General features: G+C 61.8%; 50 protein-coding genes (1 of these 50 running past the window's edge). 23 read left to right on the top strand and 27 right to left on the bottom strand.

The genetic code is table 11. From position 1 onward, the window contains the following. Nucleotides 1–1,026: the 3' portion of a GGDEF domain-containing protein gene (locus CYJ07_RS17310; RefSeq protein ID WP_104204972.1), read on the top strand. It extends 135 nt beyond the left edge of the window; only the last 1,026 of its 1,161 coding nucleotides appear in the window; its start codon lies off the left edge, out of view; it ends in the stop codon at nt 1,024–1,026. Nucleotides 1,027–1,084: 58 nt separating this feature from the next. Here CYJ07_RS17310 and CYJ07_RS17305 read toward each other — a convergent pair whose 3' ends face one another. Then, complete coding sequence (locus tag CYJ07_RS17305) at nt 1,085–2,164, bottom strand: NAD(P)-dependent alcohol dehydrogenase (RefSeq protein ID WP_104204971.1); 1,080 nt, start codon at nt 2,162–2,164, stop codon at nt 1,085–1,087. Between the two features lie 125 nt (nt 2,165–2,289). Further along, nucleotides 2,290–2,856 carry an NnrU family protein gene (locus CYJ07_RS17300; RefSeq protein ID WP_104204970.1) on the bottom strand — a complete coding sequence of 189 codons (567 nt, stop codon included), beginning with the start codon at nt 2,854–2,856 and terminating at the stop codon, nt 2,290–2,292. 200 nt (nt 2,857–3,056) lie between these two features. Between CYJ07_RS17300 and CYJ07_RS17295 the strand changes: the two genes are divergently transcribed. After that, on the top strand, nt 3,057–3,542 hold the full coding sequence (locus tag CYJ07_RS17295) for a DUF2243 domain-containing protein (protein ID WP_104204969.1): 486 nt from the start codon (nt 3,057–3,059) through the stop codon (nt 3,540–3,542). A gap of 3 nt (nt 3,543–3,545) precedes the next feature. After that, nucleotides 3,546–4,349, top strand: coding sequence for a cytochrome c oxidase assembly protein (locus CYJ07_RS17290; protein WP_104204968.1), 804 nt, complete (start codon nt 3,546–3,548; stop codon nt 4,347–4,349). Here the strand turns inward: CYJ07_RS17290 and CYJ07_RS17285 are convergent. Continuing rightward, nucleotides 4,346–5,836 (bottom strand): FAD-dependent oxidoreductase, encoded by a 1,491-nt coding sequence (locus CYJ07_RS17285; protein WP_104204967.1) that lies wholly within the window; start codon nt 5,834–5,836, stop codon nt 4,346–4,348. The two genes, CYJ07_RS17290 and CYJ07_RS17285, sit on opposite strands and share 4 nt — an antisense overlap. A 305-nt stretch (nt 5,837–6,141) precedes the next feature. Here CYJ07_RS17285 and nosR point away from each other — a divergent pair, with 305 nt between their 5' ends. From nosR to CYJ07_RS17260, 5 genes are all read left to right on the top strand, one after another. Next, entirely contained in the window at nt 6,142–7,482 is a 1,341-nt protein-coding gene (gene nosR / locus CYJ07_RS17280) for a response regulator c-di-GMP phosphodiesterase, NosR family (protein ID WP_104204966.1), read from the top strand. Next, a complete protein-coding gene (locus CYJ07_RS17275) occupies nt 7,479–9,359 on the top strand; it encodes an EAL domain-containing protein (protein ID WP_104204965.1) in 1,881 nt (626 codons plus the stop codon). The genes nosR and CYJ07_RS17275 overlap by 4 nt, the downstream gene beginning before the upstream one ends. 247 nt (nt 9,360–9,606) lie before the next feature. Continuing rightward, the gene (locus CYJ07_RS17270) at nt 9,607–11,853 is read left to right on the top strand and encodes a S8 family serine peptidase (RefSeq protein WP_104204964.1); all 2,247 of its coding nucleotides are present in this window, start codon (nt 9,607–9,609) and stop codon (nt 11,851–11,853) included. A 128-nt stretch (nt 11,854–11,981) separates the two neighbouring features. Then, nucleotides 11,982–13,124: a PQQ-dependent sugar dehydrogenase gene (locus tag CYJ07_RS17265; RefSeq protein WP_104204963.1), complete on the top strand. Its 1,143-nt coding sequence runs from the start codon at nt 11,982–11,984 to the stop codon at nt 13,122–13,124. A gap of 131 nt (nt 13,125–13,255) precedes the next feature. Further along, a complete protein-coding gene (locus CYJ07_RS17260) occupies nt 13,256–13,750 on the top strand; it encodes a YciE/YciF ferroxidase family protein (protein ID WP_104204962.1) in 495 nt (164 codons plus the stop codon). A 180-nt stretch (nt 13,751–13,930) separates the two neighbouring features. On the opposite strand, the gene pncB is transcribed toward CYJ07_RS17260, so the two are convergent. The 3 genes from pncB to CYJ07_RS17245 are packed head-to-tail and all read right to left on the bottom strand — an operon-like array spanning nt 13,931 to nt 16,870. After that, nucleotides 13,931–15,130 (bottom strand): nicotinate phosphoribosyltransferase, encoded by a 1,200-nt coding sequence (gene pncB / locus CYJ07_RS17255; protein ID WP_104204961.1) that lies wholly within the window; start codon nt 15,128–15,130, stop codon nt 13,931–13,933. 46 nt (nt 15,131–15,176) lie between these two features. Then, on the bottom strand, nt 15,177–16,673 hold the full coding sequence (locus tag CYJ07_RS17250) for a sodium:solute symporter family protein (RefSeq protein ID WP_104204960.1): 1,497 nt from the start codon (nt 16,671–16,673) through the stop codon (nt 15,177–15,179). Between the two features lie 2 nt (nt 16,674–16,675). Further along, the gene (locus CYJ07_RS17245) at nt 16,676–16,870 is read right to left on the bottom strand and encodes a hypothetical protein (protein ID WP_104204959.1); all 195 of its coding nucleotides are present in this window, start codon (nt 16,868–16,870) and stop codon (nt 16,676–16,678) included. A gap of 150 nt (nt 16,871–17,020) precedes the next feature. On the opposite strand from CYJ07_RS17245, the gene CYJ07_RS17240 reads away from it, so the two are divergent. Further along, nucleotides 17,021–19,045, top strand: a complete 2,025-nt coding sequence (locus CYJ07_RS17240; protein WP_104204958.1) for a CocE/NonD family hydrolase — start codon at nt 17,021–17,023, stop codon at nt 19,043–19,045. Nucleotides 19,046–19,061: 16 nt separating this feature from the next. Here CYJ07_RS17240 and CYJ07_RS17235 read toward each other — a convergent pair whose 3' ends face one another. The 8 genes from CYJ07_RS17235 to CYJ07_RS17200 form a co-directional block, all read right to left on the bottom strand. Beyond that, nucleotides 19,062–20,102 (bottom strand): ABC transporter ATP-binding protein, encoded by a 1,041-nt coding sequence (locus tag CYJ07_RS17235; protein WP_104204957.1) that lies wholly within the window; start codon nt 20,100–20,102, stop codon nt 19,062–19,064. Beyond that, nucleotides 20,099–21,196: an ABC transporter ATP-binding protein gene (locus CYJ07_RS17230; RefSeq protein WP_231489678.1), complete on the bottom strand. Its 1,098-nt coding sequence runs from the start codon at nt 21,194–21,196 to the stop codon at nt 20,099–20,101. The genes CYJ07_RS17235 and CYJ07_RS17230 overlap by 4 nt, the downstream gene beginning before the upstream one ends. Beyond that, nucleotides 21,193–22,086: an ABC transporter permease gene (locus tag CYJ07_RS17225; protein WP_104204956.1), complete on the bottom strand. Its 894-nt coding sequence runs from the start codon at nt 22,084–22,086 to the stop codon at nt 21,193–21,195. The genes CYJ07_RS17230 and CYJ07_RS17225 overlap by 4 nt, the downstream gene beginning before the upstream one ends. Beyond that, nucleotides 22,086–23,024 carry an ABC transporter permease gene (locus CYJ07_RS17220; protein ID WP_104204955.1) on the bottom strand — a complete coding sequence of 313 codons (939 nt, stop codon included), beginning with the start codon at nt 23,022–23,024 and terminating at the stop codon, nt 22,086–22,088. Before CYJ07_RS17220 ends, CYJ07_RS17225 begins: the two co-directional genes overlap by 1 nt. A 54-nt stretch (nt 23,025–23,078) precedes the next feature. Further along, nucleotides 23,079–24,674: an ABC transporter substrate-binding protein gene (locus CYJ07_RS17215; RefSeq protein ID WP_104204954.1), complete on the bottom strand. Its 1,596-nt coding sequence runs from the start codon at nt 24,672–24,674 to the stop codon at nt 23,079–23,081. Nucleotides 24,675–24,991: 317 nt separating this feature from the next. Further along, the gene (locus CYJ07_RS17210) at nt 24,992–25,957 is read right to left on the bottom strand and encodes a zinc-binding metallopeptidase family protein (protein WP_104204953.1); all 966 of its coding nucleotides are present in this window, start codon (nt 25,955–25,957) and stop codon (nt 24,992–24,994) included. A 449-nt stretch (nt 25,958–26,406) separates the two neighbouring features. Beyond that, a complete protein-coding gene (locus CYJ07_RS20915; protein ID WP_422666974.1) occupies nt 26,407–26,829 on the bottom strand; it encodes a GH36-type glycosyl hydrolase domain-containing protein in 423 nt (140 codons plus the stop codon). 489 nt (nt 26,830–27,318) lie between these two features. Next, complete coding sequence (locus CYJ07_RS17200) at nt 27,319–27,939, bottom strand: Crp/Fnr family transcriptional regulator (protein ID WP_231489677.1); 621 nt, start codon at nt 27,937–27,939, stop codon at nt 27,319–27,321. 701 nt (nt 27,940–28,640) lie between these two features. Here CYJ07_RS17200 and CYJ07_RS17195 point away from each other — a divergent pair. The 8 genes from CYJ07_RS17195 to CYJ07_RS17160 all read left to right on the top strand — a co-directional run bounded on the left by CYJ07_RS17195 (nt 28,641) and on the right by CYJ07_RS17160 (nt 35,662). Next, nucleotides 28,641–29,492 (top strand): DctP family TRAP transporter solute-binding subunit, encoded by an 852-nt coding sequence (locus tag CYJ07_RS17195; RefSeq protein ID WP_231489676.1) that lies wholly within the window; start codon nt 28,641–28,643, stop codon nt 29,490–29,492. Between the two features lie 63 nt (nt 29,493–29,555). Next, nucleotides 29,556–30,068, top strand: a complete 513-nt coding sequence (locus CYJ07_RS17190) for a TRAP transporter small permease (RefSeq protein ID WP_104204949.1) — start codon at nt 29,556–29,558, stop codon at nt 30,066–30,068. Between the two features lie 2 nt (nt 30,069–30,070). Then, the gene (locus tag CYJ07_RS17185) at nt 30,071–31,339 is read left to right on the top strand and encodes a TRAP transporter large permease (RefSeq protein ID WP_104204948.1); all 1,269 of its coding nucleotides are present in this window, start codon (nt 30,071–30,073) and stop codon (nt 31,337–31,339) included. A 21-nt stretch (nt 31,340–31,360) separates the two neighbouring features. Beyond that, on the top strand, nt 31,361–32,134 hold the full coding sequence (locus tag CYJ07_RS17180) for an SDR family oxidoreductase (protein ID WP_104204947.1): 774 nt from the start codon (nt 31,361–31,363) through the stop codon (nt 32,132–32,134). An 18-nt stretch (nt 32,135–32,152) separates the two neighbouring features. Continuing rightward, nucleotides 32,153–33,088 carry a 3-hydroxyacyl-CoA dehydrogenase gene (locus CYJ07_RS17175; RefSeq protein ID WP_104204946.1) on the top strand — a complete coding sequence of 312 codons (936 nt, stop codon included), beginning with the start codon at nt 32,153–32,155 and terminating at the stop codon, nt 33,086–33,088. A gap of 25 nt (nt 33,089–33,113) precedes the next feature. Beyond that, nucleotides 33,114–34,046, top strand: a complete 933-nt coding sequence (gene kce, locus CYJ07_RS17170) for a 3,5-dioxohexanoate:acetyl-CoA acetone transferase (protein ID WP_104204945.1) — start codon at nt 33,114–33,116, stop codon at nt 34,044–34,046. Between the two features lie 109 nt (nt 34,047–34,155). Further along, nucleotides 34,156–35,334: a LacI family DNA-binding transcriptional regulator gene (locus CYJ07_RS17165; RefSeq protein ID WP_231489675.1), complete on the top strand. Its 1,179-nt coding sequence runs from the start codon at nt 34,156–34,158 to the stop codon at nt 35,332–35,334. 82 nt (nt 35,335–35,416) lie between these two features. After that, the gene (locus CYJ07_RS17160) at nt 35,417–35,662 is read left to right on the top strand and encodes a hypothetical protein (RefSeq protein WP_104204944.1); all 246 of its coding nucleotides are present in this window, start codon (nt 35,417–35,419) and stop codon (nt 35,660–35,662) included. 8 nt (nt 35,663–35,670) lie between these two features. Here CYJ07_RS17160 and CYJ07_RS17155 read toward each other — a convergent pair whose 3' ends face one another. Continuing rightward, nucleotides 35,671–37,746, bottom strand: coding sequence for a 2Fe-2S iron-sulfur cluster-binding protein (locus tag CYJ07_RS17155; protein ID WP_104204943.1), 2,076 nt, complete (start codon nt 37,744–37,746; stop codon nt 35,671–35,673). A gap of 29 nt (nt 37,747–37,775) precedes the next feature. Further along, nucleotides 37,776–38,435, bottom strand: a complete 660-nt coding sequence (locus CYJ07_RS17150; RefSeq protein ID WP_104204942.1) for a glutathione S-transferase family protein — start codon at nt 38,433–38,435, stop codon at nt 37,776–37,778. A 159-nt stretch (nt 38,436–38,594) separates the two neighbouring features. Between CYJ07_RS17150 and CYJ07_RS17145 the strand changes: the two genes are divergently transcribed. Next, nucleotides 38,595–39,497 carry a LysR family transcriptional regulator gene (locus tag CYJ07_RS17145; protein WP_104204941.1) on the top strand — a complete coding sequence of 301 codons (903 nt, stop codon included), beginning with the start codon at nt 38,595–38,597 and terminating at the stop codon, nt 39,495–39,497. Between the two features lie 172 nt (nt 39,498–39,669). On the opposite strand, the gene CYJ07_RS17140 is transcribed toward CYJ07_RS17145, so the two are convergent. From CYJ07_RS17140 to CYJ07_RS17110, 7 genes are read right to left on the bottom strand one after another with little or no spacing between them, the layout of a single operon-like run. Continuing rightward, nucleotides 39,670–40,611, bottom strand: a complete 942-nt coding sequence (locus tag CYJ07_RS17140; RefSeq protein ID WP_104204940.1) for a CobW family GTP-binding protein — start codon at nt 40,609–40,611, stop codon at nt 39,670–39,672. A 10-nt stretch (nt 40,612–40,621) separates the two neighbouring features. Further along, entirely contained in the window at nt 40,622–41,572 is a 951-nt protein-coding gene (gene speB, locus CYJ07_RS17135) for an agmatinase (RefSeq protein WP_104204939.1), read from the bottom strand. Nucleotide 41,573: 1 nt separating this feature from the next. Then, entirely contained in the window at nt 41,574–41,882 is a 309-nt protein-coding gene (locus tag CYJ07_RS17130; protein WP_104204938.1) for a cupin domain-containing protein, read from the bottom strand. An 8-nt stretch (nt 41,883–41,890) separates the two neighbouring features. Continuing rightward, on the bottom strand, nt 41,891–43,213 hold the full coding sequence (locus CYJ07_RS17125; RefSeq protein WP_104204937.1) for a TRAP transporter large permease: 1,323 nt from the start codon (nt 43,211–43,213) through the stop codon (nt 41,891–41,893). Continuing rightward, entirely contained in the window at nt 43,200–43,769 is a 570-nt protein-coding gene (locus CYJ07_RS17120) for a TRAP transporter small permease subunit (protein ID WP_104204936.1), read from the bottom strand. Before CYJ07_RS17120 ends, CYJ07_RS17125 begins: the two co-directional genes overlap by 14 nt. 14 nt (nt 43,770–43,783) lie before the next feature. Further along, a complete protein-coding gene (gene dctP / locus CYJ07_RS17115) occupies nt 43,784–44,830 on the bottom strand; it encodes a TRAP transporter substrate-binding protein DctP (protein ID WP_104204935.1) in 1,047 nt (348 codons plus the stop codon). Nucleotides 44,831–44,863: 33 nt separating this feature from the next. Next, nucleotides 44,864–46,468, bottom strand: coding sequence for a zinc-binding metallopeptidase family protein (locus tag CYJ07_RS17110; RefSeq protein ID WP_104204934.1), 1,605 nt, complete (start codon nt 46,466–46,468; stop codon nt 44,864–44,866). A 93-nt stretch (nt 46,469–46,561) separates the two neighbouring features. On the opposite strand from CYJ07_RS17110, the gene CYJ07_RS17105 reads away from it, so the two are divergent. The 4 genes from CYJ07_RS17105 (at nt 46,562) to CYJ07_RS17090 (ending at nt 52,434) form a co-directional block, all read left to right on the top strand. Then, nucleotides 46,562–47,485 carry a LysR substrate-binding domain-containing protein gene (locus CYJ07_RS17105; protein ID WP_104204933.1) on the top strand — a complete coding sequence of 308 codons (924 nt, stop codon included), beginning with the start codon at nt 46,562–46,564 and terminating at the stop codon, nt 47,483–47,485. A 105-nt stretch (nt 47,486–47,590) separates the two neighbouring features. Beyond that, nucleotides 47,591–49,324 (top strand): amidohydrolase, encoded by a 1,734-nt coding sequence (locus CYJ07_RS17100; protein ID WP_104204932.1) that lies wholly within the window; start codon nt 47,591–47,593, stop codon nt 49,322–49,324. 36 nt (nt 49,325–49,360) lie between these two features. Continuing rightward, complete coding sequence (locus tag CYJ07_RS17095) at nt 49,361–50,992, top strand: 5-guanidino-2-oxopentanoate decarboxylase (RefSeq protein ID WP_104204931.1); 1,632 nt, start codon at nt 49,361–49,363, stop codon at nt 50,990–50,992. Next, complete coding sequence (locus tag CYJ07_RS17090) at nt 50,989–52,434, top strand: aldehyde dehydrogenase family protein (protein WP_104204930.1); 1,446 nt, start codon at nt 50,989–50,991, stop codon at nt 52,432–52,434. Before CYJ07_RS17095 ends, CYJ07_RS17090 begins: the two co-directional genes overlap by 4 nt. Nucleotides 52,435–53,252: 818 nt before the next feature. Here the strand turns inward: CYJ07_RS17090 and CYJ07_RS17085 are convergent. Next, complete coding sequence (locus CYJ07_RS17085) at nt 53,253–54,005, bottom strand: ZIP family metal transporter (RefSeq protein WP_104204929.1); 753 nt, start codon at nt 54,003–54,005, stop codon at nt 53,253–53,255. A 335-nt stretch (nt 54,006–54,340) separates the two neighbouring features. Beyond that, complete coding sequence (locus CYJ07_RS17080) at nt 54,341–54,781, bottom strand: phasin family protein (protein ID WP_104204928.1); 441 nt, start codon at nt 54,779–54,781, stop codon at nt 54,341–54,343. A 359-nt stretch (nt 54,782–55,140) separates the two neighbouring features. Here CYJ07_RS17080 and CYJ07_RS17070 point away from each other — a divergent pair, with 359 nt between their 5' ends. Next, on the top strand, nt 55,141–55,617 hold the full coding sequence (locus tag CYJ07_RS17070; RefSeq protein WP_156085520.1) for a methylmalonyl-CoA mutase family protein: 477 nt from the start codon (nt 55,141–55,143) through the stop codon (nt 55,615–55,617). Here the strand turns inward: CYJ07_RS17070 and CYJ07_RS17065 are convergent. Both CYJ07_RS17065 and pta read right to left on the bottom strand, forming a co-directional pair. Continuing rightward, complete coding sequence (locus CYJ07_RS17065) at nt 55,588–56,385, bottom strand: TSUP family transporter (protein ID WP_197038416.1); 798 nt, start codon at nt 56,383–56,385, stop codon at nt 55,588–55,590. The two genes, CYJ07_RS17070 and CYJ07_RS17065, sit on opposite strands and share 30 nt — an antisense overlap. A 22-nt stretch (nt 56,386–56,407) precedes the next feature. After that, a complete protein-coding gene (gene pta, locus CYJ07_RS17060; RefSeq protein WP_104204925.1) occupies nt 56,408–57,424 on the bottom strand; it encodes a phosphate acetyltransferase in 1,017 nt (338 codons plus the stop codon). Nucleotides 57,425–57,671: the final 247 nt, after the last annotated feature.

The following is a 57,671-nucleotide window of genomic DNA, read 5'->3' as shown; positions in this document are numbered from 1 at the left end:
GTCGGCATGCTGGTCTATCTGTTGTGCGGCCTGCTGGACATCTGGTTCGTTCCGCCCGAGGCCAGCTCGGGTGTGTGGCAGTCGCGTCTCACCGCCCTGCTGGTCCCGATCCTGATACTCGCCGTCAGCTTCACCGAGGCCTTCCAGCGCATGGCGCAGTGGTGGTTGTCCGCCGTTTGCCTCGCAGCCGGCTTCGGAATGATCGCCATCCAGTCGCAGGTGCCTCTCGCAAACGCGTCCTACTATTACCCCGCCATGGTCATGGTGACCTTCTACACCTACAACTTCATCGGGGTCCGCTTTGCTTATGCCCTGGGCATCGATGCGCTGCTCCTGGTGAGCTACAACCTGGCCTTCGGGCTACTGCTGGAGTACCCCGGCCATATTCTCTTTAGCCATAACGTCTTCATCGTCTCGGCCAATCTGATCGCCGGCACCACGGGCTATCTCGTGGAGCGCCAGGCGCGACAGCTCTATCTGCGCGAACGCCAGCTAGAGAAGGAGCGGCACTATCATCGGGAACGTTCGTTGCACGATTCGTTGACAGGCCTGCCCAATCGGGAACTGCTGCACGACCGTATCCGGCAGGCATTGGCGGCCAGCCAGCGGCATCGGCTGCTGCAGGGCGGCCTGTTCATCGACCTGGACGGGTTCAAGCGCATCAACGATCGTCTGGGTCATCGCATGGGAGACCAACTGCTCGTGCGAGTGGCCGAACGCCTGACGAACAGCGTGCGCAAGACGGACACGGTGGCACGGATCGGCGGGGATGAATTCTTCGTGCTCGCTCGCGACCTCGCCTCCGAGCGGGACGTTCACCGACTGGCGGACAAGCTGCTGGCCAGCCTCAGGTCGCCGCTGTCCGACGTTCCCGAGCCCCTCGCCCTGCGAGCCAGCATCGGCGTGTGCCTGTTTCCCTACCCCGGCATGAACGTCGCCGACATGATTCAGCGCGCCGATATGGCCATGTACCGAGTGAAGATGGCCGGCAAGGACGGATACTGCGTAGCCGAACTCGAGCCATGACGCCGCGGGGCGGCCGACCATCCGCCCCTATCCACGATTCTTGCAGCGATCCAGAGGCTCAGCCCGCCTGGATCGCCACCTTGAGTACCCCGTCGCGTTGATGCGAGAAGAGGTCGTACGCATCGACGATATCCTCCAGCCGGTAGCGATGGGTGACCAGGCCACTGAGGTCGAGCCGGCCAGTCTCGATCACCTGCATCAGCCGGCGCATGCGCTCCTTGCCGCCAGGACAGAGCGAGGTGACGATGCGATGGTCGCCCAGGCCGGCATGGAAGGCGCCGAGCGGAAGGACCAGATCCTCGGAGTAGACCCCCAGGCTCGAGAGGGTGCCGCCAGGCTTGATGACGCGCAACGCGGCCTCGAAAGTGGACTGCAGCCCCAGCGCCTCGATGGAGGCGTCGACGCCGCGCCCACCGGTCAGACGCAATATCTCCGAGACGACATCGACCTTGCGGAAATCGAGGGTGATATCGGCCCCCAGGCTCCTGGCCATCGCGAGCCGCTCATCGACACCGTCCACGGCGATGATCAAACCGGCTCCGCGCAGGCGGGCCCCGGCGGTAGCGCACAGTCCGATCGGCCCCTGGGCGAAGATCGCCACGCTGTCGCCAATCTTGATGCCCGCCGACTCGGCACCGGCAAGGCCGGTCGACATGATGTCGGGGCACATCAGCACCTGCTCGTCGCTAAGGCCATCCGGCACCGGAGCGAGGTTGGCCTGGGCGTCGGGCACCAGCAGATATTCCGCCTGGGCGCCGTCGATGGTGTTACCGAAGCGCCAACCGCCCATGGGCTTGTAGCCATGTGCATGATGGCCGCCATCCTGGGCGCTGCAGCCATCCTGGCAAGCGTAGGAGGTAAAACTGGGGCAGATGGCGCCGGCGATCACTCGCTGCCCCTCGCGATAGCCCTTCACATTGGCGCCGAGTTTCTCAATCACACCGACCGGCTCGTGGCCAATGGTGAGCCCCTTCTCGACCGGATATTCGCCCTTGAGAATATGAACGTCGGTACCACAGATGGTCGTGGTGGTGATCCGAATCAGGGCGTCGTTCGGGCCGATGTCGGGGATCGGCTTATCCTCGATCTCGATGCGTCCCGGCTCGGCAAAAATCGCCGCTTTCATCATGGCAGGCATGGTTGGTTCCTCTTGTCTCGATGCCGCCGACCGGCGGACTTTCGATCAGATTCGACCAACTTGGGCGGAGTCGCCTTGATCTGCATCAACTCCGCCGCACGCCATGCTGCCAAGCAGGCGCAGGATTACATCACGGGAACGCCGGTCACCCAGACGTGAAGGTGGAAGGCGAACAAATAGTAGGCAAGCAGGCCAATAACCAGCGCGACCAGCGTGCCGGAGGCGCGCGGCGTCACGGCCGGTGCGGGCTCGCGGCGCCGGGAAGAGCGGAAATCGAGCACGGCCCAGAGCAGGAAGGCACCGAAGAAGACGATATCGCCGAGCCGGCCATTGGCCAGCAGGTGGGCAAAGGCCCAGACCTTGACGGACAACACCATGGGATGCCCCAGCTTGGCCTTGATGTGATTATGCGGCACGTAGGCGGCCACCAGAAGAATGAAGGCGGGGATCATCAGCAGCGCCACGAGATGACGCAGGCCGACCGGCGGTGCCCATATCCAGATAGGATCGAGGCGCATACGCCCGTACCCCCAAATGGCCAGCGCCAGGCCGATGATGGAGACGATAGTAAAGAGCACCTTCCAGCGACCCTCTCCCAGACGTTGAATCTGTGCGGTCCGCCAGTCATCGGCGAAGATACGGACGGAATGGGCGCCGAGAAAGATCAGCAGTCCCAGGATCATGACGAGCATGGAGCCTTTCCTTTTGCAGGGGCAGATTGGAATGTAGCCAAGCGCACGGCGCAGCGAAGCGGCTGCCCGACCCGGACAGCTTACCCAGCGCGGAGCACGACACCAAGCGCCGTCGGGATAACCGCACGCATCGTTGCGCGCTTGAAGCGAGCGGTGGCTGGCCTAACCTGAGAGCCAGGCCTTTTCGGAGCATGGATGCAATGAAGCGCTCTTCGCCTAACGAGGCACCCAGCGAAATCCCGACCGACCGCGATGCCAGGCGCTCACTCGGCTATGCCGCGCTACTAGGCATCGGCGTGATGGCGGCCATCGACGAGATCGTCTTCCATCAGTTGCTGCAGTGGCATCACTTCTTCGATCGCGCCACGCCGACGATCGGCATCGTCTCGGATGGTCTGCTGCACGCCGGCGAGCTGCTGGCCTTGGTCATCGGCACTTTCCTGCTGCTGGATCTGGCGCGCCAGCGTCGGTTGGCAATGCGGCTGGCCTGGACCGGCGTCCTCTTCGGCATGGGCGGTTTCCAGCTCTTCGACGGGATCGTCAGCCACAAGCTGTTGCGCATTCATCAGATCCGCTACGACGTGGACCTGCTGGCCTACGACCTGGCCTGGAACCTGTCGGCCATCGCACTGCTGCTGCTGGGCGCCTGGCTCCTTCGCCGTACGCGGCAGTTGAGACGACACTAGGCCATGCCAGGGTCGCACGGCCTCGGTGTCGACGCCTCGTCGCTCGCCCTGCTACCGCTTGTCGCGATCGCGGCGCTCACGCTGGCGTATCTCGTCTCCGCCCGACACCAGCGGCACGTCGGCAGCGGCTGGAGTGGCTGGCGCTGCGCCTTCTTCGTCGGCGGCAGCCTGCTGCTTGCCGCAGCCCTCGCCCCACCGACCCTGACCTGGGCTCATCACGACCTGCGCGGTCACATGGCCCAGCACCTTGCCATCGGCATGCTGGCACCCCTGGCCTGGGTACTGGCCGCACCCGTCACCCTGGCGCTCAAGACGCTGCCGACCGGGGCGGCACGGCACCTGGTCGCCGTGCTGCAAAGCCCCCCGCTGCGCGCGGTCTCCCACCCGATCACGGCGCTGCTGCTCAACGTGGGCGGCATGTACCTGCTCTATCTCACGCCGCTCTTCGCCGCCACTCAGCAGGGGTCGACTCTTCACGCCTGGATGCACCTGCATTTCCTGCTCGCCGGCTACCTGTTCTGCTGGGCCATTCTGGCCGGCCCCGACAGCGCCCCGCATGGGCACGGCCTGCGTCTGCGCCTGGGCGTGCTGTTCGTGTCGATGGCCGCTCACGCCATTCTGGGCAAGCTGATGTACGGCTATCTCTGGCCGCGGGGAACCGGACACGATGTGGAGGAGATTCAGGCCGCCGCCATGCTGATGTACTACGGCGGCGACCTGGCCGAAGCGCTACTGGCCATCGCGCTGATGGTGATGTGGTGGCGCCTGCCGCGCCAGCGGCGGGAAGCGCTGCCACTCCTGCCTTAATCCGCAGCGTGCGGCCGGGACAAAGGATGGTATGCCGGCCCCTCGATCACTTCCCCGTCGGTATCGAAGCGGCTGCCGTGACAGGGGCAGTCCCAGGTCGATTCCGCAGCGTTCCAGTGCACCACGCACTTCATGTGTGGGCAGATGGCGGAGAGCACCTTGCGTTCGCCGGCCGGCGTGCGGTGGATCGCCAGCTTCTCGCCGTCCACGGTGGCGACACGGGCCTGGCCCGCACCGATGCTGTCGAGATCCTCGAGCTTTTCGGTACCCAGGTAGTCCTTGACCATGTGTTTGGTGACCGTGGCGTTCTCCTTGGCGTACTGCATTGCCGACTTGCCCGGGGTGATACGCCGGGCGCCGAAGCGCGCCTGCCAGGGATTGTCGCGATCGAGGATCCGATCGGCGATGATGCGCCCGGCCAGCGTGCCCCATACCAGGCCGTCGGCGGCGAAGCCGGTGGCCATGTAGAGGTTGTCGTGACCGTGCACCCTGCCGATGTAGGGCAGCCCGTCCGGTGAGCTGTACTGCTGGGCCGACCAGTGATGGGTGAAGCTCTCGATATCGAAGTGGGTCTCGAGGTATTCGCGCAGTCGCTGGTAATGGTCGCCGCGATGCTCGCCGGTCTTGTGCTTCTCGCCGATCACCATCAGGTAGCGTTGATCGCCGTGGCGATAGCTGCGCAGCGAATGGAAAGGATCGAGCACCCAGATGATGCCTTCGGGATAGTCGCCGCTGCGTAGCCGGGCGCTGACGGCATACTCCCGCGACACCAACATGCCTGCCTGCAGCATGTTGATCCCCTTCGGGGTATGCGTGGCAAAAACGATATGGCTCGCCAGGATGCGGGCCGCATCGGTGCGCACCCAACCTTCCTTGGCATTCACTTCTCGTACCGGGCTGTGCTGATGGATCACCACGCCTTCATCGATCAAGTGGGAAGCCAAGCCCTGGACGTAGTGCAGCGGATTGAACTGGGCCTGATCCGCGACACGTATGCCCCAGCAGTCGAAGGGCAGCCCAGGGCCGTCGGCTTCCGTGGCATCGAGCCCCGCGCTGACCATGGCATCGAGCTCACCGTTCAGGTCGTGCTCCGCATGCTGCCGGTCGTCGGTGACCAGCCGATACGCCGGCTGTCGCTGGAACTGGCAGTCGATGGCGAAGCGCTCAACCAGCCTCTCGACATGATCCACCGCCTCGGCCCGCGCCCGCACCACGTCGGCCGCCACCGCATCGCCCCATTTGCTTCGCAGCGGCGCCAGCCCGGAGGCGAGCGTGCTGTACAGGTTCCCGGTGGAGCCGCCGGTGACACCGGCACCGACGCTGGAGGCTTCCAGGATCATTACGCGCTGGCCCGCTTCGGCCAGCACCTGCGCCGTGGTGAGGCCGGTGATACCGGCGCCGATCACGACCACGTCGGTCTCGGTGTTCTCGTTCAGCGGCGCGTAATCCGCCACGTTGCGGCTGCCAAGCGTCCAGATCGCGTCCATAACGACTCCTTCCGTCGAAATTGTCTGTCCTGCCCCAGTTATAGAAGCTGACGGAGAGCGGCGCTAACGCCGCGTCATGCAAGACGTGCCTCGCGCCCGTGCCTGGCAGTTGCCCCGACCGGAACCACGACGGCTAAAGAGGTGCCGAAATCTGCCGATAGGTTGAATGAGAGGACGCATAAGGACGTTCCTTTCTCTTCCCCCTGATGACCCGCCGATGCCAGCGGCGGGAAGCGCGAAACCGGCACCGTCTTCACGGCGGCTGTCTATTCGCACCCAATTACCGTTGCCGTATGGGGGCCAGCATGATCGACGCAAGCAAGGGCATGGACGTTCCTCTCCCCAGCGTGTTGCTGGTCGACGATGAACCCAACATTCTTGGCGCTCTCAACCGTACGCTGCGCCGGGAAGGGTATCGCTTGCTGACCGCAAGCGACGGGAATCAAGCGCTGGCCCTCATGCAGAACGAGCCCATCGACCTGGTCGTCTCGGATGAGCGCATGCCCGGCATGGACGGTGCGGAGCTGTTTGGACATATCCAGCAGCACTGGCCAGACTGCCGTCGCTTGATGTTGACCGGTCACGCCGACCTGAGCTCGACTATCCGCGCCATCAACGAAGGTCATGTCTATCGCTATATCGCGAAACCCTGGAACGATGACGAACTGCGCCTGACGATTCGCCAAGCGCTGGACCATCAGCAGGCGGAGCGCGAGCGTCGCCGACTCGAGGCATTGACCCAGGAACAGAACCGCGAACTGACCTCGCTCAACGCTTACCTGGAGGAGCGCGTCCGTGCGCGTACCGGTGAGTTGCAGCAGTTGGCGGATATGCTGGAGCTGGCTCAGAGCGAGTTGAAGCACAGCTACGTCACCGCCACCCAGGTCTTTTCGACGCTGATCAACCAGCGGCTGCCAAGCCAGCTGCAGACCAATACCCAGGTTCGGGACTTAATCAAGGCCTTTGCCCAAACCCACCAGTGCGACGACGAACTCACTCATAGCCTGTTGATGGCCGCCTCGCTCTACAACCTGGGCAAAATGACCTGGAGCGACCGGCTCCTGGCGACCCCCTCCGATGCTCTCACGAACGTCGATCGCGAGACCTACCGGTGCTACCCGGTAACGGGCGAAGGGCTGCTGATGTCGCTCGATCATCTCGAGGAAACCGCCCGTATCATCCGTCACCACCACGAACGCTGGAACGGCAGTGGCTATCCCGATCGTCTCAAGGGCGAGCAGATCCCCTACGGAGCCCGCCTGCTCGGTCTGGCCGTCGATTTCATCGAGCTGCAGCGTGGCATGGTGCTGCAACGCCGTCTGCCGCGAGACGATGCCCTGAAGCTACTGCGCAAGCTGGGCGGGCGAATCTACGATCCCGAGCTATGCGAGGCCTTCGTCACCCTGTGCATCGAACAGGCGCCCGATCTCGGCGTCGACGGCAAGGTGGTGAAGTCGCTCGATACTCGCCATCTCGAGCCAGGCATGGTGCTGGTGCGCGACCTTCACTCAGAAAGCGGCATGCTGTTGCTCCACGAGGGCAAGCAGCTGACACGGGATCTGATCGAGCGTCTGATACGCTTCGAGGAAACCGAAGACACACACTATGTCCTGTGGGTGAAGCTGCCGGACGATGACGCTGAATGACATCGCTTCCGGCGACGCTGCTTGCCAACAGCGGCTTGATCTTCGGCTTCCTGCTGATCATCGGCCTGGGCCTGCTTGGCCTGACTGAATATCGACGCCACAGACGAGTTCATAGCCATGAAATGGCCCAGTCTGCCCTGCGCTACAACGCCACCCACGATCCCTTGACCGGGTTGCCCAATCGCACCTCGATCGAGCAGGCCATTCTCGGAGGCTGTCGGCACACTAACCAGGCACAGCGCCAACTGGCCGTGCTGATCGTCGACCTGGATGCCTTCAAGCCGATCAACAATACCCTGGGGCATGAAATGGGAGACAGGGTATTGATCGAGGTAGCGCGACGCCTGGAGCGGTACGTGCGCCCCGGTGACAGCGTGGGACGCTTCGGCGGAGACGAGTTCGTGATGATCCTGCCGGGGCTGAAAGGCATGGACGAGAGCAGAGCGATCATCGAACCGCTGCTCGCCGAGATCGCCCGGCCCTACCGTATCGACGACAACGAACTCTATCTCACGGGTAGCATCGGCGTGGCGCTCTGCGAATGCAACGAAACGCCCGCGCAGACGCTGCTTCAGCAGGCTGATTTGGCGATGTACAAGGCCAAGCGTCTCGGACGCAACAATTACCAGTTCTTCACGCCCGACCTCAGCGACAAGGTCCGCCACCATCTGTCACTGCGCAACGAACTCCAGCGTGCCATCGAGGAGCAGCAGTTCGAGCTTCACTATCAGCCGCAGATTCACGGGCCCAGCGGCCGGATTCTCGGTTTCGAGGCCCTGCTGCGCTGGAATCACCCCCAGCGTGGCCAGGTTTCTCCCGCCGATTTCATCGAGGTTGCCGAGAATACCGGCCAGATCGTGCCCATTAGCGATTGGGTGCTGGCCACCGCTTGTCGCGACAACCGACGCCTCAACGACTTGGGACTTGGACACTATGTCATGTCGGTCAATGTCTCGCCGCTGCAGTTCCAGCGCAGCGGTTTCATGACCGATGTGCTGGAAGTGCTGGAAAGGATCGGACTCGCGCCCTCGCTGCTCGAGCTCGAACTGACCGAGAACATTCTGCTGGGCCATGCGGAGAGCGCGATCGAGGCCCTGCGGGAGATACGCTCCCACGGTATCGGCATCGCCATCGATGACTTCGGTACCGGCTTTTCCAGCCTGAGCTATCTCAAGCACCTACCGCTCGACAAGATCAAGATCGACCGCTCCTTCATCAAGGAGATCATCAGCGATCATCGCGATGCGGCCATCGCCCAGGGCATCGTAGCGATCGCCACCCAACTGCAGCTGCAGGTGGTCGCCGAAGGCGTCGAGACCCAGGCCCAGTACGCCTATCTGAGCAAGCACCTGTGCGAGAACTTCCAGGGGTTCTATTTCGCGCGCCCCATGCCGCTGGACGAGCTGCTTCGCTTCCTCGACGAGCACCACCGGGCCCAAGCCCTCGACCGTCAGCGGCGCGAAGGCCACCAGGGCGGCCAGACCCTGCTGCTGCTCGATGACGAGGCCAACATCCTGAGTGCGCTCAAGCGCTTGCTGCGCCGTGACGGCTACCGGATCCTCACCACGACCAGCGCCCAGGAAGCCTTCGAGCTGCTGGCCACCAATGACGTTCAGGTCATCATCAGCGACCAGCGCATGCCCGAGATTAGCGGCATCGAATTCCTGCGACGTACCAAGGAGCTCTACCCCGGCACGATCCAGATCGTGCTGTCGGGCTATACCGACCTCAAGACCGTAACCGAGGCGATCAATGAAAGCGCCATCGACAAGTTCCTGACCAAGCCATGGGACGACGACGAGCTGCGCCTGGTGGTGCAACAGGCCTTCCGCCAATACGCCAGGCAGCAGGTGCAGCGACGAAGCCAGGACGCCTGAGACACCAGGCGCAACGCGACATCTCGAAGCGGCATCGACCCCCTTCTCGAAAGCGCGATTACCTTTTCTTACACAAGGGCAACGTAAGCGAACCCCTTCGCCATTCCACCGTCAGCGCGCTCACCTATGCTGATGACATTCACTGGTACTATCGCATTAGAACGTATCAGATGATTCGACCCAGAGAGACGCAAGAAAACCAGAGCGAACAACGGGATCCGTACGACAAGAACAGGGACGATGCACCATGACACAAGGACGCGACGCCTACGCCCTCTCTCGCCGCTATGGTGGGATACTGCTATTCGCCCTGGCAGGGTGCGGCAGCAGTGGTGGGACCTCTCCTCCCGGTGATGCCACCGATACGCCTTCACCGCCTCCGCACGAGCTGGATCCCGGACCGGATCCGAACCCCGACTTTTCGTCACCCGATACGGACCATGCCGTACTGATCGGGGTAGCGGACTCCGGATTCCGCCTCAGCCACGAGAGCCTCGAACCGAGAATCGCCTCCGCCCAGAATCTGGCCGACCCGGATGACCCCGACGTCACGACTTCGAGCCGACACGGTACCGCGGTCGCCTCGGTTACCACCCTGGCGACGGACGTGCATGGCCTGAACCTCGCCAAGGTCAATCTCGGCGAAGAGAAGAACTCATACGCCCATATCATGGATTACAGCGTGGGCTACCTTGCCGATCGCGGCTCGCGTGTGGTCAACCATAGTTATAGCGGCCGGCTGGAGGCCCCCGGCGCGACATCGAGCTACCTGGGTCGTCGCTCCATCGACTCGTTGCACCGTGTCGTCACGGCCAACGAAGGCCGGGGGGCGGTATACGCGGTGGCAGCCGGTAACCAGGGCGTGGCCCTGCAGGCCGACAACCCCATCCACCAGCATGCGGATATCTTCGAGCGGATGCTGATCGTCGGCGGGTCGGTCCGCAACGGCTCGGACGAGATCGAGAAAGCCGCGCTCAGCAATTACCCGGGGGAAGACTTGAGCTGGCAGGCACGCTTCCTCACCGCGCCCTGGCGTACCCTCGTGGCCCTGGACGACGCCGACGATAGCTACGGCTGGGGCCTGGGCACCTCGTTCGCCGTTCCCCAGGTGTCGGCTTACGCCGCCGCCATCATCGAGACATGGCCTCACCTGGATGCGACGCAGGTCACCCAGTTGCTGCTGGATACGGCCGACCGGACGTCGCCGCTGTATGACGACGACAGCTGCGGTGCGAGCGGAGACGTGAACTGCGGCTATTTCTATCTCGGCCAGGGCGAGGCCAGCCTGGCGGATGCGCTGGCGCCCCAAGGCGAGCTGACCCTGCCCAGCGGCGACAGCGTGGCGCAGGGTGGACACGCTCTCGAGGCGAGCGCGGCTCAGCTCTCCGGCGCCTACGGGGACGCCCTGGCAACCTCCGGCGCGCTGGCGGATATCGCCGTTTTCGATGAGCTCGGTCGCGATTACCGCACCGATCTCTCCGATCATGTCTCGCAGCGGACCGGGCGGGATCGTGCGATGCGTCGGCACATGGAGCAAATGGCGACGGCCTCACAGGCGCACCGCGCCGAAACGCGCAGTGAATTCGGTGACATGCGCTTCATGGCCCGCCACAACGCCTATGGCGAAGCCACGGCGGCCCGCCTGGATGGTCGCTTCGGCCAGCATGCCTGGTCGATTTTCCAGTTCGCCGGCGACGAACCCAACCCCATGAGCCCCTCCTTCGAGACGGGTTTCATGCCGATGCTCACTTTCCAGGGCGGCTCCGACTTCACCCATGACCTGGAGCGGGTTACCGGAATCCGCCATCGCATGGGGCTGGGCGAACGCTTCTCGCTCATTGCCGAGTACTGGGCGGGCGACGCTGCCGATGACGCGGCCGGCCTGACGAGCGCCTATCGAGCCGACCGCTCGGAGATGGCGCTGGCCGTCGAACTGACCGAACGGCTATCGCTGACCGCGGGAGCCGGGGTTATGAAAGAAACGCACGGCCTGCTCGGCGCCCAGGGCGCCGGGGCGCTAGCGTTCGGCGAGGATAACCGCCTGCACACGCAGCGCATCCAGCTCGACTACCGGTTGGCCGATACGCTCAACGCCTTCGCCGTGCATGAAACGGGACGCGGCGGCATGGCCGGTAGCGGACTGATACAAGCCATCGATGACCTGCGGACACGGGAGACCTCGTTCGGCCTGCAGTGGCAAGGCGAGCGTCAACAGGCCGCGCTGGCCTTACGCCAACCGATGCATGTCTCGACGGCCAACGCGACGCTGAGCGTACCCACCGGGCGCACACTTGACGGTGACGTCGTACGCGAGGAGCGCGAGGTGTCGCTGAGCCCGTCCGGCCGGCAACGCGACATCGAATTCGGCTACGCCCTGCTGCCCTCCGAGCGCACCCGGTTGCAGCTCAACCTGCTCTACTCCATCGAACCCGGGCATGAGCGGGACGCCGCCGACGAGATCGCCGTCATGGTCAACTACACGCGCCGCTTCTGAAGCGACCTGACCAACTAGCAGGAGCTTCCAACGTCTCCGACGAAGTACTCCATGCCCCGTCTCGCTTCGCTTGCCAGCCGGGGCCGAGCGTTTACCTTGAAGACAACGCTCTTCAAGGAGGATCTCTCATGACGCGCACCATTCCGATCGCCGCGCTCGGCTTCGCTACCGTTGCCCTATCCCTGTCATCCCTCGCCTCGGCGCAGCCGAAGGAGTCCGTTCAGACCGCGGCCGGTTCCTTGAGCATCGAAACCGTCGTAGATGGGCTCGTGCATCCGTGGGGAATGGCGTTTCTCCCCGATGGCCGAATGCTGATCACCGAGCGCGAGGGTCGACTGCGGCTACTCTCGGAGGACGAAACGCTTTCCGACCCGCTCGAGGGCGTGCCCGACGTGTTCAACCAGGGCCAGGGCGGACTGCTGGATGTCGCCCTGCATCCCGATTTCGAATCCAACCGGCAGGTCTATCTCTCCTTTTCCGAACCCGGTGATGAGGGCGCCACCACCGCCCTGGGTCGCGGCCGTCTGGAAGACGACCGGCTCGAGGACTTCGAGGTGATCTTCCGCATGGAGCCGCGAGTCAAGGACGAGAACCACTTCGGTGGCCGCATCGTCTTTGCCGGAGACGAGACGCTCTTCCTCACCCTGGCCGAGCGCTTTCAGTTCGAACCGGCCCAGGATCCCTCAAACCACTTGGGCACTATCGTGCGGCTCAAGCACGACGGCACGGCCGCGGATGACAACCCGTTACTCGATGACGAAGAGGCCCGCGACGAAATCTGGTCCTACGGCCATCGAAATATCGAGAGCGCAGCCATCCATCCCGAGACGGGCGAATTATGGGTGGCCGAAATGGGCCCGATGGGCGGCGACGAACTCAACCGGCCCGAGGCGGGACGCAACTACGGCTGGCCCGAGGTGAGCTGGGGGCAACACTACGACGGCGAGGACATCCCCGACCCCAGCGACAATGACGACTACGCCGGTTCGGTGAAGCAGTGGACGCCGGTCATCTCCCCTTCCGGCATGATCTTCTATACCGGTGACACCCTGCCGGAGTGGCAAGGCAGCATGCTGATCGGCGGGCTCTCGGAGCATGGCCTGGTGCGCATCACGCTGGAGGGGGATGAGGTCGCCAACGACGAGCGCATCCCGCTTGGCGCCCGTATTCGCGACGTCGAGCAAGGGCCCGATGGGCTGGTCTACGTTCTCACTGACGAGGAGGACGGCAAGCTGATACGCCTCGAGCCGCTCGAGGAGAACGGGAACTGAGCGAGGAACCACATGCGGTCGCAGCACAAGGTCACATAAAGCAACCGATGATAACCCACGCATCGCCATCAGCATTGCTACGTTGTAGAAGCTGGACAAAGGAATGACTTGCCAAGCGAAAAGGAGGACACATGAAGATCGAAAGCCCCAAAGACCTATTTATCCGTCTGCTATCCGAGGCCAACAGTGCCGAGAAGCAGATGACCCGCTCGCTGCCCAAGATGGCGCGCGCGGCCCACGACGAGAAGCTGGTCGAGGCCTTCAAGGAGCACCTTGAGGAGACGCGTGCCCAGGTCGAGCGGATCGAACAGGTGGTCGACTCGGATGACAGTATCCGCCTCCGGCGCATCAAGAACTACGGAATGGAGAGCCTGATCGACGAGGCACAGGAGTTGATCGACAACAGCGAAAAGGGTCCGGTTCGTGACGCCGGCCTGATCGGCGCCGCCCAGAAGGTCGAGCACCTCGAGATCGCCGCGTATGGCACCCTGGCCACCCTGGCCGACCAGTTGGGCTTCACCAAGGCCAAGCAGTTGCTCGCCGAAACGCTGCAGGAAGAGAAATCCACCGACGAAAAACTCACCAAACTGGCCAAGAACGACGTGAACCGCAAGGCCAGCAGCTAAGCGAACACACGATTGGCAGGCCAGTTGACTGGCCTGCCTTCTTTACGCCTGTCCAACGTTTCACCCGGCTCGCATCACGACTGCTCTTGGCTCGCTTGCCTCGCCCTCTTGCATACGTGCTATCGACCCAAGTTGGCAATCGAAGCGTTCAAGTCACGCCATGTGCGAACCAGTCACCCACTAATCCTTCACACCGAAGACGTGTTTGAGATAGCGCACGTAGCCCTCGTCACGCGACACGGTCTTGCCCGGCGAATCCGAGATTTTGGCGACGGGCTGGCCATTACACGACACCATTTTGATGACGATGTTCATGGGCTTCACCCCCGGTACGTCGCAGGTCAGGTTGGTGCCGATGCCGAAGCTGGTTCTGATCCGCCCCTCCAATGCCGTCTTGATCCGCATGGCCTTGTCGAAGGTCAGACTGTCGCTGAAAATCAGCGTCTTGGTCATCGGATCGATGCCCAGGGACTCGTAGTGGCGAATGCATTTTTCGGCGAACCACAGCGGGTCGCCGCTGTCGTGGCGCAGCCCATCGAAGAGCTTGGCAAAGTAGAGATCGAAGTCGCGCAGGAAGGCATCGAGGGTAACCGTATCGGTCAGCGCGATGCCCAGGTAACCGCGATACTCCTGCACCCAGGCTTCCAGCGCGGCCCGCTGGCTGTCCACCAGGCGACTGCCCAATTGCTGGTGGGCCATGATCCATTCATGCGCCATGGTCCCCATCGGACTGATGCCGTGGCGATGCGCGATATCGACATTGCTGGTGCCGACGAAGTTACCCGGAAACTCCGCCTCCATGACCTGGACGATCGCCTCCTGCACGGGCTGGGAGAGGCGCCGCCGCGTGCCGAAGTCGGCGAGATTCAGGCCCGCCAGTTGCTCCGGCGTATAGGCCTCGCGCAGGGCGTCGAGCTTGCGCCGCAGCTGCGCCACGGCCTGGTCGATCTGGACATCGGGATACAGGGTGCGATTGCGTACCTCGCTGATGATGGCCAGGATCACGATCTCGAACAGGATGCTATGCGACCACGGCCCGTCGATGACGATGCATAGCTCGCTTCCCTGCATGCCGACCTGGACATACTCCGGCCGGAAGCGGAACAGCTCCAGGAAGCGAATGAAGTCGGGCGACATGTAGGGAAAGCTCGCCAGGTAGTCCGACTCCTCGCGGGAAAGCTGCAGCGTGGCCAGCCGGTCGATCTGCTCGCGAATCTCGGGAATGTAACGCTCCAGATCCTCGGCGTCCCGACAGCGAAACTCCCAGGTGACGCTGGCATTGGGGTACTGATGATGGACCCCCTGCATCATGGTCAGCTTGTACCAGTCGGTATCCAGCAGTGACCGGATGATCGGTCCCTTGCGGTAGGTCTCGTCCATGTCGCCTTCCGTTTGCGTGATCGGTGAGCGTGCGTATCCTGTCAGGCTAGCGCTCGGTACGCCCCGCGACCACCCGCGGCGGCCGCTCCAGGCTCTGGGAGACGACGGACAGAAACGAGTCCGCCGCGGCATGAGGCGGCCGGCTCGCCAGACTCCCGCCGACGAAGCTCACGCTCGCGACGACGATGCCCCACACGCCCGCCGGCAGCCCCAGGAAGCGATTGCCGATGGCATAGACGAACAGCACGAAGGCGCTGGTGACGAGGACACTGACCAGCACGCCGAGCGCGGTGCCACGCCGCCAGAAGAAAGTGCCCACGATAGCCGGCACCACGGCGACGAGCCCAGCCGATGCGGCCACCGACAGCACCGCGATCATGCTCAGCTGCAGTTCGGCGAAGCCCAGCGCCAGCAGCGCGATGACCGGTATGACCCACTTGCCGACCGCGAGCTGGCGCGTCTCGCTGCTGCCCGGCTTCAGGTTGCCGTAGACATCGCGGGCGACCATCGAGGAGAGCGTGAGCATGATCGAATCGATGGTAGAAACGGCCGCCGCCAGGATGCCGATCATCACGATTACCCCCAGCAGGGGCGGCACGTGGCCGGAGGTCAACAGCGAAGGCGTGGCCAGGTCGGCGTTGTCGAGTCCTGGAAAGGCGACGACGGCGGATAGCCCCCACAGCACCGACACCAGGGTGTAGATGAAGCCGAACACCAGGAAACCGAGCAGCATCTGGCGCATCGCCGAGAGCGACGCCGGCATGAACAGGCGCTGGCTGACCTGGGGATTGGAGAGACTGAAGAAGAACCAGGGAACGGTCAGCCCCAGGAAGGTGATGAAAGTGAACATCCCCTCCCCTGGCACCACCAGCATCTCGGGGCGCTCCGTGGCCAGCGTGTCGAACAGCGCCTTGAACCCGCCAAGCCCCTGGATGACCAGGTAGGTGACCAGGGTAGAGGCGACGATCATCATGATCGCCTGCAGCGAGTCGGTCCACATCACCGACCGAATTCCGGCGATGTAGGAGAAGAACAGTGCGAGTGCCGTGGCGAGCAGCACGCCGGCGGTGAACGGCACCGCGCCCTGGGTGGTGCCCTGGAGCAGGTAGCCGATCCCGGCGAGCTGCACCGCCGCGTAGGGAATCAGGAACAGGCAGTTGGAGAGCGCCACCACGATCGCCACCGCCCGGCTATCGTAGCGTCGTCCCAGCATCTCGCTCGGCGTGACGAAGCCGAACGCCTTGCCCACGGCCCAGAAGCGCGGCCCGAACACCGCCACCAGCGAGACTCCGGCGAAATAGACGATCTCGAACCCCAGGGCGCCGACGCCGCCGGCGTAGGTCAGCCCCGCCAGCCCCACCATCATGAAGGCGCTGTAGGTGGTCGCGCTGTAGCTGAGCGCGGAGACGAAGCCGTTCATCTGGCGGTTGCCGAGGAAATAGCCCGACATATCCTGCGACTTGCCCTGGCGCGACAGCACGGCGATGACGCTGGCAATCACCAGGTAGCCCGCGATGGCCCACCACACGAGAGACTCGGTCATGGTCAACGATCCTTGAAATCGCGGGTGATGAAGGTGTTCAACACGATCACGGCCAACCCCGCCAGCGTCCAGAACAGGAAGCTGCCGTACCAGCGCGCCACGTCAGTGAGCAGTACGTAGGGCACCGCGTAGCACAGCGCGACCACGCCCCATACCAGCCAGATTCCTTTGCTCCTGAATCCCTTGTGCCTTTGCATACGCCTCCCTTTCGTATCGAATCGGCAGCCACGCCTTCAGCCTAGATGATGGCGAGCGGTACGTTGGGTTTGCCCCTGTGGCTTCGTCCTACACTGTTGCGTAATCCCTTTTTCATTCCCCGACCAAGGGCGCACACAGAGCCAGCCGTCATGCAAATCGTCAGCGAGTACCCGCATGCCGTCGAGCGGCACGATCTTGTCTGGATTCCCATGCGCGATGGGGTCCACCTCTGCGCGCGCCTGTGGCTGCCGAGCGAGGCGCATGGAACGCCGGTGCCGGCCATTCTCGAGTACATCCCCTACCGCCTGCGCGACGGCACCGTACTGCGAGATGCCATGCACCACCACTACTTCGCTGGGCACGGCTATGCATCGCTGCGCGTGGATCTGCGCGGCAGCGGCGAGTCGGAAGGCGTGCTGCGCGACGAATACCTGGAGCAGGAACTGGCCGATGGCGAGGATATCCTGGCCTGGATGGCCGACCAGCCGTGGTGCGATGGCAACGTCGGCATGATCGGCATCTCCTGGGGCGGCTTCAACGGCCTGCAGCTTGCGGAGCGACGCCCCAAGCCGCTCAAGGCCGTGGTCAGCGTCTGTTCCACCGACGATCGTTATGCCGACGATGTGCACTACATGGGAGGCTGCCTGCTGGGCGACAATCTCTCCTGGGCCTCGACCATGTTCGCCCTCAACTCGCTGCCGCCGGACCCCGCGGTAGTCGGCGAACGCTGGCGCGAGATGTGGCGCGAGCGCCTGGAGGGCTGCGGCCTGTGGCTGTCGACCTGGCTCGAGCACCCCCATCGCGACGCCTATTGGCAGCACGGCTCGATCTGCGAGAACTTCGCCGGCGTACAGGCCCCGGTGCTCGCGGTGAGCGGTTGGGCCGACGGCTACTCCAACGCGGTGCCGCGCCTGGTGGAAAAGTTACCGGGAACCTGCAAGGGGTTGATAGGCCCTTGGAGCCATAAGTACCCCCACCTGGGTCAACCCGGCCCGGCCATCGGTTTTCTCCAGGAGTGTCTGCGCTGGTGGAACCACTGGCTCAAGGGGGAAGCCTGCGGCGTCGAGCGGGACCCGGCGCTGCGCGTATGGATGCAGGACAGCATGCCGCCAGCGGCCCGCTTCGAACAGCGCCCCGGACGATGGGTCGCCGAGCCGACCTGGCCCTCGGCGCATATTACGCCTTGGCGGCTGCCGCTGGCGCCGGGGCGGCTGTGCTTGGATGACCACTCCCCGAGCGAGCAGAGCGCCCTGACGGTGCAGTCGCCCCTCTCCTGCGGCCTGTACGCAGGCAAGTGGTGCTCCTACGCGGCCGGCCCCGACCTGCCCCTCGACCAACGCGAGGAGGACGGCGGCTCGCTGGTCTTCGATTCGCCGCCTCTCGACGAGACGCTGGAGATCCTGGGTCAGCCCCGGGTTGAGCTGGCACTGTCGGCCGACCGGCCCGTGGCCCAGGTTGCCGTGCGCCTGTGCGACGTGGCGCCTGACGGCAGGTCGACGCGAATCACTTACGGACTTTTCAATCTGACCCATCGGGACAGCCATGCTGCCCCATCGCCGCTGGAACCTGGCCAGACCTACCGGGTCAGCGTGACGATGAACGACGTCGCCCAGGCCTTTCCTGCCGGCCACCGGATCCGGCTATCCCTCTCCAGCTCGTACTGGCCCCTGGCCTGGCCGGCTCCCGAGCCGGTACAACTGACGATCCAGGTCCGGAACAGCGCGCTGGTCTTGCCGGTGCGTCCGCTGCGCCCGGAGGACGCCGAGCTGAGGCCCTTCGACGAGCCACAGGGGGCACCGCCTCCCATCAGTACACCGCTCGAGCCGGCAACGCACCGCTGGGACATTCGGCGCGAGCTTGAGAGCGACACCGCGACGCTGGAAGTGATCGATGATTCGGGTTCCCTGCAGTTGGACGAGACCGGCATGACGACCCGCACCCGAGCAGAAGAGCGCTACAGCTCACGCGGCCAGGATTTCGAGTCCATCCGCGGCGAAACGCATTGGGAGTGCAAGCGTCGCCGCGGCGATTGGCAGATCCGCACCGTGACTCGCACGGTGCTCACCGCCAATGCACGACGCTTTCTCCTCCGTGCCAGCCTGGAAGCCTTCGAGGGAGAGCGTCAGGTCTACTACCGGACTTGGGACTGCACCATTCCGCGCCAGCTGGTCTAGTTGCGCAACGGCCTTCTCAACCGGGCCGGAAGGACCGGCCTGTGCCGTCCGCTCTGGAGCCGGTGTCATGCCCCTCTGGGGTATTCACGGGAAAATGACAGCGAAAGGTATGCCCCTCCTCTGCCGTGGTGACTTCCGGGTCCACCTGGCTGCAGTATTCCCGCGCCTTGGGGCAGCGGGTGTGGAACTCACACGCCTGGGGGCGCTGCATCAGGCTGGGGACGTCGCCCCGCGCTTCGATGCGTTCCAGTCTGGCATCGGGATCGGGCTCCGGATTGGCCGAGAGCAGCACCTCGGTATAGGGGTGGCGCGGGCGGTGAAACACCTCTTCCGTCGGCCCTTTCTCGACGAAGCGCCCCAAGTACATGACCGCCATCTCGTCCGATATATGGCGTACCACATTGAGGTTGTGGGTAATGACCAACATGCCAATGCCAAGCTCTTCCTGTAAGCGAGCCAGCAGATTGATGACTTCGCCCTGCACCGAGACATCGAGCCCCGCTGTCGGCTCATCGGCGATGATCAGCCGTGGATCGAGGGCAAGTGCCCTCGCCACCCCTACGCGGCGCGCCTGGCCACCGGAGAGCTGATGCGGGAAGCGCTGGGCGAAATCCTCGCTGAGGCCCACCATCTCCAAAAGCCGCTTGGCCTCGGCATCCACGTTTCGGTCGCGTATGCCGTGCACCTGGAAGGGCTCGGTGATCAGTGAACGCACGGTCAGCCGAGGGGAAAGCGACCCGACCGGATCCTGAAACATCATGGCCATATCGCGGCGATAGGGCTTGTAAGCCCGCTGCGAGAGGCCGCTCAGTTCCTGTCCGTCGAATCGGATCGATCCGGAGTGAGCCGGATTGAGACCCATGAGGGTACGCGCAATGGTCGACTTGCCCGAGCCGCTCTCTCCCACCAGCCCCAGCGTTTCGCCAGGTCGCACCTGGAAGGAGACGTCACACACTGCATCGATGTAGGGATCGGACGTACGTGTCGCCAGGGCGCGCAGCATCCCCATGCTGCGAAAGCGAACCTTGAGGTTTTCGACTTCCAGCAGGGCACTCATGAACGGCTTTCCTCCTCGTTGCCACCCTTCATAAGGTGTCCTTCTTCTATGTCGCGACTCTCTTCAGCCGGGTCACGCAGGTGGCAACGCGCGGTATGCGCGGCCTCGGTATCGATACGCCCGGTAGCAACATCGTACTGGGGAGGATGCTCCTCATGGCAGCGGTCAAAGACATAGGGGCAGCGTGTCTTGAAGATGCACCCCTTGGGCACCCGGTTGAGCAAGTTGGGGACGTTGCCCGGGATCGTCGGCAGGCGGCGCGTCTTCTCGCGAATACGCCCCGGGTCGCACTGCAGCAGTGCCTGGGTATAGGGGTGGCCGGGTTTGTGGAAAATGTCTCGCACACTGCCGCGCTCGACCACTTCGCCGGCGTACATGACGACGACGTCATCGCACAGTTCCGCCACGGTTCCCAGGTGGTGGGAGACGAAGAGAATGGAGCACCCAAGCTCATTCTGCAGCCGCTGCAACAGATCGATGATCTGTACTTCCATCGTCGCATCCAGCGCCGTGGTCGGCTCATCGGCCAACAAGAGCGCGGGTTCGACCAGCATCGCCATGGCAATGCAGATCCGCTGGCGCATGCCTCCCGAAAACTGATGAGGATAGTTCCGGATCCGGCTCTCCGGATCGGGAATGCCCACCCGGCCCAGCGCTTCGATCGCCCGACGGCGCTTCTCTTCCTTGGGGGCGCTGTCGCGATACTGGATGTCGATCATGTGATCGCCCACCGTCAGCACTCGGTTCAGCGATGTCATCGGGTCCTGGAAGATCATCGACATGCGCTGCCCGCGGATGTCACGCATCTGGCGCGGCGTCAGCCTGAGCAGATCCTGGCCATCGAGAAAGATTTCTCCTTGGGTGATGAGGGCATTCTCGGCCAGCAGCCGAATGATGGCGTAAGCCAGCGTCGACTTGCCGCTGCCGCTCTCCCCGACCACGCCGACGATTCGCCCCTTGGGCACTGTCAGGGAAATATCGCGCAGCGCATGGATTCTTCCCTTGGGGCTGCCGAAATCCAGTGACAGGTTGCGGACCTCAAGTAGCGTGTCCGCATCTTGATTCGGTGTCATCGCCCGAGAGGCCTGAGTCATAGATCCTTCCTCAGCTTGGGATCGAAGATATCCCGCAGCGCCTCGCCCAGGAAGGTGAAGCCCAGCGTCGTCAGGATGATGGGGATACCGCCGGCGATAACCGGCCACGGTGAATTCTGGATGTAGTTGTAGCCATTGTTGAGGATCGTGCCCCAGGAGGGCGTCGGCGGCCTGACCCCCATGCCCAGGAAGCTGAGCCCCGCCTCCAGGGCGATGACCAACGGCACATCCATGCTGGCCAGGATCAGCAGCGGCCCGATGACGTTGGGGAGGATATGCACACCGAGAATGCGCCCGGTTCCCGCCCCCATGGCGCGTTCGGCGAGGACGTACTCATGATCCCGTAGGGCTTGCGTCTGCGTACGCACCACCCGGGCATAGACGGGTATGGAAGTTATCGCCACGACGAAGACTACCGTGAACAGGCTCGGCCCCAGCAGGGTCACGACGGCCAGAGCAAAGATGATCACCGGAAAGGCCCGCACCGAGTCGAGCACCAACAGCAGACCGTTATCCAGCCAGCGAGGGCCAAAGCCGGCAATCAGCCCGAGCAATAACCCCAACGATAGCGCCGCGGTAAGCGAGGCCAGCGCCACGATCAGGGCCACTTGCCCGCCCATGATCACTCGCGAGAAGGTATCCCGGCCCAACTGGTCCGTGCCCATCAAGTTCTGCCACGACGGCGGCCCAAGGCGCGGCCCAACCATGACCTGGGTCGGATCATAGGGAACGATGAAATCCGCCAGCAGTGCACTGCCTACCATCAGAACAACGAGAAAGAGTCCCAGCAGGCCCAGAGGGTTCTTGCACAGTTGGCGCCAGTGTTGGACCCAGGCGCTGGGTTCGCTGGCCTGACGCGCTTCGCTGCGAGTCGTATCGGTGGCTGACATCACAGACTCTCCCGTACCCGCGGATCCAGCGCCGCATTGATCAGATCGGAAAGCGTGGTGGAAATCACGAACAGTGCGGTGGTGACCAAGACCGTACCCATGACCACGGGATAGTTGCGTGTCCCGACCGCGTTGACGATCAGTGCCCCCAGGCCCGGCCTGGCAAAGACTACTTCCGCGAAGACCGCTGCCGACAACAGATGGGCCATCCCCACCCCGAGTACCGTAACGGTGGGCAGAATGGCCAGTCTCAGCGCGTAGCGCAGAATGATGCGACGCTCCGGCAGCCCGAAGGCACGGGCCATCCGCACATGACTTTCACCGAGCACCTCCAGCATCGAGGCCCTGACGATGCGCGAAATGTACCCGACCCAGCCTACGCCGACGGCAAAAGCGGGAAGAATCAAGTGCCTGACGCCATCCCAGAAGCCCTCTCCCGCGCCAATTGCCGGCAACCAGCCAAGCAGCACGGCAAAGATGAGCAAGGCATATACCGCCATGACGAAGGAGGGAATCGCGATCGTTCCCACCGAGAACACACCGATGAACTTGTCGATGAGCGAATTGCGCCGGATCGCCGAATAGCAGCCCAGCGGAATGCCGACCAACGCGGCCCAGGTAATCGACGTCAGAATCAGCACGATCGTGTACGGCATCTCACCGAAGACGATCTGGCTGACAGGCCGCTGGGTAAAGACATCCGTGCCCATGTCGCCCCGCACCACATCGGCGAAGAAACCGACGATCTGCACGGGAAGCGGCCTGTCGAGCCCCATGGTTTCGTGCAGCAGGGCTCGTTGCTCTGGTGTCGCCCTTGGCCCCAGCATGATGGAGGCCGGGTCGCCAGGCACGGCATGGATCATGACGAACAGCAAGGTGACGGCAAGCACCACGATGGCGACGGCCAGCACCAGCCGCCTGATGAGATACAGCAGCATGAGCGAACCCTTCGGAGGCCGGCAATAAAGGGCGCCATCAAGGCGCCCAGTGGATCAGACGGGATCGAAGAACCGGAACAGCGGGCGTCCGTCGGGCCTCGTTGCCGGCGTCATGACCGACTCACGGTAAACAAAAGGTGATCCTTCATGCGTCAGGAAGCGATAGGCGCCGGACTCTTCCAGCAAGTCCTGCATTTCCCGGTACATCTCCGCACGCTCCTCCTCGTCCTGCACCGTGACGGCTTCGGCGTTGAGTTCGTCGAAGCGTTCGTTGCAGAAACGCTCCCAGTTCCAGTTGCCCACCTGCTCGCAGGTAAAGAACGTAGTGGCGTAGTAAGGGTCCGGCACCATCGAGAAGCGCTGGAGGATAAGCTCCATGTCCTGCCAGCGGTCACCTTCGGACTCCATGCCTATCGACCAGAACGACCCGGGATCCTGGACATCGATCTCCAGGGTGATGCCTATCTGGCCTAACTGGGCCTGAAGCATCTCGGCCATGGCGGTAAACTTGGATTCGTTGAGCACGTCGATACGCAGCGAAATGCCTTCGGCGCCCGCCTCGCGCAAATATTCCCGCGCTTTTTCCAGGTCCCCCTCCGGAGGGATGAGCGCCTGCTCCCGATGCCCTACCAGGCCCGGTGCTACCATGCCGGTCGCCACCTCCGCCTGGCCGAAGTAGCCCACTTCCAGCAACTGCGGTACGTTGATCGCCCATTGCACCGCGCGACGGACGTTGATGTCCTGCAGCTTAGGGTTCTCCGTGTTCATCCCGACATAGACGTAGTACAGCGAGGGACGCTCTTCGATGACGGTATCCTGCGGAGGGTTGCTCTTGAACTCATCCAGCGTGGACAGACTGATGTGCGTAAAATCGAGATCGCCGGAACGGTAGGCGGTTTCCGCCGTTCTGGGATCGCCGATGGGCAAAATACGAATTTCATCGAAGCCGGGTTTCGGCCCTGTCCACTCCGGATTCCGCTTGAGGATCACCACCTGGTTGGGCCGCCATTCATCGAGAATATATGGACCGGAGAAACTCGGCGGCTCCATGCCAAAATCGCCGCCATCCTCCGTTGCTTCCAGCACCGCTTTCTTCGAGACGATATGGCCCACACCATAAGGTAGCGTCACATTCCATAAGGGTTCAAAAGGTGATTTAAGTACGATCACTCCTGTGTAATCGTCTTCCACTTCGACATGATCCAACGGCCCCCAGTCATCCTTGACGGGGGAGTTATGTTCTATCACCCTCTCGAAAGAGAACTTGACGTCCTCTGCGGTCATCTCTCCGTAGCCGCCGGTAAACATGATGCCTTCACGCAGCTTGAACCGAATATGCGTCGGATCGACCTGCTCTATCCACTCCGCAGCTTGTAGTTCCGTCTCCCATTCCGAACCAGGCTTATAATGTATCAGCTTGGAATAAATGCAATTCATTACATCCACGTTATAAGCATTCTGATAAAATCCGGGATCCAGCTTGTTTATATCCGCATAGGAACGAACCCGAAGAATCCCACCTTTCGAACTTTCCTGTGCCCATATGGCCTGTGACAAAGACATGCCAGAAGCCATGATCCCGGCGGTTGTCATGGCAGAAACTTGAAGAAATTCGCGGCGATTGAGAGAATAACCTTTTCTGCTTTTCATGAGATCGTCCTTGCGTATTAATTATTTAACGTCACGCATGACTCACAATGAGCAATCTGTTTAACAGAATAATATGGCTATTAAGCTTTAGCACACGACCTTGATGTGCGCAATTCATCCAGCAACTGACGAAGAACTTTGGCTGCCAACACGAGCAGGAGCAAGTTTTATCTTATATTGCTACATCAGACTATTCGCAACCAAAAGAAACCCTGGGCTCTTAAGAAGCATTGATTTTTAAAGAAACTTCTAATGCCAATAGAGCAATACAGGCAGGTTTCGACACTCCCTGAACTCAACCCCTTGGCAGCACCGCGTCAACGCCCTTGCGCACCTCGGCGAAGCCAATCATGCACGAAGGCAAGTTTCTCGAGCGCGGCATCCGACAGCACGAAGGGGTAGAGGTCCGAAAGCCCCATGGAGCGATTGACGTGATTGACGCCGACGGTGATGGACGCCGCGACATGAATCAGGCGCATGGCATCCGGTTCCGAATAGGGGTCCCAGCCCGAGCTCGGCAGCTCCGGTGAGGACAGATCCGCCGCTACGAAGCTGTCGGCGATATCGGTTAGATGCAGCAGGTGCGCCGCGGTCTCGGCCCAGTCCTCGTGCGGATGCGCGGAGGCGTAGGTCGTCAGGAAGCGCTGTCTCCAGTCGGGCGGCGGACCATCCTGATAATGCCGCTGGAGCGCGGTGGGATAATCCTCGCGTTCATCGCCGAACATGGCACGGAAGGCGTCGAGGAAATCATCGCGAAGGCTGAGCCGCCACCAGAGCATATGCGAGATTTCGTGGCGCATGTGACCGATCATGGTGCGGTAGGGCTCGTCCAGTGCCTGGCGCCGGGTTGTGCTCAGCACCGGGTCCGCCTCGGCCACGCTGATAGTAACCACACCGGCCACATGTCCCATGAGCACGGGCGTCGGGCCCTCGGCGAGCAGGTGGAAAACGGGGCGCGCGCCGGGATCCTCCGGCCGGAACCAATGCCAGCGGCCGAGATTGTCGATCGCCCAGCGCTTGGCGGCCTCGGTTTGCGCCCAGTTGGGTATGGCGCCGGGTATGGAGGGATCCGGGGCCAGCGCCGTCATGGCACAGGACCGACAGAAAGCCCCCTGTTCAGGAGCGATCCAGTTGCAGCCGATGACCTCCCGGTTGGCGCAGAAGGGAGGCATGGGCAGGAAAGCCCGCGCCTGCGGGTCATAGGCAACGGGGGTGCCGTCGGCGGTGGCTAGGTTGTCGAACCACAGCGAACCGGAACCAACAGGATTAGAAAAGACGCGCATATTAAAGATCTCCGTAACAGGTACCACTAGGACAAAGGATAGAATAAATGTCCGATTCTTTAAGGCGAGCGCCAAATTTTCTATCTTTCCGCTGCTAAACAACTGAAAATAAAGAAGAGCCCGGTCTCAAAAACACTTGGACCGGGCTCTCTAGCGCTGCGTATCCTTACTTTCCATCACGAGCATCCTACTCGTGCATCCTTGGCTTCTTAGAGCAGTCCGTGCTCATTCTTCCTTACGAAAAGCGTCCTTGCTCTACGTTACTCATAGTGACACGTATGCCTCAACTTAGATATGTTTTATTCACATTTATTTTTACGTATTTCTGCGAACAATGAGAGCGACAGTAGTTGTTATTTATTAATTCTGTAATCTCAACTTACGCTCAGAAAAAAAAGACGGAAAAACTTTAAAAAGAGAAGCTTTTTCTCATAGCGATAACCCCACACTTATGGACATACCTGCTTCATCGTCGTGGGTTGGGTATTTGGCAGAGCCAATGCCAGATGGTGCCAGGCGCCATCAAGCGGTACACGGACTTTCCTGGAGGATAACCGCTGATATAGCCTGGATCCCGCGCCAGCTGATCGAAGGGCGGCCAGAACAGCAAGACCCAGCCGGGATCGCGACGGATCAGCTCGCTCTTCAGCGAACGTATGGCGAGTGTGGTCCGAGCGGTTTGGCCGCACCGGACAATACCGCCCAGAATTGCGCAATCGAATCGATACGACATACTTCGCCCTCCCCCGGGTGCCGAGCCAGCTACCATCGTCGTAGGTCGCCCGCCGGTACCACTGGCCGTCCCAGGCATGCCGTTCAAGTGATTCGCGCAGCGAGACTGCGTGGGCTCGCCAGCGGTCGGTACGGGCCACAAGCACTATCCTGGTCGATGCGCGTTACCCGCTGGGGCAAGCGATCTTTCAACCAGGATCATGAGGAAAATTTCCGAATTTGTCGGTTCGCTAGCGCACACTCCCTTGCTAAATCGGGACGGAAAAAGGCGCTTAAGCGCGCTAGCGCACCGAACTTCCGGATAGGTTGGAGCAATATTGTTGAGTCGCCGTCATGCATTTCGCGGATGACGTCACCGAGGCCATCCCCATGAAAAATCCAATTTATCAGCGCGTTACCACCAGTACCCCAAGGGATTCACGCCCCCTCATCTCGCGTCGTCTCGACCGCGAGCCGATCGCTTTCAGTACGTTCAAGTACCTCCATATTGCCCCCTGCGCTGGCCAGAGCATGTCATTGCAAGCGGCTCGCGGGGACGATGAGCTCATGAGCATGGATCCCAACCTAACCCAAGCTTGAAGGACCTGGCGGGTCTATGCCCGCCATTTCCGCAGGAAACGTTGCTTGGGTCAGGGCGTGACCTTGCTATACGGCATCAGGCGATCACTCTCCTTCTTGACCACGGCGTAACACTCGCAGCTGAGCTGCTCCAATCGGGCCCTGTCGAGCACCGTAATGTGCCCGCGTCGATATTCGATCACACCCAGCTTGTGCAGTTTGCCGGCCGCCTCGGTGACCCCCTCGCGACGCACCCCCAGCATGTTGGCAATCAGTTCCTGGGTCATGTCCAGCTGATTGCCTGGCAGCCGGTCCATGGATAGCAGCAGCCAGCGACACAGCTGTTGATCGATCGAGTGGTGACGGTTGCATACCGCCGTTTGTGCCATTTGCGTGATCAGTGCCTGGGTATAGCACAACAGCAGGTGAAGCATTTCCCCATGACGATTGAACTCCTCCTTGAGCTGACTCACCGGCAGCCGCAGTGCATGGCCGGCGCCCTGTACGATCGCCCGGCTGGTGGTGCTTTCTCCGCCCATGAAGACGGCGATACCCACCAGGCCTTCGTTACCTACTACAGCAATTTCCGCGGATGCTCCGCTCTCGGTCACGTAGAGCAGCGATACGATGGAGTCGATGGGAAAATAGACATGGCTCAGCGCGCCGCCCGCCTCGTGCAGTACCTGGCCCAAGGATAAGTGCACCGGCTCAAGGAGCGAGGCTAGCCGTTCCTTGACCTCTCCTGGTAGAGCAGCCAGCAAATGATTTTGCTCATGAGAAAGATTCTCCACGCACTTCCCCTTCAACAGTGGCTCCATACGGTACCACCTCCAAGCCTCCTCGATTCGCTTATCCAAGCTCTGGCCGTTTGATTCGCCGTCAGTGCCATTACCCCGAAGCCCAAGGCTATCTGCCAAGCCATCAAGACCATCCGTCAGCTGCGGGGAACCCACGGCCCCATTGAGAATAGCCCACCGACAGCAGGCGTCGAGCGATCCGGCATACTGGTGAATACGTAACCAATTCTAATACCAAAGTATATTTCATTTCTTTTCAGTCGCTTGACGTGAGAAAGCCAGCGCATCACCGTCAGCTTGTTTGCATACGTATGCAGGCTCCTCTACAAAGGTTTGTGCATGCATTGCAAGACCTCGGCAAACGGCCCACGGCATTTCTTCAATGGCACGAGTCGATGAATAAGGACAAGACGGTCAACGATCCGTTGGCGACGAACTCAGGAGTTAACATGAAAGAGTCTCAGCTCAAGAAATTCGCGCTTACCACCATTGCCACGTCAGTTGCATTAGCTGTATCCACAGGAGCCTTGGCACAAGCTGAGCAAGTCATTGATGTGAGTCTTCCCCTTGGCCCTGAATCCCAGCAAGGTATCGGAGTGCTCAAGTTCGGCGAGGAGCTCGAGCGACTTTCAGATGGCCGCCTGACTATCGAACCCCACTATGACAATGCCCTTGGTGCGGAGCGCGAGGTCATAGAAGGCATGGGCTTCGGGATCATCGATGCCGGCATCGCCTCTACTGGCCCCATGGGTGGCTTTGTCGACCAGTTCCTGCTTTTCGACCTGCCCTATGTCTTCGAAAACCACGAACACGCCTATGCCTTTCTGGACAGCGAGCACGGCGAACAGCTGGCCCAGCTGGCCGAAGAGCAGATGAACGTGAAATTCCTGGCGTGGATGGAGAACGGCTTTCGCCACAATACCAACTCGGTACGCCCGCTCGAGCATCCCGACGACCTGGAAGGCATCAACCACCGTACCCAGGAGAGCCGGGTCCAGGTCGACACGTGGGAAGCATTGGGGGCCAACGCCACGCCCATGGCCTGGACCGAGGTCTATACCGCCCTCCAGCAAGGCGTGATGGATAGCCAGGAGAACCCCTTGGCCACCATCTACGACGTCAACTTCTACGAGGTTCAGGACTACCTGAACATGACCCAGCACGTCTACTCGCCGGCGCCGCTGATGATGAGCCTGGATCTCTTCAACTCCTTCAGCGAAGAAGACCAGGCCATCATCATGGAGGCGGCCCAAATCGCCCTGCCCGTCCAGCGAGAAGCCAGCCAAGAGCTCGAGCAACGCTACCTCGTGGAACTCGAAGAGCTGGGCATGACAGTGACCCACCCCGACCTGGAACCTTTCCGCGAAGCGGTACGTCCCGTCATCGACGAATGGGGTCCCACCGTCGGCGAGGACCTTGTCGACGCTGCCCTCAACTTCGAGTACTGAGCTTCCACGTCACCCGCAGGCGGCGATGCCCCTGCGGGTGCGACGCTGACGCACGAGGCAGTCATGAAGACATACCTATTGCTGGCCAACAGGGCCATCGATCAGTTCAACCGACTGATCGGCTGGGGACTTGCCGCACTCCTGCTGGTGATGACCGTGCTGATCTTCTGGCAAGTCTTCGCCCGATTCGTAATCGGCAAACCGCTGTATTTCTCCGACGAGATCGCCCGCTTCGCCATGCTCTGGCTCACCTTCGTCGGGGCCGGCTACGCCTACCGCAAGGGAACGCTGATCTCGGTGGATATCGTGCTGGAGTATGCCGGCAGCAAGTTCGCCTGCCTGCTGCGCATCGCCATTATCCTCTGCTCGGCTCTCTTCGCCTTCATCATGGTCAAGTACGGCCTCGACCTGGTGGAGCGCGTCTCTCGCCAGACCGCACCCAGCACTCGAATCTCGATGATGTGGCCTTACCTGGCGGTACCCGCTGGCGGCATCGTCATCCTGGTCAATAGCCTGGGGCTGCTGCTCGATGAAGCGCTCGGCAAGCCGCCCGTCCTGAAACAGGAGGCGAGCTGATCATGGCCCTGCTTCTGTTCCTGCTGCTGATCTCGCTGTTCATCATTGGCGTTCCTATCGCCTTCTCGCTCGGCCTGGCCTCCGCTGTCACCGTCTGGCATGGCGACTTGATGCCGATGCTGGTCATCGCCCAGCAACTCATCGCCTCGGTGAATTCTTTCCCGCTCATGGCGATTCCCTTCTTCATCCTGGCGGGCTACCTGATGCAAGGAGGCGGCATCTCCCAGCGTCTGGTCGATTTCTCCAACACCCTGGTCGGCAGCATGACGGGTGGCCTGGCAATGGTGGCCATCGTCACTTCGCTATTCTTCGCGGCCATTTCGGGCTCGGGCGCCGCCACCACCGCGGCGATCGGTTCCATCCTGATTCCCGCCATGCTGGCCAAGGGGTACCCCGGCGGCTACACGGCTGCCAACCAGGCCGCCTCCGGCGCCCTCGGCGTGATCATTCCGCCCAGTATCCCGCTGATCCTGTATGGCATCGCGGCCAACGTCTCCGTGGGCGACATGTTCATCGCCGGCATCCTGCCCGGCATTCTCGTCACCTTGACCTTGCTGGTCTTCGCCTATTTCTTCGCCAAGGCCAATGGCCTGGGCGGCAACGAAAAGAGCACATGGAAAGAGGTCTTCCAGGCAGGGCGCAAGGCCATACTCGCCATTCTTATGCCGGTCATCATTCTCGGTGGCATCTATGGCGGCATCTTCACCCCGACCGAAGCCGCGGTAATCGCAGTCGCCTACTCCTTCCTGGTCGGCTTCGTGATCTATCGGGAAATCAGGCTGGTCAGCCTGGTCGACATCTTGAAGCAGGCCGCGGTCACCACGGCCGTGGTGCTCAGCATCATCGGCGCTGCGGGGCTCTACGGCCGTATTCTGCAGAAGCTGAGGGTGCCGGACATGATCTCCCAGTTCGTGATTTCGGCGATCGACAGTCCACTGCTGTTCATCATCCTGGCGAACCTTCTGCTGCTGTTTGCCGGCATGTTCATCGAAGCCGCCGCCGCCATCCTGATCTTCGTGCCGATCCTGCTGCCCATCGCCATCAGCTTCGGCTTCGACCCCGTTCACTTCGGCATCATCATGGTGGTGAACCTGGCCATGGGCATGTTCACCCCACCGGTCGGCCTCAATCTCTTCGTGGCCTCACAGATCACCAACATCGGCATCGCGCGCCTCACTTGGGCCGTCATGCCCTTCGTTGGCATCGTCCTGATCAACCTGCTGATCATCAGCCTGCTGCCCTTCCTGTCCACCTGGCTGCCTTCGCTGTAAGCCCTTTCAAGGAGAGAACCCATGAACGTTGTCGAAAGCCTGTCGCCACGCCAAGGACTCCGAGTGCTGGTCACCGCCGGGGCCAACGGCATCGGCCTGGCCATCGCCCAGGCCTTCCGGGATGCGGGCGCTCGCGTGCACGTCTGCGATATCGATACCCAGGCCCTGGCCGCCCTGCCCGAGGGCATCACCCAGACCAGGGCCGACGTCAGCCAGGAGGCGGACCTCGATCGGCTATTCCAGGATGCCGCCCACCTGGGCGGGCTGGACGTGGTGGTGAACAACGCCGGCATCGCCGGCCCCACTGCCGGCATCGATGAGATCGATCACGAGAGCTGGACCCGTACCATCGACATCAACCTCAACGGTCAGTACCGGGTCGCCCACCGCGCCGCGCCGCTGCTGCGCGAGAGCCAGGGGCTGCTGATCAACCTGGCCTCGGTGGCCGGCCGCCTGGGCTTCGCCTACCGCACCCCCTACGCCGCCAGCAAGTGGGGCGTGGTGGGCCTGACCAAGAGCCTCGCCTGCGAGCTCGGCCCCGAAGGGGTGCGCGTCAATGCCATCCTGCCCGGCATCGTGCGGGGGCCTCGCATCGAGAAGGTCATCGAGGATCGCGCCGCCAAACGCGGGATCAGCTACGCCGAAATGGAGCAGGAAAACCTCGCCAAGATCTCCATGCGACGCATGGTCGAGCCTACCGACATCGCGGCCATGGCGCTGTTCCTGTCCGCCCCGGGCGGCGCCAACATCTCGGGGCAGGCGCTGAGCGTATGCGCCAATGTCGAGTCCCTGTGACCGGAATAGGAGTTCTCCATGTCAACCAAGATAGGTATCGTCGGCGCCGGCCTGATCGGCCGCGCTTGGGCCATCGTCTTCGCCCGGGCCGGCATGCGCGTTTCCCTCTACGACGTGGATGCCGACGTCCTGCCCAAGGCTCGGGAGGCCATCCGCCAGTCACTCGACGACCTGAAGCAGGCCAACCTAATCGAGGATGTGGAAGGCCCCTTGTCGCTTATCCGGACGGAGAGCAACCTGGCCCGCGCCATGGCAGGCGCAGAGTACATCCAGGAGTGCGGCCCCGAGAGCGTCGAGGCCAAGCGTCGCATATATTCCGACCTGGAAACGGTGGTCGCCGAGGATAGCGTGCTGGCCAGTTCCACCTCGGGCATCGCCGCCTCACGCTTCACCGATCACCTACGCCAGCCCGAGCGCTGCCTGGTCGCCCATCCGGTCAACCCACCCTATTTGATCCCGCTGGTCGAGATCGCCCCCACGCCTGCCACCTCGGAGGCGGCCGTGAGCCGCACCATGCATATCATGCAGCAGGCCCAGCAGGTACCGATCCTGGTCCGCAAGGAGATTCAGGGCTTCATCCTCAACCGCCTGCAGGGCGCCCTGCTCAACGAGGCGCTGCGCCTGTTTCGCGATGGCTACGTCTCCGCCGAAGACCTGGACAAAACCGTCAGGCACGGGCTCGGGCTGCGCTGGTCCTTCATGGGACCCTTCGAGACCATTGACCTCAATGCGCCATCGGGCGTGGTCGACTACGGCCAACGCTACGGCCCCCTGTACCGCGACGTAGACCGTCAACGCGGCGGCGACGACCCCTGGGATGAGGCGACGCTGACCGCCCTGGATCGGGAGCGCCGCGAGCGGCTCCCCTCCACCGATCTCGCCGAGCGCCAAGCCTGGCGCGACCGCCGGCTCATGGCGCTGATGGCCCATCAGCGCACTTTCTCCCCTTCCTGATCAGATCATCAAGAGAGACATCCCCATGGCTACCCAACGCAAGGTCATCATCACCTGCGCCGTGACCGGCGCCATCCATACCCCCTCCATGTCGCCACACTTGCCGGTCACCCCGGAGGAGATCGCCGAGGCCGGCATCGCCGCCGCCGAGGCGGGCGCCGCCATCCTGCATCTCCATGCCCGCGATCCGAACAACGGCAAGCCCACCCAGGATCCCGCCGTCTTCGAGCGTTTCCTCCCTCGCATCAAGACCTCTACCGACGCGGTCATCAACCTGACGACCGGGGGAAGCCCGCACATGACCGTGGAGGAGCGCATGCGGCCAGCCATGGAGTTCAAGCCGGAGCTCGCCTCGATGAACATGGGATCGATGAACTTCGGCCTGTTCCCCATGCTCAACCGCTACGACAGCTTCCAGCACGAGTGGGAGCGTGCCCACCTCGAGAACAGCCGCGACCTGGTGTTCAAGAACACGTTCGCCGACATCGAAACGGCCATGACCCTCGGGGCGGAGAACGGTACCCGCTTCGAATGCGAATGCTACGACATCGGCCATCTCTACAACCTTCGCAACCTGATGGATCGCGGCATCGTGGGTGGGCGCGTGTTCGTGCAGAGCGTGTTCGGCATCCTCGGCGGCATCGGCCCCCATCCGGAGGACGTGATGCACATGCGCCGCACCGCCGACCGGCTGTTCGGCGACGCTTACGAGTGGTCGGTGCTCGGCGCCGGCAGCAGCCAGATGCGTATCGCCGCGCAGTCCGCGGCCATGGGAGGCCATGTCCGCGTGGGTCTCGAGGATTCCCTGTGGCTCGCACCGGGCAAACTGGCCGAAAGCAATGCCAGCCAGGTGACCAAGGTGCGTGAAATTCTCGAAGGCCTCTCCTTCGAGGTAGCGACTCCCGACGAGGCACGCGAAATGTTGCAGCTGAAAGGCGCCGACAAGGTCGGCTTCTAATAAAGATCCATCTGGATCGTGAGGTCACCGTTTGGCCGGTTGCGGTGCTGCGCGGCGACAATGATCCGATCACAGTGGGGCGGAGGCAGCACTTCAGCATGGCTGTGTCGTGGATGCCCTCGCCCAGATCAGGAGAACCGACGAGGAAGTCCAGTCGGCGCTGGACAACTGCCGCATCCATGTGCAGAAGATCGCCCAGCGCCGCTCGCTGGAGCACATCGAGCCGACTTCACAGGCGGCCCCAGCCAACTCGACACTACGTGAATCGATGAAAAGAAAATCCGTTACCTCACGCGATGTCGCCAAGCTGGCCGGCGTCTCGCAATCCGCTGTCAGCCGCACCTTCTCTCCCAACGCCAAGGTTTCGGAGAGGACGCGCAAGAAGGTAATGGAAGCCTCACGCGAGCTGGGCTATCGACCGAATACGATAGCCCGCTCGCTCATTACCCGCTCGAGCCGCACCATCGCCGTGGTGACGTATAGCCTGCAGAACCCCTTCTACAGCTTCATGCTGGAGCAGGCCTCACGCTTCTTTCAGCAACAGGGCTACCACCTGCTGCTGTTCTTCGCCCCATCGAGTGGCGACTTCGATGCGGTACTCGACGACATCATCAGAAGCCAGGTGGAGGGCGTGCTCATGCTAGCCCTCACCATGAACGAACAGCAGGCACGCTTGGTGGCCGACTTCGGCATTCCCATGGTCATCATCAATCGCACCGTCAACGACTCGGGTATCAGCCAGGTCAGCAGCGACAACTTCCAGGGCGGATACTGGGCCGGCAGGTACCTGGCTTCGCTGGGGCACCGACGCATCGCCTATCTGGCAGGGCTGCCCGACTCCTCGACCGAGAAACAGCGTCGTTCCGGTTTTCTCGAAGGGTTGGCCTCGATGGAAGCCTCATGTCATGCAGTCGACGTCGGCAATTATCGCTACGAGGATGCTTGCCAGGCCACCCGTCGGCTATTCTCCGATTCGCATCCCCCCGACGCCCTCTTCGCGGCTAACGACCTCATGGCCATCGCCGCCATGGAGATCCTCCGCCACGAATACTGCATGAAGATTCCGAAGGACGTTTCGATCATCGGGTTTGACGACGTACCCATGGCCTCCTGGCCGAGCCATTCCCTAACCACCCTTCAACAGCCCGTGGACACCATGGTCATGCGTGCCACCGAGTTGCTGCTGGAACAGATCGCCCAGCCGGACACGCCGCCGGAGCACATCACGCTGCCAGTCACGCCGATGCTACGTAACAGCACGAGGCGTCAGAGCGATCCCCAACGATGAAAGGGCCAGAGCGCGGCCTGGCTCGCCAGGCCGCCGGCGTGCTGCTATGGGTTACGGTGACGACTTCAGGGAGGACAATGCGATGACCCAGCATGAAAGAACCGTGATGGCCTTCGACGACCAAGGCCGCGAGTACATGATCGACATCTTCGCTAACCCCCGCGAGCTGAGCGAAATGCAGCATGAAGGCGCCGTTCAAGGCACGCCCACCTTCCGTACCCATGACGGCCACGACGTGACCTACCTGGGCAACGGCGAATTCATGGTCATGGTGCCCGGCGAGGAAGGCGGGGTGACCGTCCGGACCGACGACTCCGAGTTCGTTTGACCCGGCATCTACTCGGTCAACCGAATGACTAAGGGTTCTTCAGCGGCGGGAACCGCGCAACACATCAGCACCTCGCCTTCAGCGGTCGCCGCCAGCGGCGGCACCGGGTAGTGCACCTCACCTGATACCAGGCGAAGCGCACAGCTCCCACAGCGCCCTACCCGGCAGCTGGACAGTGGCGCGAGTCCTGCCCGCTCGGCCAGGTCCAGCAAGGTGCCTTGCGCTGGCGTCCACTCGACGACGGCCTGCGCCTCGCGCGATTCATTCTGCCTCGTGGAGGCCGAGACGAACGTGACCCTGGCATGGGAAGGCAGCGCTTGTGGCGCAGCCGCTCCCGGCTCGGGCGCCTCGGATTCAAGCGAGCCGTGCCCAAAGAACTCAAAGTGCAAATGCTCAGGGGGCATACCGAGCGCCAGCAGTGCCGCGTACTGAGTTCGCATGAACCCCTCCGACCCACAGAGGTAGACGTGACTGCGGGTGATGTCCGGCAACCAGGCCGTGAGCGATGCCAGCGTCAGCCGTCCACGCGAGTGATGCGTCTTGCCCAGTGCATCCTCTGGCGTGGGGCGGGTGTAGGCGATATGCAGGTGCAACCAGGGGTGCCTGTCAGCCCACGCGTTCAGCATCTCCGCAAAGGCCTGTTCCCGCCCATTGCGCGCGCTGTGGATAAAGAATACCTCGCCAGGCGGCGCCTCTCCGGCATCGGCACGCTGCACCATGGCCTCCAGCATGGCGAGCATCGGGGTGATGCCCACGCCGGACGACACCAGCACGATGGCGTTCGAACGCTCGCGCAGCACGAAGTCTCCTGCCGGCGGTAGCGCCTCGAGCACGTCCCCCACCGCATACTCGTCATGCAGGAGGCGTGAAACCGTTCCGTGCGCTTCGCGCTTGACCGAAATCCGATAATGAGACGCCCGCTCATGCCATGCCCCGGATAGGCTGTAACTGCGCGTCAGCGTGGCCTGCTCGCCATGCCCGGCCCTGGCAAGACGCACGGTGAGAAACTGTCCGGCCGTATAGAGCGCCAGCGGGAGGTCATCCGTGGCCAGCGGTTCGAGATAGAAGGAAGTGATGACGTCGCTCTCCCTGACCTTGTCGGCAATCCGCAGGCGGCGATAGGCGTTTCCGGCAGCCTCCTTGGGCCAGCCCCCTGTCTGCGCCAGCGAGGGGGAACGTTCAATCAGCCGCCCGTGTGGAGGCAGGGCGTTTTCGACATGCCAGACCTGCTCCGGCACGACGTCCACGATGCGCTCGGCCCCCTCGACCAAAGACGCACGCCGAGGGTCCCAGTCGACCCGCCCACATCCTTTCAGCACCAGGGCTTGCCCGGTCACGAAATCGGGAATGAAAAGGCTGACCCGCGGGTCCTGTTCGATGTTGCCGAGGGTATTGAAGAAACGATTCCCCGCGAAATCCGGGAACGACAGGCTGCCATCCGCATTGAGGTGCAAGAAACCCGGCTTGCCTCCGCGATGAGAGATATCCACGCCATGGTGAGAATCGCCCAGTTCGCCTGCCCGGGTGGCGATGAAGAACGTATCGGCCTGGGCCAGCATGGCCCTGCTGGCGCGAGAGCCGATCGAAACCTGTCGGGCAACGGGAGGCGCTTGCTGCCCCGCCTGCCAGTCCACCTCGCGTTGCTGTATGTACTGAGGGCAGTTGCCGAAGCTCTGATCGACCGAGACCCGAATGCCCTCGGCATCATGGGAACGCACTGTGCCGTTCAACCGATTGCGTCGACGGCTGGTCATCTCGAGCCCCAGCAGCCCCAGCCTTGCCCCGGGCTCCAGTGTGAGATCCAGAGCCTCCGCCAGCGGTGGCACCTTGCGAATCAGCAGCTCGCTCGACGTCGCCGTACATAGCTGCCCCGAGGCGCCATAGGTCACCACCGCCCACGGCCACCCCTGCCGGTCCAGCGCCCCCATGAACAGCACCGGCTGATTGCCAAAGAACTCAACATGCTGGTCGGGCATCGCGTCGCGCACATAGGCGGACACTCGATGCACATAGGTGTCGGGCACGCCGGCACGCTGCTGCACCCTGCGCTCGCCCTCATGGAACACCTGCCGGTTCGCTGCCATGGGATTCGCCTCCTGTCGCCGCCGTTCGATTACGCCAGTGCCGGGCTGCGCACCATGCCGACGAAACCGGGCTGCGCCTCGATGCGCTCGAGCCAGTCGAGAATGGCCGGATACTCCTTCAGGCTTACCCCACCCTCCGGGGCGTGGGCGATATAGCTGTAGCCCGCCACGTCCGCCAAGGTAATCGCGCTACCCGCCAGATACTCTTGTCGGCCGAGGTGCGTCTCCATCACCGAGAAGAGTGAATGCGCGCGAGCAATCGCCTGCTCATGATCCAGTGGCGCGTTGAAGAGCGTCACCAGCCGCGCGGCACAGGGCCCCGCGGCAATCTCCCCGGCAGCAACGGACAGCCAGCGCTGTACTTGCGCGGCAGCGATCGGCTCCGTGGGCAGCCAACGATCCTGCGCGTCATACCGTCGGGCCAGGTAGACCAGAATGGCATTGGAATCGCTGAGGAACTCGCCGTTGTCTTCGATCGCGGGCACCTGGCCGAACGGGCTGATCTTGAGAAACTCGGCCGACTTGTGCGCTCCGTTGGCCATATCGACATCGACCGTCTCATAGGGCAGTTCAAGCAGTGCGAGCATCAGCTCGATACGATGACAGTGGCCTGACTTGGGGTTACGAAACAGGCGGATCGGTGCGGCATCACGCGGAAAGCGCGGATTCAAGGGGGTGGGTGTCGGCATAGCAAAGACTCCTGCTGGTAGGTACATGACACGCCGTGAAGGGTCACGACGGCGAAACGTCACCAGACTAATCTTTGCGCCATACCACTAGAATCCTCACGATTTACAATTCATTATTCCAGGAAATGATGCCAATCAGCGCCCGATCGGAGCCAGCTCATGGATCGTCTCCAGACTTTGGAAGTCTTCGTCGCGGTGGCCGATGCCGGCAGCTTTGCCGCCGGAGGGCGTGCCATCGGCATGAGTGCCCCCTCGGTGACGCGAGGCATCAATACGCTGGAAGCACGTCTCGGGGTACACCTCTTCACGCGTACCACGCGACGTGTTCGCCTGACGGAGATCGGAACGCGCTACCTGGAAGACGCGCGGCGCATTCTCCAGGAACTGCAAGCGGCCGACGATGCCGTCAGCGGTGCGGCGGCACGACCCACCGGGCTGCTGCGTATCAACTGCCCCAATGAGTTCGGCCGCATCCACGTCATGCCGACCCTGCTGGAATACCTCGACACCTATCCGGAAATGCGCGCGGAAATCGTGATGGTGGATCGCGTGGTCAACATCATTGAAGAGGGCTTCGATATCGCGGTGCGTATCGGCTCGCTGCCCTCCTCCGGCCTTTCCGCCATCAGGGTGGGGAACGTGCGCCGGGTGGTCTGCGCAGCGCCCGACTATCTCGCCCGGCATGGTACTCCCATCACCCTGGAGGACCTGACGACACACCGCATCCTCGCCACTACGACACTGAGCGCCAACAAGGAGTGGCGCTTTGGTAGCGACTACAATCAAGTGGTACGTATCCACCCGCGCGTGACGGTCAGCAGTATCGCGGCCTGTATCGAGGCCGTACGCAACGGCTGGGGAATCACCCGGGTTCTTTCCTATCAGGTGGGGTCGGATCTCGAGGCAGGACGGCTAAAGGCCGTGCTGAAAGCCTACGAACCCCCGCCGTTACCCATCCACTTAGTGCACAGCGAAGGCCGTGGCGCCGTCGCCAAGATACGCACCTTTCTCGACCTGGCAGCGGAGCGTTTGAGAGGCTCGGTGACTCTCAATCCTAGCTGAGCACGGCAACGGGCTGAGGGAAGGCTTACAAAGACCGGCAGTGCCCTTGGATATAGAACAGGCGACGCCAGAAGCAAGGCGGGAGATGGCGGCGAGAATTCGAATATGGTGGCCCAGCATCACTCGAGCGCATCACATACAGCGGGCTGAGAGAATCCTGCGCGCTTCAGCGTTACAACCTATCTAGGCGCTGGGTTAGCCATTCCCAGAGAGGCGGTGACTCCTCGCCGATGAAGACCAGTTGGCTCTCGCCTTTCGACCAGTTCTCAAGCTCTCGGCTGGTCAATCGCCCGGCCGCACGCTGCAGCGCCAGCACGCGACCGTCCTCCAGGCGAACGACTCCCTTGAAGCGCAGGATTTGCTTGGGCATTTCATGCAGTAGAACACTTAGCTCAATCATGTCGACGGCACCCTCGCGCTTCCAACTGAGCGTCTTGAGCCCCAAGGCTTGAATGCTCGTCGCCGGGGAAGGAGCAGACCGCACGCGACGAAACATTGGCGCCTCGCTCGATGTCGGCCAGAAGACGAAATCCGGCGGCAGCGCTGCCTGGCTGGCCCTCACATGACGGGAGCCGGGCAGCAGGATGGCCTGCTCGAGCCGGGTGACGATTTGCTCGTCCACCAGGTCGGTCTTGTTGATCACCACCAGGTCGGCATTATCAACCTGGGAAGACACAAGATGCCGCAGCGCCGGACTCAGGCTTGTGTAATCGAGCGCGGCATCGACCAGGGTGATGACGGCCTCCAGCCGGGCTCGGGCGCGAATGCGGGGATAGTGCAGCACGTTCACCACCCGCTCCGGGTCCGAAACGCCGCTGCATTCGATCAGCAGATGATCGAGCTGCCCTCCCCGACGCTTGATCATCGACTCGATGGAAGAGGAAAGCTCACCTTGCAGGCTGCAGCATACACAGCCGTTGCTCAGAGTGATCAGATCGTCGCGACGCTCATCGACCAGCGCTTCGTCGATGTTGAGCGCCCCGAAATCGTTGACCATGACCCCAAGCCGACGACCGTCGGCATGCTGCAACAAGTGATTCACCAGCGTCGTCTTTCCGGCTCCCAGGAAGCCGGCCACCACGGTAACGCCGAGTTCGGCTGTCACGCCCCGCATGGAATCCCCATCAATCACGATGCAGGACGCCCGGCAGCACGCACAACATTTCGTACAGCAACGTGGCTCCCATCAGCGCGGTATTACCGCTGGGATCATAGGGCGGGGACACTTCGACCAGATCCCCACCGACGATGTTGAGCCCCATCGCACCGCGCACGATCTCGAGGCCCTGGGTAGAGGTCAGACCTCCCATTTCCACGGTACCCGTGCCGGGCGCCACGGACGGATCGAGGCCGTCGATATCGAAGGTAATGTAGACGGGGGTGTCGCCCATTTGCGCACGCACCTCCTCCATCAGCGGTGCCAGCGAGCGATACCAGCACTCTTCGGCCGGCACCACATGAAAGCCCTGCTGACGGCACCAGTCGAAGTCCTCGGCCGCATAACCGGTCCCGCGCAGGCCGATCTGCACCACCTTGCCGTGGGCCAGCACCCCCTCCTCCTGAGCACGTCGGAATGGCGTACCGTGAGCCAGCGGCTCACCGAACATGTGCTCGTTCACGTCGGCGTGGGCATCGATGTGGATCAAGCCTACCGGGCCGTGCTTCTTCGCCATCGCGCGCAGGATAGGTAACGTGATGAGGTGATCGCCCCCCAGGGTCAACGGGATGCACGCGTGCTGGAGCACCTCGTCGTAATGCTTCTCGATGATCTCGACCGATTTGGGCAGATGAAAGGTGTTGATCGGCACATCGCCGATGTCACCCACCTGCAGGCTGTCGAACGGTGCGGCACGCGTGGCCATGTTGTAGGGCCGCAGCATGCGCGATTCGTCGCGAATCTGGCGCGGCCCCAGCCGGGTGCCCGGGCGGTTGGAAGTAGCGATATCCATCGGTACCCCGATGAACGCGACATCGAGCCCCTCGGCACCGTCATGGGCAGGCAGGCGCATCATTGTTGCAGGCCCGCCGAACCTGGGCATCTCGTTGCCACCCTGCGGCTGGTTGAAAGTCGCCATGTTATTTGTCCTCCTGGGTCGCCTTGAGCTCGATCTCGACGAAGGCAAAGTGCCCCTCGCCCGCGTTGATGACGTTATGCTCGACGCCGGCCAGGCGGCGGTAGGAAACGCCTGCTTTGACCTCGCTTTCGTGGTATCCCTCAGCAGTGTGCAGACGCATCACGCCATCCACGAGCGGAACGACGACATAGTCATGGAGGTGACGATGCCAGCCAGTCTCCGCGCCAGGCGAGAAATCCCAGCGCGTTACGATGACCTTGTCATCCTCGAGTTGCCGTGTCGGTTCGGCCGGTAATGGTTGATGGCTCATGAAACCTCCTAATCGAAGATGAGCTCGGGCAGCCACAAGGCAATCTGCGGAAACAGCACCAGCAGCACGATGCCGAGTATCTGCATGGCCAGGAACGGGATCACCGAGCGATAGAGATCGCCGGTCGTCACCTCTGGAGGCGCCACCGAACGCATGTAGAACAGGTTGTAGCCAAAGGGCGGGGTCAGATATGCGCTCTGCATCGCCAACACGAACAGCGTGGCAAACCAGATCGGATCGAAACCCAGCGCCTTTATGATCGGCACATAGAGCGGCACGGTGATGAACAGGATGGCCGAGTCGTCCAGGAACATGCCCAGTACCAGATAGCTGAGCAGAATCACGCTCAGGACGAGGTAAGGACTTAGGTCGGCGGCCATTATCTGGCCCACGATCGCCTGGCCAGCCCCCAGGGCGATATAGATCTTCGAGAAGATCACCGCACCGATCATTATCCACATCAGCATGCCCATGATGCGCGCCGTGCTGAACAGCGCACTGTTGAGCATGGTGAGGTTGAGCTTGCCGTGGGCCAGGGCGCAGAGCATGGCACCAAAGGCGCCCAGCGCCGAAGCCTCGGTGGGCGAGGCCACGCCGATCGCCATGGTTCCCAGTACCACGGCGATCAGGGCGCCGGGCAGTATCACCGCCTTCAGCGCGACAACTTTCTCCCAGAAACCGATCCGCTCGGAGACTTCGATGGGTGGCCCCAGCGTCGGGTTGCGGTGACAGCGAATGCCGATGTAGAGCATGTAAATAGCGGCCAGCATCAGGCCGGGCATGACCCCCGCGGCGAACAACTTGCCCACCGACTCGCGGGTCAGGAAGGCGTAGAGGATCATGACCAGGGAGGGCGGAATCAAGAAGCCCAGCGCGCCCCCCGCCATGATGGCACCTGCCGAGAGCTGCTTGCTGTAGCCGCGCTTGAGCATGGCGGGCAGCGCGATCAGCCCCAGGCTTACGGTCGCGGCACCGGTAATGCCCACCATGGCGGCAATCAAGGCACAGATCACCACAGTCCCCATGCCCAGACCGCCGCGTACGCCCCCCATGATCTTGTAGATCATCTCGAAGAGATCGTCGGCGATGCCGGATCGCTCCAGGATCATTCCCATCAGGATGAACAGCGGCAGTGCGACCAGAATGAACTCGTTCATCAGGCCGAAGACCGAAGGCAGCATGATGCCGAGACTGTCCGGCCCCCAGATCCAGTAGCCGAAGCCGACGCCCACACCCATCAGGGTCCAGGCCAGCGGCACTCCGAAGAACATCAGAGTCAACATGGCCCCGAACATCAACAGCGTCAGCAGTATCGGATCAATGCTTACCATGGGAGTCCCCCCGAGTGTCGGTAGCTTGACCGGACGAAGGACCGGTTTCGAGGGGATGGCCCAGTAGGGTGCAGAGGTGCCGCAGGGTGTTGGCCAGCATTTGCAGCATGATCAGCAGCACGGCCAACGGAATCATCACTTTCACCGGCCAGATGATCGGTGCCCAGGTGCTACGGAAGGAACGCTCCTGCATGGCCACCGATTGCATGGCGAAGTCGTAGGCGCTCTCGAGCAGCAACGCCAGCAGGATCAGCGTGAGCACGCCGATGATGAAGGAAACCAGCGCTTTCCCTTTCGTCGAGAGCCGCTGGTAGAAGATATCGATCCGGACATGACCTTGCCATTTCTCGGTGTAGGCCCCGGCCAGGATGGCATAGACGCCGTAGGTCAGCGTCGAGGCCTCATGCGCCCAGTTGGTGGGCGAGCGCAGCAATTGCCGCGCCGCCACCTCATACACCAATACGCAAACCAGGGCGAAACCGAGCCAGGCGACCAACCGTCCGAGCCACTCGCTCAGGCGGTCCTGCCAGCGGATCCAGGCGTGAAGCAGGTGCATCGCTTGGCTCCCAGTCACTCGAGGCGGCCCTTGTCACGGGCCATGTTGCGAATCATCTCGATGGCCTCGGCAGCTTGCGGCGACTTTTCGGCTTCGGCATCCCAGACTTCCTGAGCCGCCTCGGTCATCGCCAGTACATCGTTCTCTGGGAGGGTGGTGATTTCGAACAGGTGAGCAGCCTCCTCGTTCCATTCCACGAACTTCTGGTGGCGATAGTCGGCCCACTCGGCGGTGACCTCCATGAAGGTCTCCTGGAGATCTTCCGGCATGCGGTTCCAGACGTTCTGGTTGACCAGCACGTTGTCGACGAAGCCCGGATAGAGCATGTTCATTTCGGTGTAGCTGGTGGCCACCTCGTTAAGCTTGAGTACCGAATAGTCATAGGGACCGCCATAGATCAGACCGTCGATGGCGTTGGTGCTCAGGGCGATGTAGAACTCCTGCGGCGGGATATAGACCGTGGGAATGTCGAAGTGGTTGAGAACCGCCGACACGGACGGAGTCGCACGGATCTTCAGCTCACTCAGATCGGCCAAGGAGTCGACCGGCTCCTTGGTGAGCAGGTCGAACTTGCCACCGAAAACCGGCACGGTGTAGTGAACGCCCTGCTGGGCGTAGTTCTCGGTCAGCAGTTCCCCCAGGCCGCGCTCGTTCCAGAGCTCCTGAGCTTCCTCGAGGCTGGTCCAGGCCATGGGAATGCCGGACTCGAGCACGGCCGTATCCATCTGCCCACCCCAGTAACCGCCGTAGCCATAAATGGCCTGCAGGGTGCCGCTGCGCAGTGCGGCGAACATCTGGTCATTGGGCACCAGCTCGCCCCCACGAAAGATATTCAGCTTGATTCGGCCATCGCTGGCTTCATGCAGCATGTCTTGAAGACGCTCGAAGATCGCATCTTCTTCGGTGCCGGTGTAACGCTGCATGCGAATCTCAATAACCTCACCGTCTTGGGCCAGCACGGATACCGGAAAGGCTAGAGCACTACCCGCCAGGGCCAAGCAAGCCAGACCAGCCTTGATGGAGGTGGCAACGGGTCGAATGGTGAACTTGTTGTTATCCATGATCTTCTCCTGCTGAAGTGGGAAGCATTAAGCCTACCGGGGTGCCTGGGAGCACTCGTTGGGTGCCGGAATCACCCAGTCGTTCTCACCACGCGGGGTGGTGACGTATTCAGGCCAGCGGAAATGAATCGGCGGTTCGTAATCGCACAGCGGGGCCAGCCACTGGTCGCCGCCGACACCGCCACCGGTACGCTGTTCGAACTCAGCCTTCGCCGCGTTCAGTGCGTCCGGCTCCTGGAACAAGTCGAGCAGCGTCAGCCCAACCGTTTTCGCCGCCGTCTCGATCATGGGATCGATACACGGAGCCAAGCCACCCAGGGCATTCATGACCCAATCGGGGTATGCGCCGCCATCGTCACGGGGCGCCAGCGCCGGGCGTCCGATGTACAGGCGCACGGTCGGTGCATGCCAGCTGTATTCGGTGTAGTCGTCGGAGGTGAAATGGGTCTGGTTGGGCGGCAGTATCTGGCGCAGTTCACGCTCAGCATCCTGCGGCTTGCGCAGGGTTTCGATATCGGCCAGGAAGGGCTTCTCCATTGGTGCCATGCCCAGGTTGGCCTGGATCCGGCGGGCAAGCTCAATGGCCTCGTCGCCCAACCGCGGCGCTCCAATCCGCTCGAGGTTGGCATAGGTCAGTTCAGCCAGGGCATGGTTCGGCAGGCCGGGGCGCGACTTGGCGACCCAGTGACGCTCGACCCGGCAGTGGGTCAGCTTGGCAACGGATTCGGCGATATGGTCGAGCCCCCTGACCACATGTTCCGCCTGCTCCACTGACGAGACGCGAATGAAGTACTGGATCTGGGACATCTGCGCCGCCAAGTTGTCCGCGGTCGCCTGGCCGGCGTTCAGGATCGCCTCGTTCATCGACCAGTTCAGGCCGCTGGCCAGCACATGCTCGCGCAAGGCCTTGGCGTTGAGGTACATCTGGGTGACGGCGTCGTTGGCCCCCGGGGCACGAGCGCTGGCATGGGAGGCCGCGATGGGAGAATGGCTCCCGCGGGTCATCCAGGTCTCGGGGCTATCGCACAGAAAGGTGTAGATCACACCATAAGCGGCGCCGCAATGGGTGTCCCAGCGCGTGGTGTTGCACAGGGGCAGCATATAAAAAGGATGGAAGCTGATCGCCGCATCCAGGTCATCGTAATAGCCGCGTGCCGCATGGATCGGCTTCGAACCGCGCACCTTCTCGGCCGGCTCGCCGAAAAACTTCAGCGTGCCGCCGATACCCTGCTCCTTCATCAGCGCCTGCATGGCCAGGAAGCCACCCAGGGAGCCCATTCCCAACGCGGAATGCGGGTCGGTATGGCCGCCGGCCCAAGGGCTCAGGTTGTCGCGGGGACGTTTCACCACGTCAGCCGCCTGACAATTGCCGGGCACCGCATCGTACTCCGCATAGCCGCCAAGGGTAGGACCCTCACCGTTGCTCCAGGTGGCGCAGAAGGCCGTGGGCATGCCACCCGAGCCCTCCTCCACCTCGAAGCCGTGTTCGCGCAGCAAGTCGACATAGAAACGCGCCGAGCGGTATTCCCGCCACGCGGTTTCGGCGTAGTGCCAGATGGTCTGGTTCCAATCGGAAAGCTTGGGCATCAGCGCATCGACGCGCTGGGTGAGAGCATCACGTTGAGTTTGCGTGGTCATTCAGGCTCCTCTTGGGAGTGTTATTGCTTTGAAAACCACTATAGAGCAAACTCAACTCATCAAAAGTCAAAAATAATCATCTGATTGGTCAAAATGGCTCAACAAAAAGCGAACCATCTTCCCTCGCTACAGGCCCTGCGCGCTTTCGAGGCCCTGGCAAGGCTTGGCAGCCTGACCGACGCCGCCGATTACCTCAGCCTTACCCGTAGCGCCATCAGCCATCAGCTGCGGCTGCTGGAAAGCCAGCTCAACATACGCCTGTACGAGCGTCGGGGACGCGGCGTAATCCTGACCCCGGCGGGTCAGCTCTATGCCGGTGAAGTCCGTGAGGTACTCCAGAGCCTGGAGCGGATCCACGCCAATCTGCCGGACCAGGAGTACAACGGGCATTTGCACGTCTGCATGCCGCCTGGCTTCGCCGCAAGCGTCATCAGTCGCCATATCAACGATTTCTACTGCGCCTACCCCACCATACGCCTGCACCTGAGCACCAATCGCGAAGACGAGACGATCAATCAGCCCAACTTCGATCTCTTCGTGGTGTTCAGTGATGGCGTGCATACCGATCAGCATGTAGAGCTGTTGGCGCAGCCGATGTACCACCCCGTGTGCAGCCCGACCCTGCTCAACGAACTCAACATCACCCATCCCCGCGACCTGGATCGTGCCACCCTACTGCACTTGCACGACGTACATGACTGGCAGCTCTGGCTGGCAGGCTGTGCGGGAAAGAATCAAGTCAAGTTCGAGTCCGGTATATACTTCTCAAATGTCCTGCTGGTGCTGCAGGCGGCACTGTCCGGCCAGGGCGTCGCCATCGGCGACGACGTGGTGTGTGGAGATAGCCTGCGTCACGGCCAACTTGTTCGCCCTTTCGGCGAGAAGATTCCCAGCGATCGGGCCTACTACCTGGTCACCCCTCACAGCAAACTAGAAGATCCCAACGTCCAAGCTTTCAGTGATTGGATCAAGAAGCTGCTGGAGGGATTGCTCGGCGCTCCAGCCTTGTCCAGTTGAGCTGTTGAAGCGACAGGAAAGCTCACCTCAGACGCAAGAAATTAACACCTCAGACCCTTTTTTACTGGTTTAAGGTGAATCTTGCACAACAATAGAGGTGAAACCATGTTCGATCCCTGGCGTTCCAGCCATGCGCCCGCCCCACGCCATGCCGATATCGTGTTGCAAGGGGGAAAGATCTTTACGCTCGATCCTGCTCGCCCCTGGGCCGAGGCGCTGGCCATGGCCGGCGGGCGTCTGTGCGCGCTGGGAGACGACAGTTCAATGCACGAATGGATCGGACCCGATACGCGAGTGATCCCGTTGGGCGGCCGCTTTGTCATGCCCGGCCTGCACGACATGCACACCCACCCGGACCTGGGGTTGGCAGCCAAGTATGACGATTCGCTCAAGATCGGCATCGAAGATCCCACCCCCGAGCAGGTCAAGCAGGCTATCCTCGATTATGCCGCGAGTCACCCCGGAGACGGTTGGATCCATGGCGCCTATTTCGTGCGTTACACCTTCCGTCAGACTGGGCTGACCCCAGGTCGTGAATGGCTGGATAGCTTCATGCCCGACCGCCCAGTGGCCATCCTCGACCGGATGTGGGGAACGATGATGGTCAATAGCAAGGCAATGGCCCTGGCCGGTATCGACCGTCACACTTCAGACCCGCGCAATGGCTACATGGAACGCGACCCGCTGACCGGCGAGCCCACTGGTCTGATGATCGACGGTGCCTATGCCATGATCCACGCCGCCATGCCTCCCACACCTGTGGAGGTACTACGCAAGGCCTATCAAGAAGGTTTGCACTTTCAGACCAGCCGCGGCGTTACGGCGACCAAGTACGTGCACGTATGCGAACAGCGACTGGCCGCCCTCAAGCAGCTCGATGATGCAGGCAAGTTAAGTCTACGCGTAGAAGCGGCTATCAGCTGGCAAGACGACATCTTTCCGGTCAAACGACGCTGGGAGCTGCTCTGCGGCGAGCGCCACTACTATGCCAGCAGTCGCCTGAGCGCCAATGCCGTCAAGTTCCATTTCGACGGAACCGTGGAGCCTCGCTCCTCCTTCCTGCTCACGCCCTGGGAGAACGGCGACGACTGGCGCGGCAAGATCAACCTCACCCCCGAACACCTGCGCGACATGCTGGTCGACATGGATCGCCGCGGCATACGGGTCATTGCCCACTGCACCGGCGACGGCGCCTCCGACCTGTTCCTGGATGCAGTGGCAGCCACCCGGCGCATCAACGGACCCAGCGGCGTACGCCACCAGTGCGCCCACAGCACCATCCTGCACGACGCCAACCTCGCCCGCTTCGCCGAGTTGGACGTCATCGCCGAGTTCTCTCCGGCGGCCTGGTATCCCTCGCGCTTCACCTCGGGTGCACGGGCCGGCTATGGGAAGGAGCGACTGTCGCGCGCCTACAACCTGCGCGGTGTGCTGAATGCGGGAGGCGTGGCGGTCTTCGGAACCGACTTCCCGGTAGCCTCCATCGACCCCTGGCTCGCCCTGGAGACCCTCGTGACACGCCAGAACCCCTGGGAGCCAGGTGAGGAGCGCTTCGGCACACCGATCAGTCTTGAGGAAGCGCTACGCGTCGCCACGCTGAACGGCGCCTATGCCATGGGGCTGGAGCACGAAACCGGCTCGCTCGAAGTGGGCAAGTCTGCCGACCTCATCGTGCTGGACCACGATCCTTTCTCTCGTGTGGTGCGTGGCAATCTGCATCGCACCCAGGTAGAGCTGAGCTTCCTCCAGGGCCAGCCGGTCTACGACCGCGACCGTGCATTGATCAACTTCGGTCTGGAAGCCACCTGGCAAGACCAGCCGCCAGCACTAGCCTCGTGAGCCGCCAAAATCATGCACGCTTTACGGAGTCCTGACATGACCTGTGCTGAACTACTCATTCGTCTCCTGCGCGACCGCTACGGCGTCGATACGCTCTTCGGTATTCCCGGGGTGCATACCGTGGAGCTGTACCGTGGCCTCGAGGAGAGCGGTGTGCGCCACGTCACGCCGCGCCACGAGCAGGGCGCTGGCTTCATGGCCGATGGCTACGCCCGTGCGACGGGCAGGCCCGGCGTCTGCTTGATCATCACCGGGCCCGGTATGACCAATATCGCCACCGCCATGGGTCAGGCACTGGCCGATTCGGTGCCCATGCTGGTGATTTCCAGCGTTAATCGCCGGGACACCCTGGGCCGCGGTCAGGGTCGACTGCATGAGCTTGAGAGCCAGCAAGGTCTGGTGGCAGGCGTGTCACGTTTCAGCCACACCCTGCTTGATCCCAACGGCCTGCCCGAAGTGCTGGCTCGGGCCTTCGCTGTCTTCAAGGGTCAGCAGCCGGGGCCGGTACATATCGAGATTCCCATCGATCTCTTCGACACCGCGGTAGAGCCTCCCGCGGAGTGGGCGGCACCGGTTATCTATCCACCTGCCCCCGACCCCAACGGGCTGGCCCAGGCGGCCCAGTGGCTGCGTGACGCTCAGCGCCCGCTGGTGCTGCTCGGTGGCGGCTGCGTCAACGCACCCGATGCGGCCAGAGAATTGGTTGCTCGCCTGGACGCGCCGACAGCAACCACCATCAATGCCAAGGGCCTTCTGGGCGATGCGCATGCGCTGGACCTAGGAGCCAACACAGGGCTGCCGGCCGTGCGCAAGCTGGCGCGCGAAGCCGATGTCATCCTGGCCATCGGCACCGAGCTTGGCGAGACCGACTATGACGTGGTCTTTGATGACGGTTTCGCCCTCACTGGCCGGCTGATTCGCATTGATCTGGATGCCCAGCAGTTGGTGCGCAACCAGTCCTTATCGTTAGGCCTGGTTGGAGATGCGGCGCAGGCTATGGCAGGACTGCTCGCGCATTTCCCGGTCCCCTTGGACAAGCAGGGCTACGCCCGCGCCAGCATGACTCGTGAAGCGTTGAACCTTGCCCAGGATCCTGCTCTCTCCCCCTTCGTACCGCTGTGCCAAACCCTGCGACAGGCACTGCCTAACGCCATCTGGGTGGGCGACTCCACGGCCCCGGTCTACGCTGCCAACCATCTGCTGTCGCTGCCGGCCCCTCGACACTTCTTCAATGCCTCCACCGGCTACGGCACGCTGGGATACGGCCTGCCGGCGGCGCTGGGGGCCCAGCTTGGCCAGCCGGAACTGCCCGTCATCGCATTGGTCGGGGATGGGGGCGTTATGTTCACCCTCTCGGAGCTGGCCACTGCCGTCGAATACCGGCTGCCCGTGGTGATCCTGCTATGGCATAACCAGGGGTACGAGGAGATTCGTCGCTATATGGACAATCACGGCGTCGAGCGTCTAGGCGTAGACATTCAGGCGCCCGACTTCATCACGGTAGCCCATGGGTTTGGCTGCCTGGCCACACGGGTTGATTCTCCCCCCGAACTGGCCACGGCGCTCGACAGCCGCCCGGCCGACGGGCCGTTTCTCGTCGAGGTCGACGCCCATGCCTGGATGGCCTGGTGTCAGGACAACGTACCCGCTGCCAAGGAGCCTGTATGACACCCCTGGGGCACCAATTCATCGACAACCAATGGGTCGTCTCGGCAAGCGAGCGGCGACTGCCCGTGACCAACCCCTACACGGAAGAGCTAATCACCGAGGTGACGACCGGCCATCCACGCGACGTGGATGCCGCCGTGGGCGCTGCCCAGCGAGCCCTCCTCGCCTGGCAGGGGCTTACCGGCGCCGAGCGCGGCAGGTACCTCGAGAGTTTCGCCGATGTACTATCGCACCGGCGAGACGAGCTGGCACGGTTGTCGTCGACCAATAATGGAAAAGTGTTGACGGAAGCGAACATCGACCTGGACGACGCCATCGCCTGCTATCGCTACTACGCCCAACAGGCACGAAGCCTGGACGAGCGCCAGGGAGAGCGGATTCGGCTCGACATGGAAGGGGTCGAAGCGCGGTGCTATCACGATCCCGTCGGTGTCGTCGGGCTCATCACCCCGTGGAACTTCCCGCTGGTGACGAGTGCCTGGAAAGTCGCTCCGGCACTGGCCGCGGGCTGCACTGTCGTGCTCAAGCCCTCGGAAGTGACGCCGTTGCCGGAGCGGGTCATCGCTGAGATCGCCCTTGAGGTGGAACTGCCGGCGGGGGTGCTCAACCTGCTTTTTGGCGACGGCAACGGCATCGGTGCCCCACTCAGCGCACATCCCGGTATCGACAAGGTTTCTTTCACCGGTAGCAACCGGGTGGGCGAAGCCGTGATGCATGCCGCGGCCGAACGCACCGTTGGCGTATCACTCGAACTAGGCGGTAAATCGCCCATTCTGGTGATGGAGGATGCCGACCCCGAGCAGGCCGCCGACTGGGTGATGGCGGGCATCTATTACAATGCGGGGCAAATCTGCTCAGCGACTTCCCGGCTGCTGGTTCACCAGGACGTAGCAGAACCGCTCTACGCGGCCTTGGCACACCGCATCGATGCACTCGAGCTGGGCGATCCACTGGCCGAGGGTACCGACATGGGCCCCTTGACCAGCTCCTGTCAGCGCGACGCTGTCCGAGGCTACCTAGCCGTGGCCGATCAAGAAGGTCTCGTGGCGGTACGCGACGCACGCCACCGCACCCTACCCGAACGCGGATACTTCCTGGCACCGACGCTGTATCGCGATGTTCCCACGACCAGCCGCCTGTGGCGGGAGGAGATATTTGGCCCGGTACTCTGCGCCCGCAGCGTAGCCGACGAAGCGGAGGCAGTCGCACTCGCTAGCGACACTGAATTTGGCCTGGCAGCTACCGTGATCAGCGGGGATCCACAGCGAGCTAGGAGGATCGGCCGCCAGCTCAAGGCCGGCAGCATCTGGTACAACAGCGAACAGTTGGTGCTACCCCAGACTGGCTGGGGCGGCTTCAAACGTAGCGGGATCGGACGAGAACTGGGTCCGTGGGGCCTGGCAGCCTTTTTAGAGGTTAAGCATTTGATAGGGCCCTGCTAGAGTCCAAATGAAAGAGTTGAGGTGTGGTAGGCAAATTTGCTACCACACCTAAATGCAACATAATCATAGTTATGATGCATTTTTCCTTTCCCACCTAAAAAACCGAAGCCTATGGGTATGGCAAGTCCCTTCAGCCACTCATTCTGTACTTAAGAAAATTCTTGAAACACCTCAAGCCCCTGCCACCTCTGCGCTTTTCCAGATAATTCCAACCATCTAGGCTCTTTCTCACCCACACCCCAACATCCTCAATATCACTTCCTTTCGAAGCCGACCTGATATCTGGTATCGCACCTTCTACAACTAGAAGCTTCCACTCCTCTCTGTCACAAGAGTCAAATGGTGCTCATTTCGGATTGCTGACTTCAGCGCAGCATTAAAACTTGGCTCCAGACTCCTGCGGCCAAAAAGCGGTTAGCACCTTCGCGAATTTTTATACTCACTCACTATCGCGAGGCTTGGCGTTGCGAACGGCGGTGGCGGTCAGTTTGTTCGTCTGGCGTTGGCTCATGGGGCACCAAATGGGCAACATGTGGCTGTGCCGCCATTCATGCCCCCTTTGTCGGGGGGCATGTCAAGAATCCTCCTGACATGTCATGAAACGCTGACAAACCCACAAGGCCGATGGCAGCAAGGCTTCTGGCATGTACTGAGATGAAAAGGGATGGGAAGTTGGTAGGCCCAGCTGAACTCGAACCAACGACCAAGGGATTATGCGTGCAACCTAACAGCAGCCAAGACCCAGGTGGTTGGCGCGACCGACCTGGGTAATGAGGGCGGGTCGAGAAGCGGAAACGACCCCGCGCAGACTGCTCCCTTCAGTTCGCCAGGGCAAAGGACACTACAAAACCCACGGCGGTGGCGAAGGAGTTCAATGGACGGCCCCGCTCGAACGCCTCAGGCATAAGCGTATCGGCCAGCGAGGCCAGTACCGCCCCACCAGCGAAAGACAATGCGAATGCCAGAGCCCCGGCCTCCAGGCCTGTGGCAAGACTTCCGAATAGCACGGTCAAAGTCAGGATCACGGCGGCTCCGGACCAGATCAGAATGACGCGAAGTGGTCTTTGGCCGCCTTTGCGCATGGCCATGGCGCCAACCAAAGACTCCGGCAGGTTGGAGGCAAAGATAGCCATCAGCAGGGTAAGACTGGCCTCCTGTTGCAGACTGGCACCAAGCGCCAGGTTCTCCGGTACGCCGTCCAGCGTCACAGAAGCCAGCAAGGCGAAGCCCATGCCCCGAGAAGCCCCTTCCTTGAGCACCTGGATCTCTTCGGCCTTGCCAGCACCGGCCTCTGTGTCGGCAGCGAGCGGGGCGGCCCTCTTGTCCAGCCAGGTGTTGATGATAACGAAGACGCCAGCACCGGCGATTAATCCGGTTGTTGAACGGGTGAGCCCCCCCGCCTCCACAGCCAAGGGAAAGAGATCGAAAGCCAGAGCCGAGATCAAAGTGCCACTAGCGAAAGCCAGCAACACGCCGGTGATACGGCGGCTCGGCGACCAGTACGACCCGGCAACCCCGCCGATAATCAATGCGATCGATGCAATTGCGCCAAAGCCCAAAGCCATTTCCATAGCCAATGCTCCCTTTATGATGACTGGTGTCAAAACAGCCCTGTCAAAACCCCATAGTTAGAGGCGCCTCTGAACGGAGGTCAGGTCAGCCAGGTCGTCTATGGGACAGGACTGAAAAGGAAGATAGCGGATATTTTTATCTTCTAAAAACAAGATGTTTCGAAGAAATAAGTTTTCAGGAGATTATCCACTACGGCCGGCGTCAGCGCAGCAAGGCGTTAGCCGTGCGGAGGGAGCCATCAACCGGCCCATGGCCATCGCTCACATAGCAAAAAGCCGCCGATCATGGATCGGCGGCCTGAATCTTGCGTCGGCGCGGCCCGCAGGCCTAAGGCTTACTTGGCCTTGGAAGTAGTTTCCTTGACCGCCTTGGGCGCGGACTTGCTTCCAGTCTCGCTCTCGGCGGCCGACTGAAGGTCTTGCTGGGCCTGCTTGACGCTATTCTCGGTCAGCTTCTGGCTTTGCTGCACGAAGTCCTGCTGCAGGGCTACGACCTTGCCGGCATCGCCCTTCAGGCGCTCGGTCAAGTCTTTGGCAACGGCCTGCTGGCCTTCCAGATAGCTCTTCAGGCCCTCGGCATCCTTGACCTCGGACAGGCTACGCAGCTGCGCCAGGGTGGTGTCGCTATATGCCTTGGTAGCCTCGAGCTGGGCATTGACCAGCTTCTCGGTGTAGTCGATGGACAAAGCAGCGAAAGCGCGAGCCGGGGCGAAGAAAGCGGACTCAAGCTGGGCGGTATCAAACTGCTTGGCATCGAATGCGAATGCGTTGCTCATGATGGGAACCTCCGGGGTTCTGAATGCCTTGGAGCGGGAGATTCCCGCTCTGCTGCATACCACACACGGTAGCAGGGAATTTTGTGCACTGCAACATAGCTCGGAGCATGGGTACGCGCCTACCACCTGACAGCCACACAGCAGCCGATCGAAGCGACCGGCTGGCGGGGTTGGGCACGGCGAAGGCGAAGCTCGGTGTCAGCGCAGCAGGATGTGAATCGTGCGGGGTCGGGTCGGCCTGGCGGGTCAGCGTGCGGGTGTCATGGATTGGGTGATGGTGGTAGGGGTGGATGGGCTCGGTGGTGGTTCAGTGACGTTGACGCTGGGGCACGGCACGTTTCTGCAAAGACGCACGCAGGTTGTCGAAGTCGCTGCGCGGCACGCGCTCGACCTCGCCATACTTGCCGACGAACCACGTGGAGTGGCTAACTGACAAGATGGAAGAAGAGACACGCCGAGTCATCGATGAAATCGATGAATATGGCGGCGTGGAGAAGGCGATCGAGGATGGCTACCTGCAGGCGCGAATCGCCGAGCGTGCGCATGAACGCAAACAGAAGGTCGACAAAGGGGAAAGCGTCATCGTGGGCCAGAACTACTTTCGCCGCGACGATCAGAGTGACGACTTCGGTGAGGTATTCAAGGTTGACCCGAAGGCTGCCCAGCGGGTGCAGGAGAAGTATCAGCGCGTCATGGCCGAGCGTGACTCGGCCAAGGTGGAGCAGCCGCATATCAGAGATGCTTCAACTTTCCATGCAGTGCCACTGCGCTGTAGCAACTCGAGAGTCATCGCTGATCAGTTTCCTTTACTCTCCTCCACTCGGGGTTGCCAATGACAGCAAACCCTTGATCAAAATAAACATACCCAGTGCGATCAAGGCCAGCATGGCCAGCCTACGCATTTTCTCGGCAGAGCACACGGGAGGGTACCGACGGCCAAGCCAGGTCGCGGCCCCCACGACAGGTATCGCCCATATGGCAAGTTCCCAAACATCTGCTGTCAGTCCTCCCTGGGTTGCGACGAACAAGGTGCGCATCCCCGAGGTGATAGCAAAGCAAAGGATCAACAAGAGCCGTATCGTTTCCAGCGGCAGCGGCTGGCGATAACAGTGATAAATGGCCGGCGGACCAGGAACGCCGAATAGTCCACCACAAAGCCCCGTCAACACACCACTGACGGCATAACTCCAAGGTGGGGACTCCTGCAGTCGTGGACGCGGGCGCAGCCCGACGCTCACCCCCCCATAAAGCACAAGGACGCCCAGCAGAAGTGTAAGCAGCGCCCTGGATGAGGCGCTCAACCAAGCCAACAGCCAAACGCCAAGCATGATGGATGGCACGATGCCCATTGCCAGGGCAATGACGCGATGTTTCCCCAGGCCGCGCCACCCTCCCGGCAGGGCTATGGCACTATTCGCTAACGTCAGCAAACTTACCACCGCCGCCAGCACCGGTAGCGACGCTACTCCAAGCCCGCCAGCCGCTCCCATTACGATCATTCCGAGGCCGAATCCCGCTACTGTATGTAGGTAACCGGCCACCGCCATGACGGCCAGTGTCCCTAGCAGCGCCCCTGACTCCATCGTCAAGGTAGTCGGGATCATATTAGACTTCCTTGAAAGACCATCAGTTGTCGGGAGCGCCCGAGAGCCTTTGTGCTTGCACTGAGGTTACAGCTATCACGTTGTAGATATCTCCAACGCTACAGCCGCGCGACAGGTCGTTGGCCGGCTTGGCTAGTCCCTGAAGCAGCGGTCCAATGGCTTCGGCACCGCCGATTCGCTCGGCTAGCTTATAACCGATATTGCCAGCCTCCAGATCAGGGAAAATCAATACATTGGCGTTCCCTCTGACTTTAGAGTACGGCAGCTTGCGCTCAGAAATCTCTGCGACGATGGCGGCATCTAGTTGAACATCCTCATCTATGGCGAGCTCAGGCCGTTGGGCCTTAACATTACGGGCTGCTTGGACTACCTTGTCCACATTCCCGTGCGCAGCACTGCCACCAGTAGAGAACGACAGCATGGCCACCCGTGCCTCTTCATTTAATAGCGCCTCGGCACTGTCTGCTGCCGACATGGCGATTTCGGCCAACTGATACGCATTCGGTTCAATTACCAGACCACAGTCAGAAAAGATCATACCGCCTTTCATTTTGTGAAAGGGCTTGCACAGCATCATTAGAAAGAAACTGGATACTATGCGAAATTCTGGTGCTATGCCTATGATCTGGATAGCTGTACGAACCACGTCGGCTGTAGTGTATACCGCCCCCGCCACAGAACCATCCGCATATCCCTCCCGCACAAGCAGGTTGGCAAAACAAAGAGGAACGTAAACGGCAGTCTCGGCTTCTTCACGGGTCATGCCTTTCTCCCCGCGCAGCATATACAAGGCCTTCTGCAGATCGCCTGTCAAGGGTGAGTCGGCCGGATCAATTACCTCAACGAGCTGCAGATTGAGCTCATGCTGAATGGATAGTGACTTTATCTTATCTCGCTCTCCGACCAGTATAATGTGAGCAATGCCATCCTCAGCCGCTTTGATGGCGGCGTGAATAACCCTCACATCTTCTCCTTCACAGAGCACTATGCGCTTAGGAGTTTGGCGAGCACGCTCGAGAATCCGATATAGCGCCTTCATTGCATGAACCTCCTGCCTTGGGCTAAGAAAACTACCCCAAGAAAAAAAGCTTCGATAGAAAAAGCCCCCGGACGAGCCGGGGGAAGACCACATCCACTGAACAAGCAGGGCCTTAAACGTAGTCCTGGTACTTCTCCAGCAGTCGCACCGGCTTCTTCAGTGCGTCGCGGCGGAAGGGATCACCCAGCTCGCGCGTGCACATGATCTCGATAACGCAGGTCTTGCCTTCGTTCATCTGCAGGTCCAC

It is taken from the genome of Billgrantia saliphila, from assembly GCF_002930105.1.
GTDB lineage: Bacteria > Pseudomonadota > Gammaproteobacteria > Pseudomonadales > Halomonadaceae > Halomonas > Halomonas saliphila.
This window is presented reverse-complemented; position numbering and strand designations above follow the sequence as displayed.

Excerpts from the sequence above, each read along its gene's own strand:
- CYJ07_RS17305 (WP_104204971.1), bottom strand. The coding sequence starts at position 2,164 with ATGCCTGCCATGATGAAAGCGGCGATTTTTGCCGAGCCGGGACGCATC.
- CYJ07_RS17300 (WP_104204970.1), bottom strand. The coding sequence starts at position 2,856 with ATGCTCGTCATGATCCTGGGACTGCTGATCTTTCTCGGCGCCCATTCC.
- CYJ07_RS17295 (WP_104204969.1), top strand. The coding sequence starts at position 3,057 with ATGAAGCGCTCTTCGCCTAACGAGGCACCCAGCGAAATCCCGACCGAC.
- CYJ07_RS17290 (WP_104204968.1), top strand. The coding sequence starts at position 3,546 with ATGCCAGGGTCGCACGGCCTCGGTGTCGACGCCTCGTCGCTCGCCCTG.
- CYJ07_RS17285 (WP_104204967.1), bottom strand. The coding sequence starts at position 5,836 with ATGGACGCGATCTGGACGCTTGGCAGCCGCAACGTGGCGGATTACGCG.
- nosR (WP_104204966.1), top strand. The coding sequence starts at position 6,142 with ATGATCGACGCAAGCAAGGGCATGGACGTTCCTCTCCCCAGCGTGTTG.
- CYJ07_RS17275 (WP_104204965.1), top strand. The coding sequence starts at position 7,479 with ATGACATCGCTTCCGGCGACGCTGCTTGCCAACAGCGGCTTGATCTTC.
- CYJ07_RS17270 (WP_104204964.1), top strand. The coding sequence starts at position 9,607 with ATGACACAAGGACGCGACGCCTACGCCCTCTCTCGCCGCTATGGTGGG.
- CYJ07_RS17265 (WP_104204963.1), top strand. The coding sequence starts at position 11,982 with ATGACGCGCACCATTCCGATCGCCGCGCTCGGCTTCGCTACCGTTGCC.
- CYJ07_RS17260 (WP_104204962.1), top strand. The coding sequence starts at position 13,256 with ATGAAGATCGAAAGCCCCAAAGACCTATTTATCCGTCTGCTATCCGAG.
- pncB (WP_104204961.1), bottom strand. The coding sequence starts at position 15,130 with ATGGACGAGACCTACCGCAAGGGACCGATCATCCGGTCACTGCTGGAT.
- CYJ07_RS17250 (WP_104204960.1), bottom strand. The coding sequence starts at position 16,673 with ATGACCGAGTCTCTCGTGTGGTGGGCCATCGCGGGCTACCTGGTGATT.
- CYJ07_RS17245 (WP_104204959.1), bottom strand. The coding sequence starts at position 16,870 with ATGCAAAGGCACAAGGGATTCAGGAGCAAAGGAATCTGGCTGGTATGG.
- CYJ07_RS17240 (WP_104204958.1), top strand. The coding sequence starts at position 17,021 with ATGCAAATCGTCAGCGAGTACCCGCATGCCGTCGAGCGGCACGATCTT.
- CYJ07_RS17235 (WP_104204957.1), bottom strand. The coding sequence starts at position 20,102 with ATGAGTGCCCTGCTGGAAGTCGAAAACCTCAAGGTTCGCTTTCGCAGC.
- CYJ07_RS17230 (WP_231489678.1), bottom strand. The coding sequence starts at position 21,196 with ATGACTCAGGCCTCTCGGGCGATGACACCGAATCAAGATGCGGACACG.
- CYJ07_RS17225 (WP_104204956.1), bottom strand. The coding sequence starts at position 22,086 with ATGTCAGCCACCGATACGACTCGCAGCGAAGCGCGTCAGGCCAGCGAA.
- CYJ07_RS17220 (WP_104204955.1), bottom strand. The coding sequence starts at position 23,024 with ATGCTGCTGTATCTCATCAGGCGGCTGGTGCTGGCCGTCGCCATCGTG.
- CYJ07_RS17215 (WP_104204954.1), bottom strand. The coding sequence starts at position 24,674 with ATGAAAAGCAGAAAAGGTTATTCTCTCAATCGCCGCGAATTTCTTCAA.
- CYJ07_RS17210 (WP_104204953.1), bottom strand. The coding sequence starts at position 25,957 with ATGCGCGTCTTTTCTAATCCTGTTGGTTCCGGTTCGCTGTGGTTCGAC.
- CYJ07_RS17190 (WP_104204949.1), top strand. The coding sequence starts at position 29,556 with ATGAAGACATACCTATTGCTGGCCAACAGGGCCATCGATCAGTTCAAC.
- CYJ07_RS17185 (WP_104204948.1), top strand. The coding sequence starts at position 30,071 with ATGGCCCTGCTTCTGTTCCTGCTGCTGATCTCGCTGTTCATCATTGGC.
- CYJ07_RS17180 (WP_104204947.1), top strand. The coding sequence starts at position 31,361 with ATGAACGTTGTCGAAAGCCTGTCGCCACGCCAAGGACTCCGAGTGCTG.
- CYJ07_RS17175 (WP_104204946.1), top strand. The coding sequence starts at position 32,153 with ATGTCAACCAAGATAGGTATCGTCGGCGCCGGCCTGATCGGCCGCGCT.
- kce (WP_104204945.1), top strand. The coding sequence starts at position 33,114 with ATGGCTACCCAACGCAAGGTCATCATCACCTGCGCCGTGACCGGCGCC.
- CYJ07_RS17160 (WP_104204944.1), top strand. The coding sequence starts at position 35,417 with ATGACCCAGCATGAAAGAACCGTGATGGCCTTCGACGACCAAGGCCGC.
- CYJ07_RS17155 (WP_104204943.1), bottom strand. The coding sequence starts at position 37,746 with ATGGCAGCGAACCGGCAGGTGTTCCATGAGGGCGAGCGCAGGGTGCAG.
- CYJ07_RS17150 (WP_104204942.1), bottom strand. The coding sequence starts at position 38,435 with ATGCCGACACCCACCCCCTTGAATCCGCGCTTTCCGCGTGATGCCGCA.
- CYJ07_RS17145 (WP_104204941.1), top strand. The coding sequence starts at position 38,595 with ATGGATCGTCTCCAGACTTTGGAAGTCTTCGTCGCGGTGGCCGATGCC.
- CYJ07_RS17140 (WP_104204940.1), bottom strand. The coding sequence starts at position 40,611 with ATGCGGGGCGTGACAGCCGAACTCGGCGTTACCGTGGTGGCCGGCTTC.
- speB (WP_104204939.1), bottom strand. The coding sequence starts at position 41,572 with ATGGCGACTTTCAACCAGCCGCAGGGTGGCAACGAGATGCCCAGGTTC.
- CYJ07_RS17130 (WP_104204938.1), bottom strand. The coding sequence starts at position 41,882 with ATGAGCCATCAACCATTACCGGCCGAACCGACACGGCAACTCGAGGAT.
- CYJ07_RS17125 (WP_104204937.1), bottom strand. The coding sequence starts at position 43,213 with ATGGTAAGCATTGATCCGATACTGCTGACGCTGTTGATGTTCGGGGCC.
- CYJ07_RS17120 (WP_104204936.1), bottom strand. The coding sequence starts at position 43,769 with ATGCACCTGCTTCACGCCTGGATCCGCTGGCAGGACCGCCTGAGCGAG.
- dctP (WP_104204935.1), bottom strand. The coding sequence starts at position 44,830 with ATGGATAACAACAAGTTCACCATTCGACCCGTTGCCACCTCCATCAAG.
- CYJ07_RS17110 (WP_104204934.1), bottom strand. The coding sequence starts at position 46,468 with ATGACCACGCAAACTCAACGTGATGCTCTCACCCAGCGCGTCGATGCG.
- CYJ07_RS17105 (WP_104204933.1), top strand. The coding sequence starts at position 46,562 with ATGGCTCAACAAAAAGCGAACCATCTTCCCTCGCTACAGGCCCTGCGC.
- CYJ07_RS17100 (WP_104204932.1), top strand. The coding sequence starts at position 47,591 with ATGTTCGATCCCTGGCGTTCCAGCCATGCGCCCGCCCCACGCCATGCC.
- CYJ07_RS17095 (WP_104204931.1), top strand. The coding sequence starts at position 49,361 with ATGACCTGTGCTGAACTACTCATTCGTCTCCTGCGCGACCGCTACGGC.
- CYJ07_RS17090 (WP_104204930.1), top strand. The coding sequence starts at position 50,989 with ATGACACCCCTGGGGCACCAATTCATCGACAACCAATGGGTCGTCTCG.
- CYJ07_RS17085 (WP_104204929.1), bottom strand. The coding sequence starts at position 54,005 with ATGGAAATGGCTTTGGGCTTTGGCGCAATTGCATCGATCGCATTGATT.
- CYJ07_RS17080 (WP_104204928.1), bottom strand. The coding sequence starts at position 54,781 with ATGAGCAACGCATTCGCATTCGATGCCAAGCAGTTTGATACCGCCCAG.
- CYJ07_RS17065 (WP_197038416.1), bottom strand. The coding sequence starts at position 56,385 with ATGATCCCGACTACCTTGACGATGGAGTCAGGGGCGCTGCTAGGGACA.
- pta (WP_104204925.1), bottom strand. The coding sequence starts at position 57,424 with ATGAAGGCGCTATATCGGATTCTCGAGCGTGCTCGCCAAACTCCTAAG.